Raw genomic sequence first — 56,426 nt, 5'->3', positions numbered from 1 at the left:
GTGCGGGGCGACCAGGCCCTGGCGGGACCGGGTCGCGCAGAGTTCGGCCAGCTTCGCGTACGCGGGTGCGCCGATCAGTGCGGTGAGTTCCGGCCCGTAGGAGACGTACATCGGATCGGTGCCGACGTGCGCGTCCGTCGAGGAGGTGCACCACCAGTCCAGGTCGTGCCCGCCGGCGCCCCAGCCGCGCCGGTCGAACTCCGACAGGGTGGACACCAGCACCTTCGTGTTGTCCGGCCGCTTGACCCAGTCCTGGTCCCGGCGGATCGGCAGTTGCCAGCACACGTCCGGCTTGTACTCCAACGGGTGCACCCCGTCGCGCAGCGCCTGGGCGTGGAGCGCGCAGCCGCCCCCGCCCGGGAAGTCCGGGTCGTTGAGGAAGACGCAGGGCGCGTCCGTGTCGCGGGTGGCGGTCCGACGAGCCGGGGTCTTGCCGTCGACCGTGTCGTTCTCGGTCCATTTCTTGAACCCGCGGCGGAAGTGCTGCCAGGTCTCCGGCGTGAGCCGCTTGACGGCGGCGCGTACCCGCGTCTCGTCGTCGGAGTCGGTGAAGAAGGCGCCGTGCGAGCAGCAGCCGTCGGCGGCCCGACCGGCGATGATGCCGTGACAGCCCTGGCCGAAGATGCAGGTCCAGCGGGACAACAACCAGGTGAGGTCGGCCCGGATCAGGTGGCTCTCGTCGGCGGGGTCGGCGAACTCGATCCATTCCCGGGGGAAGTCCAGCGGCACCTCGCGGCTGCGCGGGTCGCCCGGGTCGTCCACCAGTACGCGGAGCTCCATCGTCACCCGGACCAGCGTACGCGTGGTCAGGCGTCCGGGCCTGGGAGCCGCGTAAACCTGTTGCCCTAGGGTCGAACCATGCGACTGGGGGTCCTCGACGTCGGTTCCAACACGGTCCACCTGCTGGTGGTGGACGCGCACCATGGCGCGCACCCCTGGCCGGCACACTCCGAGAAGGTGGTGCTGCGGCTGGCCGAGCAGATCGGGCCCGACGGCGCGCTGACCGAGGTCGGCGCCGACATGCTGATCAGGGCGGTGAGCATGGCCAAGGCGGCCGCCGCCGGCCTGAACACCGACGACCTGATCGCGTTCGCCACCTCCGCCGTGCGGGACGCCACCAACGCGGCCGAGGTGCTGGCCCGGGTCCGTGACGAGACCGGCGTACGCCTGGAGGTGCTCCCCGGTGCCGACGAGGCGCGGATGACGTTCCTCGCGGTCCGACGCTGGTTCGGCTGGTCGGCTGGTCGGCTGCTGCTGCTGGACATCGGCGGCGGGTCCCTGGAGATCGCCGCCGGAATCGACGAGGACCCGACGGCCGCGGTCTCGCTGCCGCTGGGCGCGGGCCGGCTGACCCGGGAGCGGCTGCGGGTGTCGCCGGAGGACCTGACGCCGCCGTCCGCGCAGGCGGTGGAGGAGCTGCGGGAGTACGTCGACGGCCAGCTCGACCCCGTGCTCAAGGAGATCGTCGACGTGGGTTGGGAACGGCCGGTCGGTACGTCGAAGACGTTCCGTACGCTGGCCCGGCTGGCCGGGGCGGCGCCCTCCGGAGCGGGCGTCTGGACGAAGCGCAGCCTCACCCGTAACGGGCTGCGCCAGGTGATCGGCTTCATCCGGCACATCCCGCCCGGGCAGCTGGCCGAGCTGGAAGGGGTGAGCATCGGCCGGGCGCACCAGCTGCTCGCCGGCGCGGTCGTGGCCGAGACGGTGATGCGCAAGCTGGACGTCGAGAAGCTGACGATCTGCCCGTGGGCGCTGCGGGAAGGGGTCATCCTGCGCCGGCTGGACCAGCTCGGTACGCACTGAGGGCTACCCCGGGTCCGTACGGCCGGTTTGTGCCCGGTCGTCACCATGTGTCGCGCGCGCCGCGGGGCTACCCTGGCTGAGTGACGTCCCGAGTCCCGGTGCTCCTCTCCAGCTCCTCGGTCTTCCCGGAGCGGACGGCGGCGGCCTTCCAGCTGGCCGCGGCCCTCGGCTACGACGGGATCGAGGTGATGGTCTGGACCGACGCCGTCAGCCAGGACTCCGGTGCGTTGCGTGGCCTCGCCCAGCACTACGGGGTGCCGGTGCTCTCCGTGCACGCCCCCTGCCTGCTGGTGACGCAGCGGGTGTGGAGCCCCGACCCGTGGGAGCGGCTGCGCCGGTCGGCCGAGCTGGCCGAGGCGCTGGAGGCGCCGACGGTGGTGGTGCATCCGCCCTTCACCTGGCAGCGCGACTACGCCCGCAACTTCCGCGACGGGCTCGGCGAGATCGCCGACCGCTACCCGGATCTGCGCTTCGCCGTGGAGAACATGTACCCGGTCCGGATGGCCGGCCGGCAGTTCGTCCCGTACGTGCCGGGCTGGGATCCGACGGAGACCGGCTACCCCGCGTACACCCTCGATCTGTCGCACTGCGCCGCGTCGCACACCGACTCGTTGGAGATGGCCGACCGGATGGGCGACGCGCTGGCGCACGTGCACCTCGGCGACGGCACCGGCGAGGGGCGCGACGAACACCTGGTACCGGGGCGGGGCACCCAACCCTGCGCCGAGGTGCTGCGGTCACTGGCGGGGCGCGGCTTCACCGGTTCGGTGGCGGTCGAGGTGTCGACCCGGGGAGCACGCAGCCGGGCGGTACGCGAGGCCGATCTGCGCGCCGCGTTGGACTTCGCCCGTCAGCACCTGATCACGCCGTCCCCGGTCGACGCCTGACCCGTCCGCGCGAGGCATCGTCGGCGACGCTGCGCCCGGGCGGACGGCGGCGACCTCAGCTGACGGGCGTCAGTGAGTCGGCCGGTACCGGCTGAGCGGCGACGGTGGCCTGCTCGCCGATCGCGGCCCGCTTGCGGGCCCGGTGCGCGGCCACGTGCGAGCGGGTGGCGCAGCGCTCGGAGCAGAACCGCCGGCAGCAGTTCGACGAGGTGTCCAGGTAGACGTTGCCGCAGCGCTGGTCGGCGCAGACCCCGAATCGCGCGCTGCCGTACTCGCACAGCCAGACCGACAGGCCCCAGACCGCGCCGGCCAGGTACTCGGAACTCACCGAGGCGCCCCGGCTGGTCACGTGCATGTGCCAGTCGCTGGAGTCGTGGCCCGAGATGCGCGGCTGTACGGGGAAGGCCTCGAGCAGCGCGTTGAGTTCGGCCACGGCGTCGGCGTCCCGCCCGGAGGTGCCGTAGTCGAAGACGTCACGTAGGCGCTTCTGCGCCCGTCGGAAGATCGTCAGGTCCCGTTCCGCGACCTCTTCGCGCATCCATGCGCTGGTCTCGGGGAAGAGGGCCCGCAGGTCGTCGAGGTCGTCCAGGCGGGCGTTGACGAGGTCAACGCCGGTCCGGGCGTACGCGTCGAAGTTCACGCTCACAACCGTAGACGACTCAGACGCCATGTGGCGCGTCGATGTAGTGCGGCAGAAGGGGGTGGTGGCCGGCGCTCGGCTGCCAGGGGGCCGTCCGGGCAACGCGACACGTCGACCGTGGGCCCCTACCGGCCTGCGGGGCTGCCCCTCCACGTCGGGCTTCGGCCGGGCGATACGCTCGCCCCATGCTCCGTTCCGTCATCCTCGCCGCCTCCCGGTCGTCCCAGGTCGAGCGGCTCGTCGCGACGGCCCCGTTCACCCGGGACGTCGTGCGCCGGTTCGTGGCCGGCGCCAAGACCGACGACGCGCTGCACGCCACCCGTGCGCTCGTCAACGACGGTCTCGCGGTCACCCTCGACAACCTCGGCGAGGACACCGTCACCCCCGAACAGGCCAACGCCACGCGGGACGAGTACCTGGCGCTGCTGCGGCTGCTCGGCGCGGCGGGACTCACCCCGGCGGCCGAGGTCAGCGTGAAACTCTCCGCGCTCGGGCAGACGTTCGACGAGCAGCTCGCGTACGACAACGCGCGGGCGATCTGCGCGGCGGCCGACGCGGCGGGCACGACGGTCACCCTGGACATGGAGGACCACACCACCACTGATTCGACGCTGGAGATCCTGGCCAGGCTGCGCAAGGACTACCCGTCGACCGGGGCGGTGCTCCAGGCGTACCTGCGGCGGACCGAGTCGGACTGCCGGGAACTGGCCTCGGCGGGCTCCCGGGTACGCCTCTGCAAGGGGGCGTACAAGGAGCCGGAATCGGTGGCCTACCAGACCGCCCACGAGGTGGACAAGTCATACGTCCGGTGCATGAACATCCTGATGTCGGGCGACGGCTACCCGATGCTGGCCACGCACGACCCGCGACTGATCGCGATCGGGGAGGACCGGGCCCGGTGGTTCGACCGGGGGCCGGATCGGTTCGAGTTCCAGATGCTCTACGGCATCCGGCCGGAGGAGCAGACCCGGCTGGTCGGCGAGGGCTACACCGTGCGCACGTACGTGCCGTACGGCGACCAGTGGTACGGCTACCTGATGCGCCGTCTCGCGGAGCGTCCGGCCAACATGGCCTTCTTCGCTCGCGCGCTGGTGTCGAAGAAGTAGGCCGGGTTCACCGGTTCGACCAGCCCCGGGTGCTGAGCACCAGGCGGTAGCCGTCCGGATCGGTCAGCGTCACACCCCAGCGGTCCCAGTACGGGCCGGCGGAGACTCGCGTCCCGCCGGCCCGTTCCAGTTCCCGCACCAGGTCCTCGTCGATCGGTCCGTCGAGGTAGAGCACGAGCAGGTCCTCCTCGGTCGGGGTCGGGGCGGGTACGCCGGCGACCAGTTCCAGGTGCCACTGGGCGTCCGGCCAGCCCAGCATCAGCAGATCGTGCTCGTCGGGTCCGTCGGGGGTGGAGCGGCAGAGCACGTCGAGGGTGAGGCCGCCGACCCAGAAGCGTTCTGCTGCGACGAGGTCGCGGCTCGGGCGGGCGATGCGCAGGTGCGGTACGGCGCTTCGAACGTTCGGCATGTGGTCGATCGTGCGACTTCAAGCCGAGGTGAGGTCAAGCCCTTGACGACGGTGGCTAATGCGATTAGCTTCTGAGTGATGAGTGTTAGTTCGGTTGAGCGGCCCGGCGGACGCATCGCGTACGAGGTGCTGGGGGCGGGCCCGCTCGTCGTCCTCTCGCACGGCATGGGGGAGAACCGGGCATCCTGGCGGCACCTGGCCCCGCTGCTCGTCGCGGCCGGCTACCGGGTGGCCGCCGTCGATGTCCGGGGGCACGGCGAGTCCACCGTCGGTTGGCCCACGTACGCCCCGGCGGAGGTCGGTGGCGACCTGCTGGCCGTGGTCGACGACCTCGGCGGTCCGGCCGTGCTGGTCGGCAGCTCGTCCAGCGCCGCCGCGGTCGTCTTCGCCGCCGCCGACGGGCCGGAGCGGGTCGCCGGGATCGTGGTGATCGGCGCGCTGGTCGAGCCGTCCAAGGCGAACCCGGCGATGCGGCTCGCCCAGGCGCTGGTGCTGCGCAGTCCACGGCTGTTCGGGATGTTCCACCGGACGCTCTTCCCGGTCACCCGTCCGGCCGACGACGCCGCGTACCGGCGGGCGATGGTCGCCAACCTGCGTGAGCCCGGCCGGATGGTTGCGGTGCGCGGTGTGATCGCCCAGGTCGAGCCGCACTGGACCATCCGGGCGCGCGAGGTCCGGCAGCCGGTCCTGATCCTCATGGGCACCCGCGACCCGGACTTCGCCGATCCCGGCGCCGAGGCGCGGGCCGCCCGGCGGCTCTTCGGCACCGCGGAGGCGCGCATGATCGACGACTCCGGTCACTACCCGCACGCCGACCAGCCGGAGCGCACCGCGGAGCAGCTCACCGCGTTCCTGGAGGTGAGCGCCGGTGCCTAGGGCCGGGCTCAACCAGCAGATCGTCGTACGCGAGGCGGCCCGGCTCGTCGACGAGGTCGGCCGGGAGCAGCTCACCCTCGCCGCAGTGGCCGGTCGGCTCGGCGTCGCACTGCCCAGCCTCTACAAGCACGTCCGGGGCGCGGACGCCCTGGCCCAGAAGCTCTCCGCGTTCGCCACCGCCGAACTGGCCGACGAGCTCATGACGGCCGCCGTCGGGCGGGCCGGTGCCGACGCGCTGCATGCCGTCGCCGCCGCCTACCGGTCGTACGCGCGCCGGCACCCCGGCCGGTACCCGGCCACCCAGCAGGTGCCGGATCCGGCCGACCCGGACCACGTGGCCGCCGGCGAGCGGGCGGTCCGCGCCGTCTACGCGGTACTGCACGGCTACGGGATCACCGGCGACGCCGCGGTCGACGCCGCCCGGACGCTGCGTAGCGCGTTGCACGGGTTCGTCTCGTTGGAGGTGGCCGGCGGCTTCGGCCTGCCTCGCGACCTCGACCGCTCCTACGACCAGATGATCGGGTCGCTCGACGCCGCGCTCCGTGCCTGGGGCACCAGGTGGACGGGTTGATCCTGGGCGCTCGCGCTCGCCATGGTGATCGTCTGGGTGGCGGCCGCCGCATTGATCCGGTTCACCGACCACGCCGGACGATCGGTCATGCTGCCGCGACGTCCGTCCGCAGTGACTAGTGATGCCGGCCTCGCCGGATCCACCGATCGGTGGCTACCCTTCGCCGGGTGACTGACGGTCTGGACGAAGCCGTGCCGCGCCGGATCCGGCCCCTGTGGTTGGTGCTCACCCTGGTCGTGCTGCTGCTGTTCACCTGCGGTGTGCCGGCGGCGCTGCTGACAGCGGCGATCAGGGAGCCCGACGGACGGGCGATGGTGCAGCGGGCCGGGCCCGCGACGAGCGACCCGGCGACCCAGGCCGCGCGTGATCTCGCCGCCCGGATCGCCGCGGCGCTGGAACGACAGTCCGCTGCCCTGCTCGCGGGAGACCAGGCCGGCTTCCTCGCCGTGGCCGAGCCGACCGCGCACGCCGACCTGCGCCGCCGGTTCAACGCGTTGCGGGCGCTGCAGGTGACCACCTGGCGGGCCGAGGTGACCGGCCTGCCCACCGCGATGACCGACCGGCCGGGCGAGTGGCGGATTCTGGTGCGGTTCCAGTACTGCTTCGCTACGCCCGGCTGCCGCCCCAGCCCGGTGCTGGCCGGCACCCGGTGGCGCGACGCCGGGCAGCAGCCCCGGCTCGTCGCCGTCGAGGAGTCGAAGTCCGCGGAGACCGGCACCCGGCCGTGGGAGGTGGACGAACTGGTCGTGGCAGCCGGCGCGCGAACCAGCGTGGCGACGACGCCCGCGCTGCGCGGGAAGCTGCCCGCCCTGCTGACCCAGGCCGAGGCGGCGGCGAAGGTCGCCGACCGGTACGCGGTGGCCGGATCGCCGCCGGACCGTTACCTGATCTATTACGCCGGCCGCGCCGAGTGGGAACGCTGGTACGGGGGTGGTCGCCCGAAATGGACCGGCGGGTACGCGGTCAACGTCGGCGGTGGCCACCACGAGGTGGTGATCAACGCGGACGGGACGACGGCCGCCGGCCTGGACGATCTGCTCCGGCACGAGTTGACCCACGCCGCCTCGCTGCCCGAGCAGGGCTATCCGGGCAAGACCACCTGGTGGCTGGTGGAAGGGCTGGCCGAGTACGCGGGCGCCGACGGCCAGCCGGTGAGCCGCTACCAGGGCCTGGCCCAGGTGCGCGAGCTGGTTCGGGGCGGCTGGAACGGCCGGCTGGACGCCCTCGCGCCGGCCGACGACGCACCCGCGGCGCGGGTCGCCGGCAGCTACGGCCTCGGCTACCTGGCCGTCCGGCACCTCGTCGACCGTTTCGGTGAGCAGCGCCTGCTGGCCTTCGTCGCGGCCGTGCTGCACGACCGTACGCCGCCGGAGCAGGCCGCCGAGCAGGTTTTCGGCGAGGACTGGTCGGCCCTGCACAGCCAGTGTGTCGCCTACATCCGCACGCTGGCCGGCTGACCGCCACCGCCGTCGCGACGGACGATGCGGTCGGTCCCGGCCGTGCCATCCCGGACTTCATGATCCACCGGTGTCGGGTGGCTCCGGCGTACCTGCGACACTGGTCCCGCTCCCAGCGCGGAGCCCCGGTGCCGCGTCCGGAAGCGGCCCGGGGCACCCGCCCGGTGGCTCCGGTGGCGCCACCGGAGCCACCGGGCGCCTTCCGCCGCCCGGCTGCGCGCCGTGGCGGAGCGACTCCGGCACGCTCAGGTCCCGGCAACGGGACGCCCCGCGCGGTAGGGCGAATATCGCCTGCTCGGAACGGGTGAACCCGAGTCCGGAATCATGATCAGTTGCACGAAGGGATCGCGCCGGTCACAACGGCCCCGCTACCGTACTGGTAACACGCGCGTCGCCGGTCCGTGCGGGAGCATTCCGCCGGCACTGGCGCGTGCTGGGCATGGGATGGGTCGGGTGAGCCATGACCGGGTCGCAGTCCGACGGTCGACTGTCGGAGGTCAAGTTCCTGACCGTCGCCGAGGTGGCGACGGTCATGCGGGTGTCGAAGATGACGGTCTACCGCCTGGTGCACAGCGGTGAGCTGACCGCCGTGCGGGTCGGCCGGTCGTTCCGGGTGCCCGAGCACGCGGTGCACGAGTATCTCCGCGGTGCCTTTCAGGAAACCGCCTGATCAGCCGGGTCGGCCGGGGCACCCGGCCTGACCGGCCACGGCGGGCGCGAGGGATGAGCCGGCGGGCCCATGGGTGCGTACGGAAAGGCGTTCCGGGCAGCGCCGACGGGGTCGCCGGGCGTCGCGGTCGGGGCCCCGACCCAGCTCCGGCGGGCACATCGACGGGGCCGCGTTGGTCCTGCTGATGCTCTCCCGCTACCCTGGAGCCCGACCGTGACCGCACCCCGGTGCGCCCTGACGCCCGAACTGGTCCGGTCCGTTGTCCGCAAGCGGTCGCCGACGCCCACCCGCGTGGTGGTGGTAGCCGGTCCGCCCCGCACGTTGCATCGAAAGGCTTTCGTATGGGCTCGGTGGTCAAGAAGCGCCGCAAGCGCATGGCTAAGAAGAAGCACCGCAAGCTGCTGCGCAAGACCCGCGTCCAGCGTCGCCGTCTCGGCAAGTGACCGTTGCCGGGCCGACGGCCCGGCAACGGTCACTTGCCACCTGTCGACCCTCGGAGGCTCAGGTGATCAGGCCGTGGTTGTCCCGGCTCGATCCCGCCTGCCGAGGGAGGTGCGGAGGATGACCCCCGGTGGCACCCCTGGTGCTCCGGGGGTTGTCGTCGTCACCGGGGTGGGTCGCTATCTCGGCGCACACGTGGCCGCGCGGCTCGCCGCCGACAAGCGGATAGAACGGGTCATCGGCATCGACCCGCCCGAGTCCGGCGGGGAGCTCACCGACCTGCCCGACGGGGTGGAACGGCTCCGGGTCGACGGCGGCTCGCTCGGCAGCCTCCTCGCCGACCTGGACGTCGACGCGGTGGTACACCTCGCGCTCGTCACCGCCCCCGATCCGCAGCACGGCGGCCGCGGGGCGATGAAGGAGCAGAACGTCATCGGCACGATGCAACTGCTCGCCGCCTGTCAGCGGGCACCCCGGCTCCGCAAGCTCGTGATCCGCTCCTCGACGGCGGCGTACGGAGCCTCGTTCCGCGATCCGGCCGTCTTCACGGAGGAGACCGAACCCCGCGAAGTGCCGCGCGGCGGTTTCGGCCGCGACATCCTGGACATCGAGGGGTACGTCCGAGGCTTCCGCCGTCGCCGTCCCGACGTCACGGCGACGGTCCTGCGCTTCGCGCCGTTCATCGGCTCGACCGCCGACACGACGCTGACCCGATACTTCTCCCAGCCGCTCGTGCCGACCGTTCTCGGCCGGGATCCCCGGTTGCAGTTCCTGCACTTCGACGACGCCCTCGAGGTGCTGCACCGGTCCGTCGTCGAGGACCATCCCGGCACCTACAACGTGGCCGGGCCGGGTGTGCTCTCCCTGACGCAGGCGATCCGGCGGGCCGGCCGGGTGGCCGTACCGGTGCTGGAGCCCGGTCTCTCCAACGCCGCCGCGCTCGCGCGCACCCTCGGCTTCGGCCGCATCGGTCTGGACCAGGTCGACCTCTTCGTGCACGGCCGGGTGGTGGAGACCAGCCGGCTGGAGCGCGAGTACGCGTTCACGCCGCGCTCCACCGCCGCCGCCTTCGACGACTTCATCCGCGCCCACCACGGTCGGGCGGTGCTGACCCGCGAACAGTTGGCCGCCGCCGAGCAGGCGGTGCTGGACGGGATCCGGCAGGTGCGGGCCGCTGTCCGGGAGCGGTCGTGACCGGGGCGGGGCAGGAGCACGGTGGTGCCGGGGCGGGCGGCCGGTTCGACGTACCGATGGACGCCCCGGACCCGGCCGCGGACCCGGCACGACGCAACGGACACCGACGCAACGATCCGGCGGAGTCGGCTCGGCCGGCCGGGTCCGCGGTGGCCGACGTGCCCGGAGATCCCTGGGACCGCAAGGTGGCGAGCGGTCTGGAGTTCCTGCGCCGGCGGCTCTCCGGCGACTACGAGGTCGACGAGTTCGGCTTCGACCCGGAGCTGACCGAACGGGTCCTGCATCCGCTGGTGCGGGTGCTCTACCGGGACTGGTTCCGCACCGAGGTGACCGGGATCGAGAACGTCCCCGCCGACGGCGCCGGCCTGGTGGTGGGGAACCACTCCGGGACGGTGGCGCTGGACGCCCTGATCCTGGCGACCGCCCTGCACGACCGGCACCCCCGGCACCGGTTCCTCCGCCTGCTCGGCGCCGACCTGGTGTTCCGGATGCCGGTCGTCTCCGAGCTGGCGCGCAAGTCGGGCGGCACGGTGGCCTGCAACCCGGACGCGGAACGGCTGCTCGGCGGGGGTGAGCTGGTGGGCGTCTTCCCGGAAGGCTTCAAGGGCATCGGCAAGCTCTACGCCGACCGGTACAAGCTGCAACGCTTCGGCCGGGGTGGCTTCGTCTCGGCCGCGCTGCGTACCGGCACGCCGATCGTGCCGGTGGCGATCGTCGGTGGCGAGGAGATCTACCCGATGCTCGCCGACATCAAGCCGCTGGCCCGGCTGCTGAAGCTGCCCTACTTCCCGCTCACGCCGACCTTCCCCTGGCTCGGGCCGCTGGGCATGGTTCCGCTACCGAGCAAGTGGCTGATCGAGTTCTGCCCGCCGATCCCGACGGCACACCTGACCGACTCCGCCGACGACCCGCTGGTGGTCTTCAACCTCGCCGACCAGGTGCGGGAGACCATTCAGCAGACCCTGCACAAGTTGCTCGAGCGCCGTCCGGACCCGTTCGGCCCGTGAGCGGCCGGGCCCGTCTGGTCAGCCCGGTCGGCGGCGCCGGTGCAGCGCCATGCCGGCGCTGACCGCACCGACCAGGATGCCGGCCGCGGCGGTGGACGGTACGGCGATCTTGACGGCCCGGCGGCCGGTGCGGAAGTCGCACACCTCCCAGCCGTACTCCCGCGCGCGGCGCAGCAGCGCACCGTCCGGGTTCACCGCCACCGGTCGGCCGACCGCGGAGAGCAGCGGCAGGTCGTTGGCGGAGTCGCTGTAGGCGGCGCAGCGGGTGAGGTCGAGCCCTTCCACGGCGGCGAGTTGCCGCACCGCCTCGGCCTTCGCCGGCCCGTGCATCAGATCACCGGCCAGGCGGCCGGTGTACGCGCCGTCGACGATCTCGGCGACCGTGCCGATCGCCCCGGTCAATCCGAGCCGGGACGCGATCACCCGGCCGATCTCCACCGGCGCGGCGCTCACCAGCCAGACCCGCTCACCGGCGTCGAGATGCCGTTGGGCGAGCTGGCGGGTGCCCACCCAGATGCGGGGCGCCATCATCTCGTCGAAGATCTCCTGGGCGAGCCGCTCCATCTCGTCCACCCGCCAACCCTCGATGAAGGCGAGCGCGGCATCCCTGGCCTGCGACATGTCGCCGGCGTTTTCCCGAGCGAGCATCCGGAACCGGAGCTGCTGCCAGGCGAACCGGGCCAGGTCGGTGGTGGTGAAGTAGTTGCGGGCGGCGAGCCCACGGGCGAACCAGTAGATCGACGCGCCCTGCATCATCGTGTTGTCCACGTCGAAGAAAGCGGCCGCGGTGGGATCCGGTACGGAGGGCGGCGGGGCCGACTCGGCCTCCGCCCAGCCGGCGGTGTGGCCGTGTACGTCGGTGCTGACCGTCACCTTCCGGCTGCGAACCACTCGACCTCCCTCCCTGAACCGGTACGCCTCCAGCGAGCGTAGCCGGACCGGGGACGGCGGGCAGAGGTCTGACAGTGCCCGCCGGTCAGCGGTCAGCGGGGCAGGTGTCGGGAGCCGGGCCGAGGCTGTCACTGGCCACTGGCGCGGGGAGACCGCAGCCGAGCGCGGCGCGCAGCGCGTCGGAGCGCTCGCGGACGCTGTCGAGCAGCTCCAGCGACTCGCGGGTGCGGCCCCGGTTGGTGCGGTTGGCCCCGTCGAGCAGGTCGCTGACCGCGCGTCGCTGTTCGGTCACGAACGTGTTGACCGCGTCCAGGCTCGCCGCGTCAGCGCGCTGCACGGCGGCGGCGGTCAGCAGCCGTACGCCTTGGCGGGTGTCGGCGTCCATGTCGTCGAGTACGGTGCTGAAGCCGACGTGGTCGCCGCGCAGCTCGGCGGCCTCGCCGAGGCGGGTGCGGGCGAAGTCGAGGAAGAGTTGGCCGCGGCTGACGTCGGAGCTGGCCAGGGCGAGCTGCGCGCGTTCCGTCCCGCGCTTCATGCCGTACAGCGCGTCGCCCGGTACCGCGTTCTCGCTGGCGGCCGAGATGCCGGAGACGGCGATCGCGCCGGCCGCCACGCCGACCAGGATGGCGCCGCGGGCACGGGCTCGGCGCGCCGTGACCGAGGGCATCAGGGCGCCACGGGCACCCGCCGTGGCGCGCTCGCCGGCCGGTGCGGCCGTCGCGGTGGCCGGTGTGCCCAGCCCCTCGCGCTCGGCGGTGGCCAGCAGCATGGCGCGCAGCCCGGTGCGGAACTCCGGATCCACGTCGACCTTCGGGCGCTCGGCGACGAGCCGCTGGCCGACCGCCACGAGCGGGGCGAGTTCGTCGTCGACCCGGGACCGGACATGATGCCGTCGGGCGCCGTTGGCCTCGTCGAGAAGCTGGGCGAAGCGCTCGGCGCGCCGGCGGGAGAAGAGGGCGTTGTCCACCGCGGGCACCTCCTCTCGCTGGTCACGGCCGGTCGGCCGCCGTATGGGCGACGACCGGCGGCAGCGTGATACCGCGAGATGAGGTCGTGAGCAGGTGCGCCCGCCGACCTCGGAGTGCCCGGGGGGATACCGGGGCAACCACCGGTCGCACCCGGAGAAACGGAGCGCGCCGGGCACGGGTTACGGGCCTGGCGGGGCGGAAATGACAGAAAGTGACCGGAATCACCTTGCGAAATCGACTCTGTACTGCGCGATCGGAGATCGCGCAACGCCGGTTCCGTTAGTCGGACTACGCCTGGAAGCCGTCGGGCAGGAGGCGGGCCAGCGCACGCACCGCGCGGTACTGCAACGCCTTGATCGCACCCTCGTTCTTGCCCATCGCCCGGGCCGTCTCGGCCACGGAGAAGCCCTGGAGGAACCGGAGCACGATGCACTCCTGCTGCTCCGGGTTCAGTTGCTTGACCGCGCTGAGCAGGGCGACGTTCGTGATGTGCTCGACCACCGCCGCCTCCGGGCTCCCCTCCGGGCCGCGATCCTCGCGGTCGGCGTCGAGCACGTCGCCCGTGGTGACCTCCAGCCGGTAACGACCGGACTTGAAATGGTCGGCGACCAGGTTTCGGGCGATGGTGACGAGCCAGGCACCCAGGTCGCGGCCCTGCCAGGTGAAGCTGCCGATCCGCTTGAGTGCGCGCAGGAACGTGTCGGAGGTCAGGTCCTCGGCCAGTTGCCGGTTGCCGACCCGGAAGTAGACGAAGCGGAAGACCGTGTCGACGTACCGGTCGTAGATGAGGCCGAACGCTTCGGACTCACCGGCCTGCGCCCGTTCGACCAGGGCCCACACCTCGGTCGCCGGGTCGGACGGGTCGGGACGGCTCGGGAAGCCGGTGGTGCTGCTGGTGCCGGTGGGCGCGGGCGCGGTGGCCGCCGGCACGGCGGGCAGCACGGCCGTCTCACCCGCGGACGGGTCGGCCACGGCGGGGGCGTCGTCGACGCGGCGGCTCTGTACGGGCATGGTGGGCCGGGGTGGTGCGGCGACCCGGGCACCGGCCGGCATGGCGTTCCCGCCGGGCACCGCCGGCCGGGCCGGCGGCTCGTTGTGCTGCCGGTTTCGCAGCCGCTTGGCGGTGCCCTCGCCCTGTACGGCGAGCGCGGCGCCGTCGTCGTGGGTGCCCTGCCTGGCGGCGGCTCGTTCGTTCACCGTGCTGCGGGTGGCCTGACCGGTCAGACCGACCGGGCGTTCCGTGTAGCCGAAGGTGCTCATCGTGCGCCTCCCGTCCAGCCGGCCGTTGGCCGTGCCGGTCGTACCGCTCGACCGCGCCCGGCGGGCAAGCCGGGGGCGGACATGGCGGTTCCGGGGTGTGCCGGCGGGCGGCAAATCCCCTTGAGGTGCTGGTCCAATGCACTGACGGGCACGGGGGCCTCCTCGGGCTGAGGGGTGTCGACTCACGGCAAATGGGGTGAGCCGACCCGAGTGATGATAGGGGCCAACGTCACCCGCGCGTGGCAAGTCCGTTACACAGGGCCGAAGTATTTACCGCCGTGTCGCACCCATGGCGGACCGGTTGTCCGTCGTGTGCGGTTGACTTTGCGTGGTTCCGGTGGTCCGGAGTGGAACCCCTGGTCAGCACCTTCATATAGGACGTCCCCCGGGCGTGTCGGTCGGCCGGCCGACACGCCGCCGACGGGACGGTCGTGGCGCGGTGCGACGTCCCATCGATGAGACGCGATTGGATCACCGATGGCACAGTGTCCCGTCCCGTTGACGGGACTGCCGGCGCGGACGGTGCGCGTCCGGAGCATGGCCGCCGACCGACCGCTGTGCCAGACTCAGCCACCGTGCAGGACGCAGTGAACAGAGCCGTCCCGAACCTCGCCGACCGGGTACGCCGGGCGGCCGTCGCCCACGGTGACCGACCGGCGCTGCGCTGGCGGGACCGGACGATCAGCTGGTCCGAACTGGACGCCGCGGTGACCGCGGCGGCCCACGCGCTCGTCGCCGCCGTCGAACCGGGCCCCGCAGGGCAGCCGCCCCGAGTCGCCATCGCCCTGCCCAACACACCGGACTTCGTGGTCAGCTACCTCGGCACCCTGCGCGCCGGGCTCGTCGCCGTGCCGGTCAACGCCGGCCTCACCGGGCCGGAACTGCGGCACGTGCTCGCGGACTCCGGCGCGGCGGTGCTCATCGCCACCGAACGGGTCCGCGGCCTCGTCGCCCCGTACGCCGGGGAGCTGCCGGGACTCACCGCGGTGCACACCAGCCCGCCGGCCGGCAGTTCCGACGCCGCCACCGACCTCCCCGTGCGCGGTGGTGACGATCTCGCGGTGCTGCTCTACACCTCCGGCACCGAGGGTCGGCCCAAGGGGGCGATGCTGTCGCACGGCGCGCTGCTGGCCAACCTGGAGCAGGTGAGCCGCATCGAGCCACCGGTGGTCGGGCCGGAGGACATCGTGCTGTTGGCGCTGCCCTTGTTCCACGCGTACGGGCTCAACTCGGGGCTCGGCGCGGTGATCCACCACGGCGCGACAGGTGTGCTGGTGGACGAACTCGGCCCGGACATGGCGCTCGCCGAGATCGCCCGGCACCGGGTCACCGTGCTGGTCGGCGTACCGTCGATGGTGCTGGCCTGGTCCACGGCGGGCGCCGACGCGCTGGCCGCGGCGATGGCGTCGGTCCGGCTGGTGGTCTGCGGCGCGGCGCCCCTGGAGCCGGCCGTGGCGGCCCGCTTCACCTCCGCCGCCGGATGTCCGGTGCACATCGGGTACGGCCTCACCGAGACCGCCCCGGTGCTCACCTCCACCCTGGTCGGTCGCGGCCCCAAGTCCGGCTCGATCGGTCGGCCGCTGCCCGGTGTCGAGCTGCGCCTGGTGGCCGCCGACGGCACCGAACTCTGGCACGACGGGGTGCCCGCGCCGGACGACGACCCCGACGGGCCGGACCTCTCGGACGCCGCGCCGGGCACCGACCCCGGCCAGATCGTCGTGCGGGGCGCGAACCTCTTCGCCGGTTACTGGCCGGACGGGCGGGACGGCCCGGATGCCGCGGGCTGGTGGTCCACCGGCGACGTCGCGTACGCCGACGAGGACGGTGACCTCTTCCTGGTCGACCGGCTCGGCGAGTTGATCCTGGTCAACGGCTTCAACGTCTACCCGCGCGAGGTGGAGTCGGTGCTCGACGGGCACCCGGGGGTGGCCGAGTCGGCGGTACTGGGTGTGCCGCACCCGCGGACCGGCGAGACTGTCCGGGCGTACGTGGTCCGGGCGCCCGGAGTCCCGGTGACGGCGGAGGAGTTGCTCGGCCACTGCGCACGGAACCTGGCCCGGTTCAAGTGCCCGACCGGCGTCGAGTTCGTCGACGCCCTGCCGCACTCGGTGATCGGTAAGGTCCGTAAGACCCTGCTTCGGTCGGCGACCGCCACGACCGCCTCGGTGCCGTCCCCGGCGGTGCCGGTCGACGACCTGTCGGTTCCGGCCGACCCGCGTACGGAGGTGCCCGATGGCCAGTGACGCCAGGCTCACCCTGATCACCCGACCCGACTGCCACCTCTGCGATGAGGCGCGCGCCGCGTTGGGACGGGTGGTCGCGGTCACCGGCGACCGGTGGGTCGAGTGGGACGTCACCGAAGACCTGGAGCTGGAACGCGACTACGGCGACCGGCTGCCGGTGGTGCTGCTCGACGGCAAGGAGCACGGCTACTGGCGGGTGGAGGAGGAACGGCTGCTGCGGGACCTCACCACTCCCCAGCTGTGAGCGGCGCCCGGTAGCCTTCCCCGACATGACCCCCGCACGCCCCCATCTGGTCTGGGACTGGAACGGCACCCTGCTCAACGACCTCAGCCTGGTGGTCGCCGCCACCAACGTCGCGTTCGCCAGCGTCGGCGGCCCGAGCGTGACCGCGGACGAGCACCGGGTGCGGTTCCGCCGACCGGTCGCCGAGTACTACGCCGACGTGCTCGGCCAGGCGGTCGACGACGAGGCGTTCGGCCGGCTGGACCGGATCTTCCACGAGGCGTACCGCAACGGACTGACCACCTGTGAGCTGGCCGCCGACGCGCGGACCGCGATGCAGACGTGGCCCGGCAGCCAGTCGCTGCTCTCCATGTGGTTCCACGACGAGCTGGTGCCGACGGTGCACGGCTTCGGGCTGACCGGGAACTTCCTGCGGGTGGACGGGCTCCGCGGCGGGCTCGGCGGCGACCGCAAGGCCGAGTCGCTCCAGAAGCACCTCGCCGAACTGGGCCTGGAGGGGAGTTCGGTGGTGCTGGTGGGCGACTCGATCGACGACGCGGACGCCGCCGTAGCGGTGGGCGCCGGCGTGGTGCTCTACACGGGCGGCTTCACCGACCCGGCCCGGCTGCGCGCCTCCGGCCACCCGGTCGCCGACACCCTGACCGAGGCCGCGAGGCTGGCCCGGACCCTGCCCTGACCCCGCCCGCGGCGGTGGCGGCTCGGCTAGTTGCGCAGGTAGGTCAGGACGGCCAGGACCCGGCGGTGCTGCTCGGTGTCGGGTGGCAGGTTGAGCTTGGTGAAGATGTTGCGTACGTGCTTCTCCACCGCTCCGTCGCTCACCACGAGGGTGCGTGCGATCGCCGTGTTGGACCGTCCCTCGGCCATCAGCCCGAGCACCTCCCGCTCGCGCGGGGTCAGCTCGCGTAGCGGGTCGTCGCGGCGGCGCCGGGCGAACAGCTGGCCGACGACCTCCGGGTCGAGCACCGTACCCCCCGCGGCCACCCGCCGCAGCCCGTCCAGGAACTCGTCGATCGCGGCCACCCGATCCTTGAGCAGGTAGCCGATCCCGCCGCCGCCGGCGCCGCCGGTGGTGGCCAGCAGGTCGTCGGCGTACGACACCTCCACGTACTGGGAGAGGACCAGGACCGGACTGCGCGGCACCAGCTGGCGGGCCTGCACCGCCGCCCGCAGCCCCTCGTCGGTGTGCGTGGGCGGCATCCGCACGTCGACGATCGACACGTCCGGCCGGTGCTCCACCACCGCCTCGACCAGGGCGTCTCCGTCACCCACGACGGCCACCACGTCGTGCCCGGTCTCGGTCAGCAGCCGCACCAGTCCCTCGCGGAGCAGGACGGCGTCATCGGCGATCACCACGCGCATGGTGGTGTTGTCTACCATGCCGGCCTCACAGCGGCAGGTCGGCGCGGACCTCGGTGGGTCCGCCGGGCGGGCTGACCACCACCAGTTCGCCGCCCGCGGCCCGGACCCGGTCGGCGATTCCGGCCAGCCCGTGGCCCTTCGCCACGTGCGCGCCGCCCTGGCCGTCGTCGCCGACGCTCACCGCGAGCCGCCGGCCCGACCGTTGCACGCTCACCTGGCACTCGGTCGCCCGGCTGTGCTTGGCGACGTTGGTGAGCGATTCGGCCACCACGAAGTACGCGGTGTTCTCCACGGCCGGGTCGAGTCGGCCGGTCGGGCTGCCGAGTTCCGGGTCGACCCGCAGCTCGATCGGGATCAGCCCGCGCCCGGCGAGCGCGGCAAGGGCGCTGGGCAGGCCGCGGTCGACCAGGATCGGCGGCGCGATGCCCCGGGAGAGAGCCCGCAGTTCGGCCAGCGTGTCCCGGGTCTGCGCGACGGCCTCGTCCAGGGTCCGCCCGGCGGCCTCCGGGTCGGAGGCGAGTTGCTGGCGGGCGCGGCTGAGATCCATCGCCAACCGGACCAGCCGTTGCTGGGGGCCGTCGTGGATGTCCCGTTCCAGCCGGCGCAGGGCGGTCGCCTCGGCGGAGGCCGCGGCCCGCTTCTGCTCCTCGAGCACGATGATCCGGTCGCGCATCTCCGCCACCCCGGTGAGCATCGCCCGGGCGAAGCGGGCCTGTAGCAGGGCGCAGCCGCGGACCACGATCGGCAGAGTGATCAGGAAGAAGACGCCGACGGCGGTGTAGAGGCCGACGCGGCTGAGCGTGGAGCTTCCCAGGCCGAGCAGTTCGGCCAGGTCGGTCTCGTCGGGGCTGCGCGGCAGCGCCCAGTCGTACACCCAGTAGAGCGTGCCGCCGACGGCTCCCGCCCACCACACCACGGTCACCACGAAGGTGCTCACCGTGACGATCAGCTTGAAGATGCCGTGCGCCAGATCGAGCCAGGACTGGGCGTCGGCGATCGGTACGAAGATCCGCCGCCAGGCGCTCGCGCCCGGTTCCGCCGCCCGGTAGTGGGGACGTACCCGGGGCTGGTGCAGTACGGAGGGCAGCCGTAGCCGTTCGATGTCGGCCAGGCCCCGGGCGGCGTACAGGGTGCCCGCGAGTACGGGCAGGCCGATCACCGTCACCATCAGGCCGATGCCGAGCGCCGTGCCGGCCAGGAGCACGACGAAGCTGGCCAGCGCCAGCGGAAGGCCGAGCAGCACGTAGCCGGAGTCGAGCAGGAGTTGACGGGTGACGGTCGGCGCCAGTTTCGACTGGTTGGCGACGACGGTGACGGTGGTCATGTCCAAAGGCTAGGCAAAGCTCGGTCACCGGCCCATCCCGTAGCCCGCCCTCTGCACCGTAGGGCTTCCCCTACCTCCGACTTTTCGATCGGTGGCGGCTGAGGTTTCGGCCGGAAAATGCCGGATCAAGCGCATTTAGCGGGCGAATAGGAGGCGGCAACGGCGCGGGATTGGTCAGAGAAGTCGGGATTGAGCAATAATCGCCTCGCGGTTCCGGCAGCCGCGCCGGATCGATCTTGTGGAATGGAGGGCCAGGTGGAGCCGCATCGCGAGCTGACAAGATCGCGATTTGTGCACCTCTTCACAAGCGCCTACTCTGTAATTTCGACGCGCCCTGCTAGCACAGCCGGCACCCTCGGTCGCCAGCGGGAGTCCCGAAGCGGCCGACCGCCGGAGTTGGCCGAGGATCGCACCGCACGGAGTCTCATGAGTCAGCACCGTCACCCTGGCGCGCCCGGTAGCGCCGGTGCCGTACCGGCGCTCCCGGACCTGCCCGAGGCGACCGTCGCGCGGCTCCCGGAATACCTCCGCGCCCTGCACAACCTCGCCGACAGCGGCGACGAGACCGTCTCCAGCGAGGGGCTGGCCGCCGCTGCCGGGGTCAACTCCGCCAAGCTCCGCAAGGACCTCTCCCACCTCGGCTCGTACGGCACCCGCGGGGTCGGCTATGACGTGGCGCTGCTGATCGGGCAGATCGAGTCCGTGCTCGGGCTCACCCAACGCCGGGCGGTCGCCCTGGTCGGCGTGGGTAATCTCGGTCACGCCCTGGCCGGCTACGACGGGTTCGCCAGCCGGGGCTTCCGGATCGCCGCGCTCTTCGACGCGGATCCGGCCCGGGTGGGCGAGGAGATAAATGGCCTGGTCGTGCAGCATGTCGACGAGTTGTCCCGGGTCGCCGCCGAGGAGTCGATAGCGATAGGCGTGATAGCTACGCCGGCCGCCGCCGCTCAGCCGGTGGCCGATCAACTGGTCGCGGTCGGCGTGACAAGCATCCTCAACTTCGCGCCGTGCGTACTCTCGGTCCCGGAGGGCGTGGACGTACGCAAGGTCGACCTCGCCATCGAGCTGCAGATTCTGTCGTTCCACGAGCACCGCAAGGCGTCGCTGACCGCGCTGCCCGCCGCCGGCGGGTCCGCCCTCACCGCACTGCCGGGTGGGCTCGCGGGCGGCGACTCCCAGGAGGCGATAGGTACGTGAAACTCCTCGCCGTAGGTGCGTCCTACCGCACCGCCCCGGTTGCCACGCTGGAGCGGCTGGCGGCGCCGCCCGCAGAGTTCATCCGCATCCTGGACCGGTTGGTCGCCCAGCCGTACGTGAGCGAGGCGGTGCTGGTCTCCACCTGTAACCGGGTGGAGGTGTACGCCGCCGTGTCCGGTTTCCACGGCGGTCTCGGTGACATCTGCGCCGTCCTCGCCGAGCAGGCCGACTGCTCGCCGACGGCGCTCGCCAACCACCTCTACGTGCACTACGACGCCGCGGCGGTGAACCACGTCTTCCGGGTCGCCACCGGGCTGGACTCGATGGTGGTCGGCGAGGCACAGATCCTCGGTCAGCTCCGGGACGCGTACCACTGGGCCACCGACGCCGACTCGGCCGGTCGTCTGCTGCACGAGCTGATGCAGCAGGCGCTGCGGGTGGGCAAGCGCGCGCACGCCGAGACCGGCATCGACCGCGCCGGGCAGAGCGTGGTCACCGCCGCGCTGGAGCTGGCCGCCGCTCACTTCGACGGCGACCTCGCCGGCCGCTCCGCCATGGTGGTCGGGGCCGGCGCGATGGGCTCGCTGGGCATGGCGACGCTCGCCCGGCTCGGTGCGGGGCCGCTCACCGTCACGAACCGGGGGGCCGACCGTGCCGTCCGGCTGGCCGAGTCGTACGGAGCGACGGCCGTCCCGATGGCAGAGCTGACCGCCGCGCTTTCCACAGTGGACATCGTAGTGGCCGCGACGGCGGCCATCGAACCGGTCCTCACCCGGCCGGTGGTGGCTCGGGCGCTGGCCGAACGTGACCGCGCGCGGGGGCCGCTGGTCCTGCTCGACCTCGCCGTACCGCGGGACGTCGAGGTCGGGGTGGCCGAGCTGCCCGGGGTCGAGGTGATCGACATCGAGCGGATGGCCGCCCTGCTCGCCGAGGGACCCGCCGCCAGTGACGCGCTGGCCGTGGAGCAGATCGTCACCACCGAGGTCGACAGCTTCCTCAACTGGCTGCGCGGCGCGGACGTCGCACCCACCGTCGCCGCCCTGCGTGGGCGCGCCGACGACGTGGTCACCGCGGAGCTGCGCCGGCTGGCCCAGCGGCGGCCGGACTTCACCGACGACCAGCGCGCCGAGGTGGCCCGGACGGTGCACCGGGTGGTGCAGCGGCTGCTGCACCAGCCGACCGTCCGCGTCCGGCAGCTGGCCTCGGAGCCCGGGGGCGACCAGTACGCGGCCCTGCTCCGCGAGCTGTTCGACCTCGAGGTGCCGCAGACCTCCCCGGTCGACACCGTCCCTGACGTGATGGAGACCGACCCCGCCCCGTCCACCGGAGGTGAACGATGATCACCCCTCTGCGCCTCGGCACCCGGGGCAGCGCCCTGGCCATGGCCCAGTCCGGCCACGTCGCCGAGGCACTCACCGCGGCCACCGGTCGCCCGGTCGAGCTGGTCGAGGTGGTCACCGCCGGCGACCGCTCGAAGGCGCCGGTGCGCCGGCTCGGCGTCGGCGTATTCGTCTCCGCGCTGCGGGACGCGCTCGCCGCGCGCACCATCGACTTCGCGGTGCACTCCTACAAGGACCTGCCCACCGCGACCGCCCCCGGGCTGCACATCGCGGCGGTGCCGCTCCGGGAGGACCCGCGCGACGCGCTGGTCGCCCGGAACGGCCGTACGCTCGCCGAGCTGCCTCCCGGGGCCACGGTCGGCACCGGCTCGCTGCGTCGTATGGCCCAACTGCACGCCTTGGGGATGCAGCTGGAGGTCACTCCGATGCGGGGCAACGTCGACACCCGGCTGGGCCGGGTGCTTGGCTCGGACGCCGACCTCGACGCGGTCGTCCTGGCCCGGGCCGGTCTCAGCCGACTCGGGCGGGCCGGGGAGATCACCGAGACGCTCGACCCGATGCTGATGCTGCCCGCGCCCGCCCAGGGTGCGTTGGCGGTGGAGTGCCGGGCCGACGACTCGGATCTGATCGAACTGCTCGCCGTGCTCGACCATGCACCGTCCCGCGCCGCGGTCACCGCGGAGCGGGCGTTGCTGGCGACCCTCGAGGCCGGGTGCAGCGCGCCTGTCGCCGCCTACGCCGAACTCGCCGAGGGCGACGCCGGCGAGGAGATCTATCTGCGCGGGGCGGTGATCAGCCCGGACGGCACCCGTGACATCCGGCTGTCCCGCACCGGAACGCCCGCCGATGCGGCGGAGATCGGCAAGGCACTCGCCGCCGAACTCCTCGACCTCGGCGCCGACACGATCCTCGGCCACGAAGGACACACCGGCCCGGGGACCCAGCAAATTGGGAGCACAGAATGACCCGCACCCGTAAGCCCGTAGGCCGCATCGCGTTCGTCGGGGCCGGTCCCGGCGACCCGGGCCTGCTGACCCGCCGGGCGCACGACGCCCTGGTCGACGCCGACCAGGTGGTGTACGACCGGGGAGTACCCGAGTCGTTGCTCGCCGCCGTACGCGCTGACGCGCGTGCGGACGCGGAGTTCACCCCGGCGGAAGGCGCGCCGGGAGACGTGGCCAAGGTGCTGATCTCCGCGGCCCGTGCCGGGCAGAACGCGGTTCACCTGGTCGCCGGCGACCCGTTCGGCCACGACTCGGTGGTCAAGGAGGTGCAGGCCGTGGCCCGCACCGCCGCCCACTTCGAGGTGGTACCGGGTGTGGGCCAGGCGGAGGGCGTCGCCGCGTACGCGGGTGTGCCGCTGCCGGGCGTACGCACTGCGGCCGACATCGAGGACGTCAGCGCGCTGGACTTCGAGGCGCTGGCCGCGGCGGTGACCCGCGGCTCGGTCGCGCTCTCCGTGGACGCGGGTGACCTGGCCGCGGTCCGGGACGGCCTGCTCTCGGCAGGGGTGGACGGCACCACGGCGGTGGGCGTGACCGGCGACGGCACCGGGGAGACGCAGTACACGACCACCTCGACGGTGGACAGCTTCGTCGCGGCCGCGCTCGGCTTCACCGGCCGGGTGGTGCTCACCCTCGGCGAGGGCGTCGGTGAGCGGGACAAACTCAGCTGGTGGGAGAACCGGCCGCTGTACGGCTGGAAGGTGCTCGTGCCGCGTACGAAGGAGCAGGCCGGTGTGATGAGCGCCCGGCTGCGCGCGTACGGGGCGATCCCGTGCGAGGTGCCGACCATCGCGGTCGAGCCCCCGCGTACCCCGGCCCAGATGGAGCGGGCGGTCAAGGGCCTGGTCGACGGCCGGTACGCCTGGGTGGTCTTCACCTCGGTGAACGCGGTCCGCGCGGTCTGGGAGAAGTTCGCCGAGCACGGCCTCGACGCCCGGCACTTCGGCGGCGTGAAGATCGCTTGCATCGGCGAGGCGACCGCGGAGGCCGTGCGCGCGTTCGGCATCCAGCCGGAGCTGCTCCCGTCCGGTGAGCAGTCGTCCGAGGGCCTGCTGGCCGAGTTCTCGCCGCACGACGAGGTGCTCGACCCGGTCGGCCGGGTGCTGCTGCCGCGCGCCGACATCGCCACCGAGACGCTCGCCGCCGGGCTAACCGAGCGCGGCTGGGAGGTCGACGACGTGACCGCGTACCGGACGGTCCGGGCGGCGCCGCCGCCGGCCGACATCCGCGACGCGATCAAGTCGGGCGGTTTCGACGCGGTGCTCTTCACCTCGTCCTCGACCGTCCGAAACCTGGTCGGCATCGCCGGAAAGCCGCACGCGCGTACCGTTGTCGCCGTGATCGGGCCGAAGACGGCGGAGACGGCCACGGAATTCGGCCTGCGGGTCGACGTCCAGCCGCAGCACGCCTCGGTTCCCGATCTGGTGGAGGCGCTCGCCGCCTACGCCGTCGAACTGCGGGAGAAGCTCGCCGCGATGCCGGCGAAGCAGCGCCGTGGTTCGAAGGTGCAGGGTCCGACCGCCCTGAGGTTCCGGTAGTCATCAGGAGTAATCCATGTCGTACCCCGAGATCCGGCCCCGCCGGTTGCGCCGCACCCCCGCGATGCGGCGGCTGGTGGCCGAGACGCGCGTGAACCCGGCCGAGCTGATCCTGCCGATGTTCGTCAAGGAGGGGTTGACCGGTCCTCGGGCGATCACCTCGCTCCCGGGAGTGCTCCAGCACTCCCGGGACTCGCTCCGGAAGGCTGCCGTGGAGGCGGTCCAGACCGGGGTCGGCGGGATCATGCTCTTCGGCATTCCGGAGCAGCGCGATCCGTCCGGCTCCGGCGGCGCCGACCCGGACGGCATCCTCAACGTGGCGATCCGGGACGTGATCGCCGAGGTCGGTGACGCCACCGTGGTGATGAGCGACCTCTGCCTGGACGAGTTCACCTCGCACGGGCACTGCGGCCTGCTCACCCCCGACGGTGAGGTGGACAACGACGCCACCCTGACCGCGTACGCCGACATGGCGATCGTCCAGGCCGAGGCCGGGGTCCACGTGGTCGGGCCGTCCGGGATGATGGACGGCCAGGTCGGGGTGGTCCGGCGGGCGCTCGACGCCGCCGGTCACCAGGACGTGACGGTGCTGGCGTACGCCGCGAAGTACGCCTCGGCGTTCTTCGGCCCGTTCCGGGAGGCCGTGGAGTCGGCGCTGGAGGGGGACCGCCGCACCTACCAGCAGGATCCGGCCAACCTCCGGGAGTCGCTGCGCGAGGTGGCGCTCGACGTCGCCGAGGGCGCCGACATGGTGATGGTCAAGCCGGCACTGCCGTACCTGGACGTGCTCTCGGCGGTACGCGACGCGGTCGACGTGCCGGTCGCCGCATACCAGGTCTCCGGCGAGTACGCCATGGTCGAGGCGGCCGCCGCGAACGGCTGGATCGACCGGGAGGCGGCGATCCTGGAGACACTCACCTCGATCCGTCGAGCCGGTGCTCAGATGATCCTCACCTACTGGGCGGTCGAGGCCGCCCATTTGCTCCGCGAGCGCTACTGACCCGGGCCCACCCGGCGCACCCGTCGCACCCGGCGCATCCGTCGAACCCGTCGCGGCCCAACGGCCGCGGCGGGTTCGAGTGATCGCGGCGGCCGCACCGACAGGTCAAGGTTCTCCCGGAGTGGGGTGCCGGGACGGCCTCGGCCGAGATGGATTCCGTCACGGAGAGTGGCGACTCGGCCTCCGCCCCATATCCCGCGCGACGCCTTTGCTCTGCACCCCTATACGCGCCACTCACGCACGGCAACTGGCGCGTATGGGGGTGCAGAGCAAAGGCGGCGGAGAGGTGTTCCTCGGGTCGCCGGCCTCCACGGAAAAGTTCCTGCTCATGGCGTTGAATCGTGGGGCGGGGTGGGGTGACCGTCGGTTCAGTGATCACCCAAGCGTTACCCTGGGTGATGTTTGAGCGCTGATGGGGTTCGTTACTAAGCGTTAGTCTGCCGTCGGTCACTGCCCGGTGGACGAACGCCGAACGGAACCGCGCCGGAGGCCGGCGAGGCCGAGGGCTGTCCACAGGGCCCGACGTTGTCCACAGGCGGCATGGACGGGATTGCGGGACGCGACGCCGACGGGGAGGGTGAGCGTATGAGCGACGCCCCGACGAAACCCACCGGTGAGGCGGGCGACGCCGCGACGGGACTCACCGGTGAGGCGGGCGACGCCGCCGTGCCCTGGCCGGTCGTGGGTGTGGTGCGGGCGATCCGCCGCCGAGCCGATCTGAGCCAGCGAGAGCTGGCGCGCCGAGCGGGCGTGCACCACGCGACCGTGGGACGGATAGAGGCCGGTCGGCTCGCACCGAGCATCGAACTGCTCTGCCGCATCATCGGCGTCGCGGGTCACCGGCTCGCCGTCGTCGACGAGTCCGGGCGCGTGCTGAGGCCGATGCGGGACTGGGCGGACACGCGCGACGGGGCTGACCGCCGCTACCCCTCGCACCTGGACGCGATCCTCGACCCCGAGCCGGGGGAGTGGTGGGCGGACGTCTACGGCCTGGCGCGGCCGCCCGAGACGTTCTACCGCGACCGGGACGTCCGGGACGCGATGCGACGACGCAGCCAGTGGGAGGTGCGAGTGGCGAAGTATCGCAACGTGCCGCCGCCGCCACGCCAGATCCGGTACGGGTGACGCCTTGCCTCGGTCGTCTCAGCGCGCCGCGTCGAGCCGGTGCACCAACTCGGCCACGTCGACGCTGTATTCGCACCAATCGCGGTCGGGCCGGTAGCCCAGCTCGGCGTTGACTTTCAGCATCGCCTCGTTGGCCTGGGCGTTCCAGGTCTGCACCTCGCTCAGCTCGGGTGCGGCCGAGCGCAGCTCCAGCAGCATTCGTGCCTTGATCGCCCGGTCGATGCCGTAGCCGCGGTGGTCCTGCGCCACGATCGTGTCGTACTGGTCGGCGCGGGTCGGGTGCTGGGCCGGCACCACCACCTCGGTCAGGCCGGCCACCTCGCCGGTCTGCTCGTGCAGGGCCAGCACGATGTACGGCCGCATGCCACGTCGGTGCAGGCAGTCCAGGCTGTCCCGCAGCCGCTGCGCGTCGTAGGAGCTGGGGCGCAGTTCGCCGTCCTCGATGTCCCGCACCTCGGCCTTCGCCCGCGCGTACGCCTCGATCAGCTCGTCCGGCGGCCCGTCCGGGTGGAACTCCAGGTGGTATCCGGCACCCACGCCGCCGGCCATCTCGGCCAGGTCCGCCCAGTCGACCGTCGAAAGGTCGAGCACGCTGCGGGTTTCGACGTACTCCCGGGTGAAGCCGAGTGACTCGTAGAAATCGACGGCGGGCGTGTCGCCGACCACCTCGGCGCCGATCGAGGAGAAGCCCTCCTGGTAGACCCGATGGGCCGCGACCCGGACCAGCTCACGGCCGAGGCCGGTACGCCGCACGGCCGGATGCACCAGCACCTCCAGCACCCCGATGTCACCGAGCAGCAGCACGTGCACCTGACCCAGGACCGCGTCGGACGGGGCATTGGCCGCCGACTCCGGCTGCGCGACCCAGGAGATCCGCCGCTGACCCGGCATCACCTCGGTGAGGTACTCCCGCAGCGAACCGTTCTGCCACGGAGGGTCCTGCGGCATGTCGGCCGCGAGGACCGCGTTCAGCGTGTCCAGCAGCGACGCGATCTCGGCAGACGACGCGGTCCGGGCGTCCCACTCGCGCACCATCACCCGTCTAGCTTGCCGCTAATGACAGCCTGGGGGAAGTGTCCAGTTCTCCAAATGTATGCAAACGATCACTTCACGTACGACTGGCCTGTCCGTACTGGTTCGCGGTGTCGAACACCTTCTGCACGTATGGGCGGACGTCGTTGTACGACAGGATCGCGTCCCACCAGTCGGCGGGGATGCTCAGATTACGGCCGTTGCGGCACAGGTAGTTGGCAGCCGCCAGGGCGGCGTCGTCGATGTCGTGCGGGTCCTTCTTGCCGTCGTTGTCCGCGTCCACGCCGACCTCGTTCCAGGTGGTCGGGATGAACTGCATCGGCCCGATCGCGTGGTCGTAGGCGGTGTCCTTGTCGAGAGATCCCCGGTCGGTGTCGACGATGCGCATCCGGCCGCCCTGCCCGTCCAACGGCAGGCCGATGATCTCCGGGGTGGCCCGTCCGTTGCTGTCGAGGCTGGCACCGTTGGCCTGCCCGTGCGAGGACTCGACGAAGCCGATGGCGGCCAGCGTGGTCCAGTTCAGCGCGCAGCTCCGGTTCGTCTGGGCGAGCACCAGCTCCGCGTAGCCGTACGCCTCCATGGCGGTCGACGAGATCCCGACCTTGGGTCCGATCGTCTTGGCCCAGTTGGCCAGGGCGTCCGCGGGGCGGCCCCCGACCGCCGGCCCGGTCGGCTGCACCCCCGGCGCCGCGGTGGTGGGCAGCCCACCAGGCAGACCCCCGGGCAGCCCGGTCGGTGAAGTCCCGGGTAGCGGCGCGGTGGTGTCGGCGGTGGCGTCGACCGCGACCGGGCGCGGCGCTTCTACCGCCGCCGGGACCACCAGCGCCCCGGCGGCCGCCGTCGCCGCCACCAGCACGAGGAGGAACAATCCCGGCAGGGTGAGCCGGCCACTCGGCCGCCGCGACCACGCCCGGGTCGCCCGGGCGGCGGCAGCCGCGGCCCGACGGGGACGCAGGCGTACGGCGTGCGCGAACGGCACCCGGCGCCGGCTGGACCGCGCGGCGGGCGAATCACCGGCGGTTGCCCCGGTCGGGTCCTGTGGCTTCGGGCCACTCCCCGTCTCGTCGGCGGTCACCGCCGTGCCGCCGTTGGACTCCGGCTCGGAGCCGGCCTTCGGCGTGGCGTCCGGCGTCGTGGTGGCGTCGGCCCGCGGCCCGTCGGTCTTCGGATCGTCGGTCTTCGGATCGTCGGTCTTCGTGGTGTCGGCCCGCGGCCGGTCGGCCTTCGGGTCGGTGCCCGCGGTCGCCTCGGCCGGCGAGCCCGGTGTCGCCGCGTCGGCGTCGGTCGGGGCGCTGCCCGGGTCGGTCTTCGGTCCGTCGGATGCGGTTAGCGCGGTCGGTGCGCCGTCCGGTGCGGCCGGCCCGGCAGAACCGGTGTCCGCGGCCGCCGTCGGGTCGTCCTTCGGCCGGGGCGAGTCGGCCTTGTCCGTCGACGAGGGCTCGTCCGGAGCGTGCGACTTCAGCCAGGGGCGTCGGGGACGAGGCACCTGCCGGGGCACCGGATCAGGTGCCGCACCGGACTCGGCGACCGCCCCGTCGGGCGGCGCGGCCGGTCGCAGGGGCCGAAGGGTCGATCTGTCCTCGCCGTCCACCACCCGTCGAGTATCACCCATCCCTCGCGACACGTCAGGCCCCCACGTACCCTGAACGCATGCCCCGGTACGACTTCCGCTGCCGCGCCTGCGGCGCAACCTTCGAGGTCAAACGCCCGATGGTCCAGGCCGGTGAGCCGGCCGCGTGCCCCGAGGGACATGTGGACACTGTGAAGCTGCTCTCCACCGTCGCGGTCACCGGCCGCAGCGGCGGTGCCGCCGGCGGCGTCCCGGCTCCCGCCGGAGGCGGCTGCTGCGGCGGCGCCTGCGGCTGCTGAGCCGGGCGACAGCGGCTCCTACGGTTCGTGCTCTTCCCGCTCTTCCCGGCGGGCCGCCTGCACACCGGCCTGGAACCGGGTACGGGCGCCGAGTGAGGCCATCAGCGTCGCGATGTGTCGCTGCGCGGTGCGGTAGCCGACGCCGAGCTGGCGCGCGATCGCCTCGTCGGTGAGGCCGGAGAGCAAGAGCGCGATGAGCCGTCGGTGCTCGACCGGCGGGCGGTGGCTGGGTGGCGCGGCCGAAGAGGGTTGCAGTGGCAGGGCGGACCGCCACAGCCCTTCGAAGAGGTGCCCAAGGGCGTCGAGGAGCGCGCAGGGCCGGAGCAGCACGGCGCTCCCACCCTCGTCGCCGGGCTGGCGGACGAGCAGGCCGTACCGGCCGTCGGCGAGGTAGAGCTTGAGCGGCAGGGTCGGCAGTACCCGGGCCTGCTGGCCGGCGGCGACGAGCTGTTCGAGCCCGTGCAGGGCGCCCGGCTGCTCGAGGGAGGAACGCTCGTAGATGGTGCGGGAGCGTACGCCCCGCCGGAGTAGCTCGACCACACCGCTGGTCGTGCCGGCCCCGTCCAGGTACGGGGGCTTGTCCAGGCAGAGGATCTCCCGCTCGGCGGTACGCCGGAGACGGTGGAGCCGTTCCAGCACCGCCTCGCGGCCGCTGACCACCTCCAGCACGGCGGTCGAGTCGGTGAGGCTGGCGTCCGCGCGGTGGATCGCGGCCAGGCGGTGGAGGTGCTCGCGGGCGGCCTGCAACCGCCGCTCGTACGCCCGGACCGGTGCGTCGAGGGCGACCTCGGGGTCCACGGCCGTGTAGGTGGGCGGGTCGTTGTCGTCCGCTACGACGAGCCCGGCGGCGGCGAGCGCGCCGAGCGCGTCACGCAGCGGCTCGGAGCGGATCCAGGACCGGTCGAGGTCGGCCGCGGTGGCGCCCGGCTGCGCGACGACCAGTTCGTACGCCGCGGACTCGACGGCGGTCAGGCCGGCGGCGTCGAGGTCGCCCTCCGGATGCGTCGGCACTGTCAGACCACGCCTCCGGACGTGGTGATCCAGCCGCGGCGGATGGCCTGGTAGCCGGCCTGGAACCGGCTGGCCGCCCCCAACCGCCGCAGCATCGCGCTGATCCGGCGACGCACCGTGCGTTCGGTGCAGCCCTGCTGGGCGGCGATCGCCGCGTCGGTCAGCCCGGCCGCGAGCAGGGGCAGCAGTTCGCCCTCGACCGGCGACGGCGCGTCGCCGACCTGCACGAGCTGCGGGTGGCCGTCGCGTACCCGCAACGGGACGCCCTGCTCCCAGGTGATCTCGAACAGCGCGCCGAGCATCTCGATCAGGGCCGGGTCGCGGACGAGCATGGCGGACTCGACGTTCTCGGGGTGGACCGGGAGCAGCGCCAGCGGGTGGTCACTGAGCACCAGCTTGATCGGTACGGTGGAGACGCGGATCTCCTCGCCGACGGAGAGCCCCTGTGCGAAGTCGGCGAGCCGGCCGGGATCGTCGAGCCCCCGCCGGTCGTAGAGCACCCGGTAGTGGATGCCCTGCCGCAGCAGCTCCAGTTCCACCGGCTCGGCCAGGGGCGGAACGTCCACGTAGGGCGGAGCGTCGAAGACCCGTACCTCATGACGGGCGCTGAGCTGGACGTCGATGAATGCCTGCTTGATCGCCTGCTTCCCGTGCAGGATCTCGACGAGACCTCCCGCGTCGTGCGGATGCCGACCGGCGCGGAAGACCGCCGCCAGCCGGGCGCGCCGGGCCCGGGCGCGGGACAGGGCGCGTTCACCGGCGAGCGTCAGCACATCGGCGACCTCGTCCGGTGCCACCGCCTGGAATCTCGCCGGGGCCCCGGGGAGCCGCAGCGCCAGCCCCAACTCCTCGAGCCGGGCGAGCAGCGGGCGGGCCTGCCCTCGCCACGGCTGGTCAGCGGCGGACCGGTCGAGTGTCTCAAGGGGAACCGCCGGACGGTCGAGCAACCACTCGTAGAGCGCCTGCTCGGCCGTCGTGACCCCCAAGATCCGCAGCACCTGTTCATCGTGCGGCAACCTCGGGTTGATGTCCATCCTGTTCCCGCCGGTGGCGTGAACCGGACGTCACAACTGTCTTCTGTCGAATCGGCCGTGGTGGCATCGTCGGCAGGCGCGCTCGCCAGGAAACCTGTGCCGGTGCCGGATGCGTTCGCGAGCATGGCCGATCGGCTCAGCCGGCGGGCGCGGTCGTGAGTCGACTCGCCGGAGGAGAGTGCGCAGCGTGTCATCCAGAGCAGTACCCCTGAACAGGACAGGGCGGCAGGTGTCGCCGCCCGAACCGGTGCCCGCGTGCGCCGGCCGGGTCATCGCCGGGCTCCGGCCGGGAAGTGCCCGATGAGCGCCGGCCGAGCTGCCCGACGGGCCCGGTGGACGCAGGTTCTCAGCCTGGTCGCGGCGCTGGGCCTGGTGGCCGGCGCGCTGTCCGTGACCGGCGGGCCCGCCGAGCCCGCCGCGGCAGCACCGGAGAAGATCCAGCCCGAGTTGCGGGCGAGCCTGAAGACCCTTCCGGCTCAGCCGTTCTGGGTACGCCTGGACGCCCGCCCCGACTTGTCCGCGGCATCGGCCATCAAGGACTGGGACGAACGTGGCGCGGCGGTCGTCGAGGCGTTGCGGAAGACGGCTGAGAAGAGCCAGGCGGACGTCGTCCGCCGGTTGAAGGCGGAGGGCGTGGAGTACCACACCTTCTACGCCTCCAACAGCGTGTACGTCGCCCGCGGCACCCTCGACCTGGCTGAGACCCTGGCCGAGGAGACCGAGGTCAGCGCCATTCAGGCGCACCGCATGTACGAGCTGCCGGAGCCGCTGAAGGCGCAGCAGGTCGCCGACGTCGACGAGGTGGAGTGGGGAGTCCACGCGATCGGCGCCGACCGGGTGTGGGCGGACGGTACGCACGGCGAGGGCATCGTCGTGGGCAGCATCGACAGCGGCGTGCAGTACGACCACCCGGCCCTGGTGAACTCGTACCGGGGCAACATGGGCGAGGCCGGCTTCTCGCACGACTACAACTGGTACGACCCGTCCCAGGTGTGTGGTTCACCGTCGCTCGCACCCTGCGACAACAACCAGCACGGCACGCACACGATGGGCACGATGGTCGGCGACGGCGGCCCCGGCAACCACATCGGTGTCGCACCCGGCGCCCGCTGGATCGCCGCCAAGGGCTGCGAGGAGCGCAGCTGCTCGGACTTCGCGCTGCTCGCCTCCGCGGAGTGGATGCTCGCGCCGACGAACCTGGCCGGCCAGGACCCGCGGCCGGACCTGCGTCCGCACATCGTGAACAACTCGTGGGGCACCGACAACGGCCCCGCCAGCGATCCCTGGTTCGCCGACGTCGTCGCCGACTGGCGGGCCGCCGGCATCTTCCCGATGTTCTCCAACGGCAACGCGGGTGAGGGCGGCTGCGACACCTCGGGCACCCCGGGTGACTACGCGTCCACCTACAGCGCCGGCGCCTTCGACGTGAACGGCAAGATCGGGTACTTCTCCAGCCGGGGTCCCGGCACGGGCGGCATCACCAAGCCGAACATCGCCGCCCCCGGGGTGGACGTCCGCTCCAGCGTGCCGGGCGGCGGCTACGGCGTGCTGAGCGGCACGTCGATGGCCAGCCCACACGTGGCCGGCGCGATCGCCCTGCTGTGGTCGGCCGCGCCCGGACTCATCGGGGACATCGCCGGCACCACGGCCGTGCTCGACCAGGTCGCCGTCGACGTCAGCGACACCAGTTGCGGCGGTACGCCGGCCAACAACAACGTCTGGGGCCAGGGCAAGCTGGACGCCTACGCCGCGATCGCGGAGGCGCCGACCGGTGAGACGGGCCGGTTGACCGGTAAGGTCACCGACGCGAAGACCGGCGAGCCGCTCAGCGGTGCCGAGGTCAGGATCAGCGGCTCGATCCACCGTACGGTCACGACCGGAGCGGACGGCAGCTACGCCGCCACGCTGTCGGCCGGCGATTACGACGTGACGGCCTCTGCCTACGGGTACGGTGACGGCGGCGCGTCCGCGACGGTCACCCCCAACGCCACCGCCACCCGGGACGTCAGCCTCCAGCGGACCCCCGAGGCCAAGATCAGCGGTACGGTCAGCGACGGCTCCGGACACGGCTGGCCGCTCTACGCGCGAATCACCGCGCCGGGTCTGCCGGTCGGACCGTGGTTCACAGACCCGGAGACCGGCCGGTACGAGCTGAGCCTGCCCGCCGACTCGACGTACCACCTGACCGTGGCCCCGGTCTATCCCGGTTACCAGACCAGCGCGGTGGACGTCCCGGTCGGTGAGGCAGACGTGGTCCGCGACGTCCGGACGCAGGTCGTCGAGACGTCCTGCCTGGCCGCCGGCTACGCGTACCCCCTGCGGGCGGAATTCGAGGGCTGGACGGACCCGGGCGTGCGGGCGGGCTGGACGGTCGAGGACAACCTCGGTGGCGGGCACGCCTGGCAGTTCGACACGCCTGGCGGTCTGGACAACGTCACCGGGGGCACCGGCGGCTTCGCGAGCGCCAACTCCTGGCACAACGGCCTCGCCGAGGAGGACACCAACCTCGTCTCGCCGGTGATCGACCTGTCGGACCAGAGCGCGCCGCAGCTCGCGTTCAAGACGCTCTACCTGGGTGAGAGCGGGACCGCGCGGGCGAACATCGACCTGAGCGTCGACGGCGGCTCGACCTGGAGCACCGTCTGGCAGCAGAGCACCGAGAACGCCCTCGGGCCGGTGAGCGTCCCGCTGCCGCAGGCCGCCGGTCAGGCGCGGACCCGGCTGCGTTTCCACTACGCCGGCAGTGGTATCGCGCTGTGGCAGGTGGACGACGTGAGCGTCGGCGCCTGCGTCCCCACGCCCGGCGGCCTGGTCACCGGTGTGGTAAGCGACGACAACACCGGTGACCCCGTCAACGGCGCGAAGGTGATCGACAAGGCGAGCGGGAGCGAACTCGCGGCCAGCGCCGCGACGCCGCTCGACCCGAACCTGTCGGACGGCTTCTACTGGCTGTTCACCTCGCAGTCGAAGCCGACGTTGACGGTCAGCTACCCCCGGTACGCCACCGGGGAGGCGCGCACGGCCGTGTCGCCGGATCGTGTCACCAGGAAGGACTGGCGGCTGGACGCCGGGCAGCTGAAGGTCGGCGGAAAGAGCCTCGACCTCACCACGCGGCTCGGGAAGTCGGCCACCCGCACCCTCACCTTCACCAACGACGGCGCCCGTCCGGTGCATGTGAAGCTGGGCGAGCAGGTCGTCACTCCGACCGGTCCGGCCGCTCATCGGGTCGCCGAGGAGACCGGTGCGCCGCTGCGGCGCGTGAAGGCTGATCCGCCGAGGACGGCGCCGCTGCCGAAGGCGCCGGCGGGCCAGCCGGTCCAGCCGGTGGAGCCGACCGTCCAGGGGGAGGCGACGCCGGACGTCGGGCCGTGGACCAGGATCGCCAACTACCCGACCCAGATCCTGTACAACACCGTGGGCTACCACGCGGGCAAGCTCTACTCCGTGGGTGGCACCACCTCCGGCTTCCTGGAGGGAATGACCCGCAACGGGTACGTCTACGACCCGGTGACCCTCGAGTGGAGTCCGATCGCCGACACCCCGGAGGCGGTCGCGAGCGCCGCGGGCATCTTCCTCGACGGCAAGATGTACGTGGTCGGCGGCACGAGCACGCAGGGCACGCTGCTCGAGACCGTGTACGTCTACGATCCCGTCCGCGACTCCTGGGGACGGGCGGCGGACCTGCCGCAGGGCCTCAGCACCCCCGCGATCGCGGCGCTCGACGGGCGTCTCTACGTCGTCGGCGGCTGTTTCGCGTCGTGCCCGGCGCAGGCCGCGACGGTCTACCGGTACGACCCGAGTGGGGACTCGTGGGCCCGCCTCGCCGACTATCCCGTCGGGGTGGTTGCCCCCGGCTGCGCCGGGGCCGCCGGACGGGTCGTCTGCGCCGGCGGGTACGACGGTGACTCCGCGGTCGCGTCCACCTTCCTCTTCGACCCGGCCACGGGTGCGTGGACCCGGGGCGCGGACGCGCCGTACGGCGTCTTCGACATGGGGGCCAGTGGCGCCAACGACAAGCTGCAGCTCATCAGCGGCATGCAGAACGGTTCCGTGCTGACCAACGAGGCGATCGAGTACGACCCGGTCTCGGACAGCTGGGGCCGGCTGCCCAACGTGAACTACCCGAGCCGCGACGCCGCCACCGCGTGTGGTGTGTACCGGGTCGGTGGTTCGGTGAGCCTGTGGACTCCGTCGGTCACTGCCGAGATGCTGCCGGGGTACGACTACTGCGGCGGTACGGCTGACGTGCCGTGGCTGTCGGTGGACAAGCCGCAGTTCGACGTGGCGCCGGGCCGGTCGGTCCAGGTGACCGTCCGGGTCGACGGCGACGCGGTCACCCAGCCGGGTGAGCTGGCCGCGCGGCTGGTCGTGCTCAGCGACACCCCGTACCAGGGGAGCAACGTGGCGGTGACCGGTCACTTCGAGGCGCCCCCGAACTGGGCGACGCTGAGCGGGACGGTGACCGACGCGGCGACCGGTGGCGCGGTCGCGGGTGCGACCGTGACCGTCTGCGGCGACTACCAGGCCGGCTCGGCCGACCAGGCCGACGGGCCCGGCCAACAGGGCTGCGGGCCGGTCAGCTACACCGTGGTGACCGACGCCCACGGCCGCTACCAGCTGCGGCTGGCGAAGAACCAACAGGTCCAGGTCACCGCGGCCGCGCCCGGATTCCAGCCGGGCTCGACGGTGACCACGATCCGGGGGGCGAAGAACACCGCGAACATCGCCCTGCGTACCGGCTGAGGCGGACACCACTGCACGGGCCAGTCCCGCCGGAACCGGTCAGCCGGTCCCCGGCGGGGCTGGCCCGCCCCGTTAGCGGGCACGATCGTTGGGCCGAGGCATCCCGGCCGAGCCCCGGAGAGCGCCGGACAACCACGAAGCGGAGGGCCGACCTTGCCCTGGGCGGGGCCGAGTGGCACCTTGAGTCCGAGCCCGGCCGGGCCGTTCTCACGATGCGTGACCGCTCGGCTTCGGGCAGCATGAACCCGACGTCACGGGCGGAGGTTCGACGCATGGCGGAACGGATCCAGCTCCCGACCGGGTGGGTGACCTTCGTGTTCACCGACATCGAGGGCTCGACCCGGCTCGCGCAACTGCTCGGCCCGGACTACCGACCGGTGCTGCGCGAGCACCGCCGGTTGCTGCGCCGGACCCTGGCCGGCACCGGCGGCGCGGAGCTGTTGACCGAGGGCGACTCGTTCTTCCTCGCCTTCGCGGACGCGACCGCCGCGTTGACCGCATGTCTCACCGCCCAGCGTGCGCTGACCAGCCACGACTGGCCCACCCCGGAGGCTGCGCCGAGAGTGCGGATGGGCCTCCACACCGGTTACGCCGAACCGCGCGACGGCGAGTACGCCAGCCCCGAGGTGCACCGTGCGGCCCGGATCGCCGCCGCCGCGCACGGAGGCCAGGTGCTCTGCTCGGCGTCCACCGCCCGCCGGGCCGACCCGCTGCCCGCGGGCGCCTCCCTGCTCGACCTCGGCCTGCACCGGCTGCGTGGGTTCGACGACCGGGAGCGCCTGTTCCAGCTGGTCGCCCCTGGCCTGGAGCGGCAGTTCCCGCGACCGCGTACCGCCGACGCGGTGGCGCACAACCTGCCGACCCAGGTCACCTCGTTCGTGGGCCGTGAGCTGGAACGCGCCGAGCTTCGCCGGCTGGGGCAGGAGCACCGCCTGGTCACCGTGGTCGGCGCGGGCGGCGCGGGGAAGACCCGGCTCGCCGTCGAGTTGGCGGCCGGCGTGGTCGAGACGTACCCGGACGGCGTCTGGTTCGTCGACATCGCCGCGGTGACCGATCCCGGGCTGGTGGCCTTCGAGATCGCCGCGGTGCTCGGACTGCGTCCGGAGCCGGGCCGTCCGATGGTGGACACCCTGGTGGAGTACGCCGCCGCCCGCCGGATGCTGGTACTGCTGGACACCTGCGACGCCCAGCCCGCCGCCTCCGCCGAGGTGATCTCCCGGCTGCTCGCCGGTGGCTGTGGCGTGCGGGTGCTGGCGACCAGCCGCGAGCCGTTCGGGCTGCCCGGCGAAGTGGTGTGGCGGATCCCGCCACTCTCGGTCGAGCCGCGACCGGACGGCGCGGAGAGCGACGCCGTGGCCCTGCTGCTGGACCGGACGGCGGCGGCCCGCGGCGGCCGGCCGCCGGACCAGGCCGAGTCGGCCGACCTGCGCCGGGTGGTGCAGCGGCTGGACGGGCTGCCGCTCGCCATCGAACTCGCCGCCGCCCGGCTGCGGGTGCTGTCGGTCGGTCAGCTCGCCGAGCGCCTCGACGACGTGCTCGGCACCTTGGACGCCGGTCGGGAGGATCCGGAACCGCCACCGGTGGACCGGGGCTGGATGGGTAACCAGCAGGACACGGTGGACCTGGTGGCCGCCGCGGCCGGGACGTCGCCGCCGACGCCGGCGACGCGGGCCGTGCAGCGCTCCGCGACGGAACGGCACCTCACCATGCAGGCCACCGTCACATGGTCGTACCGGACGCTCGGGCCGCGCGCCGCGCGACTGCTGCGCTGGCTCGCCGTCTTCACCGGTCCGGTCGACCTGGCGACGGTGGAGTGGCTGCTCGGCGACGACCCGCTCGACCCGCTCTCCGTGCTGGTGGACAAGTCGATGGTGCTGGCCGAGCCGCACGCCTCGGGCTGCACCTACCGGATGCTCGACCCGATCCGGGCGTACGCGGCGCGACGGCTCGCCGAGGCGGGCGAGGAGCAGGCCGCCCGGGACCGGCACGTGGCCTGGTCGGCGCACGCCCTGGAGCAGGCGCACCTGGGCCCGGACGCCCGCCCGGTAACGCTCTCCCTGTACGCGCTCGATCCGCTCGCCGGTGAGCTGCGGGCCGCGCTGCGCTGGTGTGCGACGGGTGGCAGCGCGGCGGCGGGGCTACGGCTCGCGGGCGGCCTCGACCAGTGGTGGCGGGAGCGCGGGCTGGCCCGTGAGGGGCGGCTCTGGCTGTTCCGGCTCTACGGGCGGATCGCCGAGACCGGTGAGCGGATTCCGGAGTCCGAGCTGGCCGCCGCGTACCACATGCATTCGCTGCACGCCGGCGCGGACGGCGAGTTCGCCGAGGAGCTGCGCTACTCGCAGCGGGCCGAGGCGGCCGCTCGGCAGGCCGGTGACGCGGGGTTGCTGGCCCGGGTGCTGGCCGGCCGGGCCGCGCCGCTGGTCGACATGGGGCAGCTCGCCGAGGCGGAGCGGGTCTGCCGGGAGGTGATCGACTGGGCGCACAGCCAGGAGGTGCTCGGGGACGCGCTGCTCGCCGTCTACAGCCTGGCCGAGCTGCTCTGGCGGCGCGGTGCGCTCGACGAGGCGGCGGAGCTGCTCGGGGCGGCCCGGCCGGTGGAGGCGGCCCGCCCGCTGGGGCGTGGCAGGCGTTCGGTCGACATGCTGCTCGGCATGGTCGCGCTGGCCCGTGGCGACCTGATCGCGGCGCACGAGCACCTGCTGGTGGCGCTCCGGTCGCGGATGAGTCATGGCTTTCACGGCCGGGCCTGCGACACGTTGAACGCGATCGCGGTGCGCTGCGCGGGCGGAGGTGAGTTGCTGGTCGCCGCGCGGCTCTTCGGTGCGGCGCAGGCGACCGGGGCCGACCTGCGCTGCGCGTCCGGCGTCTACTCCGGCTACTGGGCCGAGCAGCAGGCGGCGCTGCGCGAGCGGCTGGGCGATGCGGCCTTCGACGACGCGTACGGCGAGGGAGCTGAGCTGAGCCTGGAGGAGGCGGCGGCGTTGGCGCTCGACGTGGAGCATCCCGATCTGGCGGTCGACTCGACCCGGTTCAGCGCGACGGCGGTCCGCCCCGCGCCGCGCCAGGCCGGCGCACCCGAGCCGGACCGCCGCCCGGCCGGCCGGAGCGAGCGGGCCTGAGCCGCCCCCGGGTGGCTCCGCTCGCGGCGGGCCCGCGCCGACGGTCTCGCGACGGCACGGGCCCTGGGTTGCGGTGCGCCGCCGGATCCGGCGACCCGGTTCGGGTCAGGCGCGCAGGCCGGCGCGGCGCTCGGCGTCGGCCTTCATCTTCGCGGCGCGCTCGATGTCGGCCGGGTCCACCGCCGCGGGCGAGCCGAAGATGCTGACCGCCTGGTAGTAGGTCCAGGCCAGGCTGAGGCAGGCCGGCCGGACGACCGAGTTGTAAGTGGCGCACACGCGCTTGAGGTCGGCGTAGAAGGCGCTGTCCAGGCGTGACTTGTTGGCCGGGAACTGGCCCATCGCCTTGTAGTTGCGGTAGCCGAAGTCGTGCCGGTAGCAGGACAGCGCGAAGCGGAACCCGAGCGGATTGTCCGGGCTCGACGAGCAGTAGTCGGTGGACCAGTCGAAGGCGTACTCGGCCCAGGGGGCCTTGTTCAGCCGGGCCGAGTTCCAGGAGTTGTAGCTGCTGGCGCTGGTCTGCGTCCAAGTGGAGAGGACGGAGAGCTTCTGCGCCGGGGTGACGGCGGCGCTGGCGGGGGCGGCGACTCCCAGCGCGACGAACAGCGAGAGCGCGGCAGAGGCGAGGAGGGTGGTGAGTCGTCTGGGCACTGGTACCTCCGCGGGGGTGTGCGGGTGGGCCGTAAGTTACCGGCGGGTTACCGGGTGCCGATCAGTTTCGATCAATCGATGGTCGCGGATGCTGCGATGGCTCCGACTATTGGTGACATTCGTCGAAACAGACGAATGCCCCGGGGTGCGCGGGCACCCGGGGCATTCGATCGGTGCGGGTCAGCGCAGGACGAACGCCGGGGGACCGGCCGGGCTCTCGTTCGCCAGCCGGTCGAGCGCGGTCACGTAGTAGGTGTACCGCTTGCCGGGCTGAGCCGTGGTGTCCACCCAGGACTGCGTTCCGTCGCCGGTCGCCCGGACGCTGTCCACCAGGTGCGCGGCGTCGGCGCGGTCGCAGCTGTCCGCGGCCTTCACCCCGTCGAACCGGTAGATCGCGTACGAGGTGGCCGTGCCGAACGGCCCGACTCCGTCGGCGGGTTGCCGCCAGCTCAGCCGGACCCCGTCGTCCTGCCGGACCGACCGGGTGACCACCGGCATCAGCAGCGGCTTCGACGGCAGGTGCGACATGGTCGGGATCAGCGCCGGGCGGGAGTAGTGCTCGGACGCGTAGATGTCGGTGGCGCCGAGCCGGTTCGCCCGTACCTGCACCGCCGAGAAGTGCACGTTGCCCTGAACCTCCGGGTAGGACCGGTTGAGCAGCAGGTGGTCCGAGAGCTCACGCGGGTTCATCCAGAACGTGCCGTACGCCGGGTCGCCGCTCTTGTAGTCGGCCTGCCCGATGTAGAGCTGCACCCGGGTGCCCCGGACGGTCTCCGCCCACCACGGCACCAGTCGCGCGTAGTCCGCGGCCGGGTACTGCCCGATGTACCAGTAGAGCTGCGGTACGACGTAGTCGATCCACTCCTCCTTGACCCACTTGCGGGTGTCGGCGGAGATGATGTCGTACGACTGGCTGCCGGTGGTGTCCGAGCCGCGTGGGTCGGCGGAGGCGTTCCGCCAGATGCCGAACGGGCTGACCCCGAACTTCACCCAGGGCTTGACCGCCTTGATCTTGGCGTTCATCTCCTGGATCAGCAGGTTGATGTTGTCCCGCCGCCAGTCCGCCCTGTCGGTGAAACCCCGGTTGTACGCCGCGAACGTGTCGTCGTCGGGTACCTGGTACGTGCCGCTCGGGTACGGGTAGAAGTAGTCGTCGAAGTGCACGCCGTCGATGTCGTACCGCTTGACGGCGTCCATCATCGCGGTCTGGACGAACTCGCGGACCGCCGGGACGCCCGGGTCGTAGTAGAGCCGGCTGCCGGCCACCCCGGCGGGCGGGTAGGCGAACGTCCAGTCCGGATGCTGGCGCGCCGGGTGGCCGGGGGCGAGTTGGTCGAGGTCGGCTCCGGCGCCGCCCGGAGCCGGCATGGAGACCCGGTACGGGTTGAACCAGGCGTGGAACTCGAGGTTGCGTCGGTGCGACTCGGTGACCAGGAAGGCGAGCGGGTCCCAGCCCGGATCCTGACCCCGGACGCCGGTGAGGTACTCCGACCAGGGCTCGTACGGCGACGGCCAGAACGCGTCCGCCGTGGGTCGGACCTGGACGACAACGGCGTTGTGGTTCAGCCGTTCGGCCAAGTCGAGCCATTCCAGGTACTCGGCCTTCTGCCGGGCGACCTGGTCCGGAGCGGTCTGCGACGCCTTGCTGGGCCAGTCGATGTTGGTGACGGATGCGATCCACATGGCCCGGAACTGCCGCTTGGGCGTGGCCGGGTCGGTCACGCAGTTGATGGTGGTGTTCGCCGCGTCGGGCGCGGCGGTCGCGGGGGCGCCGGCGACGAGCGCGCCGAGCAGTGCCGCGGCCAGCCCGGCTGCGCCGAGCCGAGTTGCCTTCATGGGTGTGTCCCTTCGTTGGGGCTCCCGTTCCGGTTTCGTCGCGGCGACCTCGGCAACATCCGCCGTCGGCTATATGCCGCTGGTAGGAAATTTTCATATTCGTGCATCCCTGCGCAAGAGGCTGCCCAGGATCTGCCGGTACGTCCGATCCGTGGCCCGGCGTGCGTGATCGTCCCCGACCCGGTCGGGCCCTCCCCACGGCTCGATGGGCAGCCCGACCGGTGCCCGAAGCGTGGTGATTGACGACGATGCGTGCTGGGTAGCAACGCCGGTCACCGGCCGCCGCGGGGCGGTCGCACGTGGGAGGGGTGAGCGCCGGTGTCCGTGCTGCGCACGAAACCGATCAAGGACGTGCTCGCGCAGGGTGACGCGGACGGTGGTGACGGCCGGCCCGGACTGAAACGCCGCTTGGGCGCGCTCGACCTCACCGGCTTCGGCATCGGCATCGTGATCGGTACCGGCATCTTCACGCTCACCGGTATCGAGGCGCGGGACAACGCGGGACCGGGCGTGGTGATCTCCTTCGCCATCGCCGGCGTGGTCGCCCTGCTCGCCGCCTTCTGCTACGCCGAGCTCGCCTCCAGCGTTCCGACCGCCGGCAGCGCCTACACCTACGCGTACGCCACGATGGGCGAGATCGTCGCGTGGATCATCGGCTGGGACCTGCTGCTGGAGTTCGCCCTCGGCGCGGCCGTGGTGGCCCGAGGCTGGTCCGGCTACCTCGCCGAGCTGCTCAACCTCCCCGCCACCTGGTTCGGTGAGCAGGGGAGCATCGTCAACGTCGGCGCGGTCGCCATCGTGCTGGTCCTCAGCGTGGTCGGCATCGTCGGTGTCCGCGAGTCCGCCCGGGTGACGAACCTGCTGGTCATGGTCAAGGTGGCGATCTGCGTCTTCGTGGTGGTCGCCGGCCTCTTCTTCGTCAAGGCCGCGAACCTCACCCCGTTCATCCCGCCCACCGAGCCCGCCTCGGATGGGGACGGCGGCATCAAGCAGCCCGTCACCCAGGCCATCTTCGGCCTGGAACCGTCGGTCTTCGGGTTCGTCGGGGTGCTCAGCGCGGCGGCGGTGGTCTTCTTCGCCTACACCGGCTTCGAGGCGGTGGCCAACCTCGGCGAGGAAACCCGCAAACCACGCCGGGACCTGCCGTTGGGTCTGCTCGGCACCCTGCTGATCTCGACCGTGCTCTACATCGGCGTCTCGCTGGTGGTCGTCGGAATGGTGCCGTACACCGAGATCGACCGGAGCGCCCCGATCGCCTCGGCCTTCGAGTCGGTCGGGGCCGGCTGGGCGGCGACCCTCGTCTCGATCGCCGCCGTCGCCGGCCTGACCAGCGTGATCCTGGTCGACCTGGTGGCCATGAGCCGGATCGGCTTCGCCATCTCCCGCGACGGGCTGATCCCGCCGTCGATCGCCAAGGTGCACCCGCGCTGGGGGACTCCGTACCGGATCTCGGCGATCATGACGGTCGGGGTCGCGCTGCTGGCCGGCCTGCTGCCCCTCTCCGCGCTCGCCGACCTGGTGAGCATCGGCGCGCTCTGCGCGTTCGTGCTGGTGTCGGTCGCGGTGCCGATCCTGCGCCGGACCCGCCCGGACCTGGAGCGGCCCTTCCGCGTGCCGTTCTCACCGGTGCTGCCGGTCGTCTCCGCCCTCGCCTGCCTCTACCTGATGTTCAACCTCTCGGTCGAGACCTGGCTGCGCTTCCTGGCCTGGATGCTCCTCGGCGCGCTGATCTACTTCGGCTACGGCTACCGCAAGAACCGCCTGGCCCGCCAGGAGAACACCCCCGCCCCCCACACCGCCACCTCCGTCCGCTGACCCCCACTCGTCGGGGCCTCGTTCACGGAAAGAGTGGCTATCCGGCATCGGATAGCCACTCTTTCCGTGAAAGTGCGCGCGGGACGGGATGGGGTTAGGGGGTGAGGGCGGGGCCCTTCACTACGGGCTTGCCGTTAGCCCAGACGACCTCGTTCAGCCAGGTCTGGCGGCCGGGGTCGACGCTGCCCTCCTGGCCGGGCGGCCAGGCGTGGTAGAGCAGCCAGGTACGCCCGTCCTTGACGACCATCGACGCGTGCCCCGACCCGGAGGCCACCTCGTTGCTCTTCAGGATCGGGTTCTCCGGGGCCTTCACGCACGGCCCGCTCGGCGACTCGCAGATCGCGTACCCCTCGGCGTACTCCGCCTTGTCGTACGCGTTCGCCGCGAAGAAGAGGTACACCTTCCCCTCCTGGCGGTGGAAGAACGGCCCCTCGATGAGGTCGCCCTCCCACGGCTCGGTCTGCTTGAGCAGCTTCGTCGGCTCACCGACCAGGCTCAATCCGTCCTCGGAGAGACGCTGGGAGAAGATCCAGGTGTCCACCCCGATGGCGTTGCCGTCGTTCTTCCACAGCAACCACAGGCTGCCGTCGGTGTCCCGGAACGGGCTCGCGTCGATCGCCCCGCCCAGCTCGGCCTGGCAGATCAGCGGGCCGGCCGACTCGTCCCGGTACGGGCCCTCCGGCGCGTTCGCCACGGCTCGCCCGACGCACTGCCGCCCCGACTCCCGGCCGGCGACGGTGTAGTAGAGCACGAACGACTCCGGCCCGAGCTGGATGGCCTCCGGGGCCCAGGTCTTCCCGGGGTCCGCCCACCCGGGCAGCACCGGCAGGGCATCCCCGGCCGGCGTCCAGTCGGTCAGGTTCGCGGACGTGTGCACCGGCACGTTCCGGCCGCCGGCGTTGGTGTGGAACAGGTACCAGGTGTCGCCGACCCGGATCGCCTGCGGGTCGGGGGAGTCGGTGCGGATGACGGGGTTGGTGAACATGCTCGGGTCGCTCCCCGTACTCGTGGGTGTGGGTTCGTTGGTGTCACCGCAGCCGGACACGAGCAGTGCGGCGGCGAGAACCGCCACCGCACCGCCTCTCCGGCGCCTTCCGCGCGTCATCCCTTCAGGCCGCTGCGGGACACGCCCTGGATGATGTGCCGCTGGGCGAGCACGAAGAGGATCAGCACCGGCACGCTGGCCAGCACCGCACCCGCCATGATCACCGGGTAGTCGGTCACGTACGAGCCCTGGAGCAGTCCCAGGCCGGGTGGAAGGGTCAGCTTCTCCGGGCTGAACAACACGAAGATCGGCCAGAGGAAGTCGTTCCAGTTGGTCAGGAACGACAGCACCGCCAGGGTGGCCAGCGCGGGCTTCGAGAGCGGTAGCACCACCCGGTAGAAGATCTGCCACTGGTTCGCGCCGTCCAGCACCGCGGCCTCCTCCAGCTCCTTGGGCAGGGAGAGGAAGAACTGGCGTAGGAAGAACACCCCGAACGCGCTCGCCGCGCCCGGCACGACCACCACGGCGAGGGTGTCGATCCAGTTCAGCGAGTCGACGATCAGGAAGTTCGGGATGATCAGCGAGGTCGGCGGGATGAAGAGCGTCCCGACGATCAGCGCGAAGGAGACTCCGCGACCCCGGAACCGCATCCGGGCCAGGGCGTACGCGGCCATCGAGGCGGTCGCCAGCACCAGCATCGAGTGCAGCGTGGCGGCCAGCATGCTGTTGAGGAACCAGCGCAGCACCGGGTTGGCTGAGTTGGTGAGGATCTGCTGGTAGCCGTACCCGGAGATCGGGTCGGGCAGCCAGTCCGGCGGGATGCGCTGGGCGCCGTCGTAGGTCTTCAGCGACGTGATGACCATCCACGCCAGCGGGATCAGGAAGACCAGGGCCAGCGCTACGAGGATGGCGTAGAGCCCGACCCGGCGCAGCGTGTGCGCGGGCGCGGTGCGCGTGGGCGTCGTCATGGCGGTTCCCTCAGTCTTCCCGGTAGCGGAAGAGGCGGAAATTGGCGAGGCTCACCACGGCCAGCATCAGCGCGAAGACGATGGTCATCGCGGCGGCGCGGCCGGCGTCGTTGTTCCGCAGCCCCTGCTCGACGATGTACCAGACCACGGTGCGGGTCTCCGTGCCGGGCGCGCCCTGGGTGATCAGGAACGACTGGCCGAACACGTTCGCCGAGGCGAGCACGGTGGTGGTCATCACGAAGAGCAGCACCGGGCGCAGCCCGGGGAGCGTGACGTGCCGGAACCGTTCCCAGGCCGTCGCGCCGTCCACCCTCGCCGCCTCGTACAGCTCGGGCGAGATGTCCTGCAGACCGGCCAGGTAGATCACGGCGTTGAACCCGGAGGTCCACCAGACGGTCACGCCGACCAGCGAGACCCACGCCCACGGCACGTCGGTCACCCAGGGGGTGTCCGCCGGTAGGCCGACGACGCCGAGCACCCGGTTGACCAGGCCCAGGTTCGCGTCGAGCAGGAACCGCCAGAGCAGGCCGATCACCGCCACGCCCAGCACGTACGGCGCGAAGTAGACCGCCCGGAAGAAGGTCCGGCCGGGGAACGAGCGGTTCAGCAGCAGCGCCAGCCCCAGCGGAACCACCATCAGCAGCGGCACCGAGATGACCGTGAAGATCGCGGTCGCCCGGACGCTCTGCCACCAGTCCCCGAAGACCGCCGAGTCGCTGGAGAAGAGCTCCTTGTAGTTGTCCAACCCGACGAACGGCCGGTTGGGCAGCTGGAAGTCCCACTGGTGCACGCTGAGATAGAGGCCGAGCACGATCGGCAGCAGGCCGAAGACCGTGAACAGGACCAGATAGGGAGTGAGGAACAGATACGGCGTCGCCCGACCGACCCGGTTCGCCGACTTGGCGCCCCGGCGGGCAGCACCGGCCGCCGGGGGCGGCGCGTCACCGCGCGCCGCCCCGACCTCGATCACGTCCGCCACGGAGAATCAGCTCCCGTACTTCTTGCGGTTGTCCTCGAGCTGCCGGTTGGCCTTCGCCACCCCGTCGTCGAGCGCCTGCTTGGGCGACTTCTTGCCCAGCGCGGCCTCGTTGAACGAGTTGTAGAAGGTCGTGATGACCTCGCCGAGGCCCGGAGTGGCCGGCGGGAAGGCCGCGTAGTCCAGCTCGGGGGCGAGCGAGCTCACCTCGGTCAGCGCCTTGAACTCGGCGCTCTCCCGGACGCTCTTGCGGGCCGGCACCTGGCCACCCTTGGCCCAGTCGAGGGAGTGCTGGCTGAGCCAGTTGATGAAGACCTTCGACGCCTGGACCTTGTTGGCGTTGTTGGCGCGCTGCTTGACGATGGTGAAGTTGTGCGAGTTGGCCCAGGCGGCCGGCTTACTGCCGATCTGCGGCAGGGGCGCCACGCCCCACTGGACATCGGGGCTCTTCTTGAGATCGTTGATCTGCCAGATGCCGTTGAAGGTGAAGGCGTTCTTGCCGCTCTTCAGGGCCAGGTACTCGGCGTCCTGACCGACGTTCGCCGGCGAGTGCCCCTGCTTGATCATGTCGACCATCCAGGTGCACGCCTCGACCGCCGGGTCGGCGTTGAAGGTGGCCTTGTTGACCTCGGCGTCGAAGAGGCTGCCGCCGAACTGGTAGATCAGCGAGTAGAAGGACATCCCGCCGGTGAACTGGAACGGGCTGATCCAGAAGCCCTGGACGCCCGACTTCTTCAGCTCGGTGAGGGCGGCGGTGAAGTCGTCCCGGGTGGTCGGCGGCTTGTTCGGGTCCAGCCCGGCCTTCTCCATCACCGACTTGTTGTAGTAGAAGCCCAGCGGGTGCATGTCCAGCGGGATGCCGTACCGCTTGTTGTTGTAGAGCCCGCCCTGCCAGACCGTCGGCGCGAAGTCCGCCTCGGTCAGCTCCAGGGTCTTGGCCACGTCGTCCAGCTCGCTGATCACGCCGCGGGCGGCGAACGTGGCGAGCTGGTCCATGTGCATGACCGCGATGTCCGGCCCGTTGCCGCTGGAGGCCGCGCTGGGAAGCTTGTTGTAGTAGTCCTCCCACTGGTACGTGGCGACCGAGACCGCGATGTTCTGGTGCTCGGAGTTGAACTGGTTCACCAGCGTCTTGAAGATCTCACCGTCGCCGCCGGTGAACCCGTTCCACAGCTTCAGGTCCACCTTCGGCCCGGTGTAGTCCTTCCCACCGTTGCCGCCGGCAGCCGGCCCGGACGAGTCGCCACCGCCGCAGCCCGCCAATGTCAGCGTGGCCGCGGCGCCGAGCCCGACGCCGAGCCCGAGGAGCCGCCGCCGGCTCATTTCGTTGTGGATCATGCCGTATCTCTCCTTGGGGGACGGTATGAAGTGTGCCCTGGTCAGAGCGGGTTTCCGAAGCGCAGCACGTTCCAGGAGACGGCTGGCAGGCACACCGAGCACCGGCCGCCGTCGATGGTGGGGGTGGTCAACTCGCGCGGCGTCACCCGGTCCGGTTCGGCCTCGGTGTTCATCGCCTCCGGGTCGTCGCCGGCGGCGAGGCTCACGTGGGACAGCGCGGACATACCGGGCAGGCCGCGCAGGTCGAGATCCAGCGCGAGGTCCGTGTCACCGCGATTGACGGCGAAGACGGTCAGCTCGCCGGTCTCCTCGTCGTGCACGGCGACGGTGTCCAGCACCGGCACGTCCCCGTACTTCTTCGTCTCGTAGCTGGGCGAGACGGGCTCGGTACGCAGCACGGTGCCGCGCGCGTACCGGGCGGTCAGGGCGAACGGGTGGAAGATGCTCTGCCGCCAGCTCGGTCCGCCGTTGCGGGTGCGGATCGGGGCGATCACGTTCGCGAGCTGCGCCTGAGCGGCCACGCCGACCCGGTCCGCGTGCCGGAGCAGGGTGATCAGCAGGTCGCCGACCACCACCGCGTCGACCGCCGTGAAGTCGTCCTCGATCAGCGCCGGCGCCTCGACCCAGCCCCGCCGGTCCAGGTCGGCCTGGAGGCGGGACTCGTACCAGACGTTCCACTCGTCGAAGGAGATCTTCAGCTTCCGCTTCTGCCGCTGCTTGGCGGCGACGTGGTCGGCGGTGGCGACCACCTCGGAGATGAAGTTGTCCATGTCGACGGCCGAGGCCAGGATGCTGGCCCGGTCCCCGTCGGAGGGGTCGTAGTAGGTGTGTGCGGAGATGTAGTCGACGTGCTCGTAGGTGTGCTCGAGCACGGTCGCCTCCCAGGAGGCGAAGGTGGGCATCCGCCGGTTGGAGCTGCCGCACGCGACGAGGCTGATCGACGGGTCGACCATCTTCATGGCGCGGGCGGTCTCGGCGGCCAGCCGGCCGTACTCGTCCGCGGTCTTGTGCCCGACCTGCCAGGGGCCGTCCAGCTCATTGCCGAGGCACCAGAGGCGTACGCCGAACGGCTCCTCGGCGCCGTTCTTGCGGCGCAGGTCGGACAGGTGCGTGCCGCCCGGGTGGTTCGTGTACTCCAGGAGGTCAAGCGCCTCCTGGACGCCCCGGGTGCCGAGGTTGACCGCCATCATCGGCTCGACTCCGGCCTCGTCGGCCCAGGTCATGAACTCGTGCAGGCCGAAGGCGTTGGTCTCGATGGTCTTCCAGGCCAGGTCGAGCCGGCGGGGGCGGTCGCCGACCGGGCCGACGCCGTCCTCCCAGCGGTAGCCGGAGACGAAGTTGCCGCCCGGGTAGCGGACCACCGACACGCCGAGTTCCCGGGTCAGGTCCAGCACGTCACGTCGCAGCCCGCGCTCGTCGGCGTCGGGGTGGCCGGGCTCGTAGATCCCGCCGTAGACGCACCGTCCCATGTGCTCGACGAAGGAGCCGAAGAGCCGTCGGTCGGCCGGGCCGATCGCGAATGCGGGGTCGATCGTGAGCTTCGCGGTCCGCACGAATGTCACCTTTCGTCATTTCTGATGCCGGGTGACCGCAGTCACCGCGCACCCGGTGTCCCTGGTTTCTACAACGTTGTAGGCAACGTTGTAAAGAGCTGACGACGAGGTAAAGTGCCGGTTGTTACGTCGGGGGAGGGGGTCGAATGCGGCACAGGCTCAAGGACGTTGCCGAACGGGCCGGAGTGTCGGTGAAGACCGTCTCCAACGTGGTGAACGGCTACGCGCACGTCCGGCCCGACACCCGGGCCCGGGTCGAGGAGGCCATCGCCGCGCTCAACTACCGGCCCAACCTCTCCGCCCGCAACCTCCGCAAGGGGCGCACGGGCATCATCGCGCTGGCCGTACCCGAGCTCGACATCCCGTACTTCGCCGAACTCGCCCGGCACGTGGTGACCGCCGCCGCCGATCTCGGCTGGACCGTGCTGATCGACCAGACCGGCGGCGGTCGCGAGCAGGAACGGGTCGTCGCGTCCGGCATCACCGACCACCTCATCGACGGGTTGATCTTCAGTCCGCTGGCGCTCACCGCCGACGACCTGATCAACCTGGACGGCACCCCGATGGTGCTGCTCGGCGAACGCGTCGCGCACGGCCCCGCCGACCATGTCGTGATCGACAACGTGGCCGCCGCCCGGGAGATCACCAACCATCTGGTCGGGCTCGGCCGCCGCCGGATCGCCGCCATCGGCTCCCAGCGCACCCCGGAGGGCGCCAGCGCCCGGCTCCGCCTCGACGGTTACCGGAGCGCGCTGGAGGAGGCCGGCTTCGGCTACGACGAGGCCCTGGTCGCGCCCGCTCCGGTCTGGCACCGCGCGGACGGCGCGGCCGCCATGCGCAACCTGCTCTCCTCGGGGGTACGACCCGACGCCGTCTTCTGCTTCAACGACACCCTCGCCCTCGGCGCGCTGCGGGCTCTGCACGAGACGGGTCTGCGCGTGCCCGAGGACGTCGCGGTGGCCGGCTTCGACGGCATCGAGGACGGGCGGTTCTCGGTGCCGACCCTGACCACCATCGCCCCCGACAAGGAGCGGATCGCCCGGCTCGCGGTCGAACTGCTGGCCAACCGGATCGACGGCGATCGCAACGCGGCGCCCCGCGAACTGGCCGCCCCGTACCGCCTGGAACCCCGAGAATCCACCCGAGGCCGCCAACCCTGACCCCCGGTCCCCTGCTTCCCCCGGCCCTGCTTCCCCCGGTGACCATGAAGTTATTGCCCGAAATGTCGGCGTGTCGGAGCAATAACTTCATGATCACGGGTGCTGAGGACCCCGTGCGCGGTGCCGACCGGGCGCGGGTCGGGTGGGTGGTCAGTCGAAGAAGCGGGCCAGGTGGGAGTTGGTGGGTGGTTCGGCGTCGGGTGGTACGGGAGTGAGGTCGGCGAAGATCGAGGCGCCGTCGCAGCCCGCGTGCAGCGGGTACCAGCGTGGGGTACCCGGCGGACGCTGAAGACAGATCCCCTTGAACGTCTGCACATCGAGCAGCCGTACGTGGGTCGGGTCGGCCACCGCGTTCACGTGCCCCCACCACGGGCTCATCACGTGCAGTACGCCACCAGGCCGGAGCACCCGATGGCACTCGTCGAGCAGCGGCAGGAAATCGATCAGATGCTCCAGGATGTGCACGGTGAAGAACACGTCGACCGAGTCGTCGGCCAGCGGCAGGGAACCCGACAGGTCGGCCACCGCGTCCACCCCCGATGCCGGGAAGATGTCCAGCCCCAGGTTGCCCGGCCACTGCTTGTTCGGGCCGCAGCCGAGGTCCACCACCACCGGATCGCGCCCGGCGATCCGAACCTTGCACCAGACGCCCAGCACCCCGGCCAACTGGCCGATCCGATCCCGGGCCAGCCGCAGCTGCTCCGGATCGGCGACCTCGCCGGTCACGTGGGCCACCCCCCGGTCGAAACGCACCTCCACGGCGAGGTCGCGCAGCCGGTCGTCGTGTGCCTTCCGATCCGCCCACGCTTCGGCGAGGAATCCGTCGATCGCCCGCAGACGATCGCCCGACGGCGGGGTCTGTGCCAACGCGACCATGTCCACCTCCGGCCGCCCGTTACCCGCATCGGCGTCCGGTATGCCTGCCGCGACGGGCACGCCTGCGGTTGAGCACGGAGCGACACGGCGGTAGCCCGAGCCGCGCCGACCGTGCCGCCTGCGCGCGGGTCAGCCGGTGGCGGTACGCCGCGGCCGCCCGCCGATCCGCATCCGCTGCCTGGGCGGAGGAGCCGCCGGCTTGGGTCGCTTGAGGTGGTAGCGGTGCAACTCGTTGTTGCCGGGCATCGACGGGTCCTCGCTCATCGCGACCAACTCCCAGCCCTGGTCACCCGCCCGATTCAGGTGGGCCAGCGCAGTGTCCCCGTATGGGGTGACATCGACCATCGAGCTGTCCGGGCCGTACCAGACGAACGTGACCTCCCAGCCGAGGTCGGTGGTCGCCGCCTGGCGCCGGCGGACCAGCAGCGCGTACTCCCACTTGAGCATGGGGTCATTCTCACCCCGGACGGCGCCGTCGGCACGGCATCAATCCTCGGCGATCCGCCCCGTGTCCACGCGCAGCCGCCGGTTGGTCGCCACCGCCGCCAGCATCCGCCGGTCGTGGGTGACCAGCAGCAGCGTCCCCGGGTAGCCGGCCAGTGCCGATTCCAGTTGCTCGATGGCGGGCAGATCCAGGTGGTTCGTGGGCTCGTCGAGCACCAACAGGTTCACCCCGCGCCCCTGCAGCAGCGCCAGCGCGGCCCGGGTCCGTTCGCCGGGGGAGAGGGTCGCGGCCGGCCGCAGCACGTGCCCGGCGCGCAGACCGAACTTGGCGAGCAGCGTCCGCGCGTCCGCCGGCGACATCTCCGGTACGGCGGCCCGGAACGCGTCGATGAGCGGTACGTCGCCGAGGAAGAAACCCCGGGCCTGGTCGACCTCCCCGACCACCACGCCCGGGCCGAGCGCGGAGTGGCCGGCGTCGAGCGGCAGCCGGCCCAGCAGGGCGGCCAGGAGCGTGGACTTGCCGGACCCGTTCGCGCCGGTCACCGCCACCCGGTCGGCCCAGTCGATCTGGAGGTTCACCGGCCCGAGCGTGAAGCCGCCGCGGCGTACCACGGCATCGCGGAGCGAGGCCACGACGGCGCCGGCGCGGGGCGCGGCGGCGATCTCCATCCGCAGCTCCCACTCCTTGCGCGGCTCCTCGACTACGTCCAACCGCTCGATCAGCCGCTCGGTCTGGCGGGCCTTCGCCGCCTGTTTCTCCGTCGCCTCGGCGCGGAACTTCCGCCCGATCTTGTCGTTGTCGGTGGCCTTGCGCCGGGCGTTCTTGACACCCTTCTCCATCCAGGCGCGCTGCGCCCTCGCGCGGGCCTCCAGGGCGGCGCGGTTGTCGGCGTACTCCTCGTAGTCGGCGCGGGCGTGCCGCCGTGCCACCTCCCGCTCCTCCAGGTAGGCCGCGTAGCCCCCGCCGAAGTGGTTGACCTGTTGCTGCGTCAGGTCCAGCTCCAGCACCCGGGTCACCGTCCGGGTCAGGAACTCCCGGTCGTGGCTGACCAGCACCGTGCCGGCGCGCAGTCCCGTCACGAACTCCTCGAGCCGCTCCAGCCCCGCGAGGTCCAGGTCGTTGGTGGGCTCGTCGAGCAGGAACACGTCGTACCGGCTGAGCAGCAGCGAGGCGAGCCCGGCCCGTGCCGCCTGGCCGCCGGAGAGACCGGTCATCTCCTGCTCCAGGTCCACCGCGAGGCCCAGCTCGGCGGCGACCTGCGCGGCCCGTTCGTCCAGGTCCGCGCCGCCGAGCGCCAGCCAACGCTCCAGCGCCTCGGCGTACGCGTCGTCGGCGCCGGCCCGTCCGGCCGTGAGCGCCTCCGTGGCGGCGTCCAGGGCGATCTGCGCCGCGGCCACCCCGGTGCGGCGGGCCAGGAAGGCGCGCACCGTCTCGCCCGGGCGCCGCTCCGGCTCCTGCGGCAGGTGCCCGACGCTCGCGGTGGGCGGGTTGAGCGTGACGCTGCCGGCCTCCACCGGCAGCAACCCGGCGAGCGTACGCAGCAGCGTCGACTTCCCGGCACCGTTCGGTCCGACCAGGCCGACGACGTCGCCCGGCGCGACGACCAGGTCCAGTCCGGTGAAGAGCGGCTTGTCGCCGTGCCCGGCGGAAAGGTTCTTGACGATCAACGTGGCGCTCATGAGGAGGCGAGCCTATCCGGCCCGGCGGACGTGACCCGGCCGGAAGGTGCAGACTCGGCGGAGTGGTGACCACACTGGCGATCGACTGCGGTGGCGGGGGCATCAAGGCCTCGGTCCTCGACGAGGCCGGCACGATGCGGACCCGCCCGCTTCGGGTGCCCACGCCGTACCCGCTGCCCACCTCGCTCTTCGTCAAGACCCTGCTCGACCTGGGCGCCCAGCTGCCTCCGGCGGACCGGGTGACCGTCGGGCTGCCCGGCATGCTGCGGCACGGCGTGGTGGTGGCCACGCCGCACTACGTCACCCGGGCCGGTCCGCGTACGAAGGTGGATCCCGACCTGCTCGCCGAGTGGTCCGGCTGGGACGTGCGGTCGGCGCTGGCAGACGCGTTCGGGGTGCCCGCGCTGGTTCTCAACGACGCCGAGGTGCACGGCGCCGGGGTGGTGGCCGGCACCGGGCTGGAACTGGTGCTCACGCTCGGCACCGGGCTGGGCTCCGCCCTGTTCGACGGCGGGGTGCTCGCGCCGCACCTGGAGCTGTCGCACGCGCCGGTGCGCTGGGGAATGACGTACGACACGTACATCGGCGAGCCGGAACGGCGGCGGCTCGGCGATGCGTTCTGGTCACGTCGGGTGCGAGGTGTGGTCGATGGGCTCCGACCGGTGTTCCGCTGGGACCGGCTCTATCTGGGCGGGGGCAACTCGCGGCTGGTCCGGCCGGATCAGCTGGTCCGGATGGGCGATGACGTGGTGGTGGTGCCGAACACGGCCGGGATCGTCGGCGGCGTACGCGCCTGGGACCTGGCCGCCGCCCGTCCCGCCTGACCGGTTGGGCAGGGCACTGTCGCACTCCCACCCACCCAGGAACAGTCGAGGCCCGGGCGGCGTTACGTGAGTGTAAGGCGAGTGACCGACACGAGACGAGGGATGGTAATGGATCTTCTGGCCGACTACCGGCGGGCGACCTTGTTCTTCGAGATCGGTGACGCCACCGAAGCCGTCCGACTGCTCGAGCCGATCGTCGAGGCAGAGCCGAACAACGCCTCGGTGCGGCAGCTGCTGGCCCGGGCGTACTTCAAGTCCGCCCAGCTCAACCGGGCCGAGGAGCACCTGCAGGAGCTGGTCGATCGGGACCCGAGCGACCACTACGCGCACCACGTGCTGGGCCGTACGCTCGAGCGGCTGAACCGGTACCCGGACGCGCTCCGGCACCTGCGGATCGCCGCCGCCATGCACAGCGACAACCACGACTACCGCACCGCGGTCTCCCGGGTGGAGAACCGGGTCAGCGGCGGTCGCTGACGTCGAAGCAAACGGACAGGGCAGCCCATGCGGGCTGCCCTTCGCCGTCTCCGGGCCCCGGCCCGCCGCACCTAGGATGAACTGGTGAAGCTCAAGCTCGATCTCCACGACATCTACAACAAGGGTCACGACATCGACCGCGCGCTGCGGGCGGTCATGGACGAGGCGGTCGCCAAGAAGGCGACCCTCCTGGAGATCATTCCCGGCAAGGGGTCCGGTCAGCTCAAGAAGCGGGTGCTGCGTTTTCTCGACCAGAAGGACGTCAAGCAGCTCTACCACCGGGTGGAGAAGGACTCCAAGAACTTCGGTCGCCTGTTCGTGCACTTCCGCTGGAAGTAACATCCCCAGCTCACCGACCTCCCACGTGATTAATGGCCGGGCCTCTGACCTGCTCAAACGCCTTTCGTCAGTTTCCGGCTTCTTCCGCTGTTACTCGCGCTCGGTTGTGCCGGATCTGTGCCCAGCCTTGAACCTGCGGGGAGCCTCGTCGTTGTCGTCGGCGCGGCCCGCCGCTTGCTCGGTCACGTACTCCGGAGGCAGCATCCCGACATGACCGACGCCTTCGGCATCATCGCCGAGCTCGCACCGTGGTCCCCATGGATGCCTTTCGCGCTCGCGATTCAGCAGGCGCCACGCTTGCCTGGTGTATACCTTGCCCGCCAACGAGCAACCGGCCCGCTGGTCTATGTCGGGATGGCAGGAGAGCGTCGGGGTCAGGGCATCAAGGGCCGGCTCACGGTCTACTACCGCGGCAAGGCGGCCGTCAGTGGACTCGGCGAGGCAGCCCTGGATCGCGCCCTCGCGGACTTGGAGTGGCTACGGCAGCGAGTGGCTGAGGTGGAGGCGGGACAAACGCGTAGGGCGGCCTCGTGGGCTCAAGAGGCTATCCATCACGCGGACCTTCACATCAGCTGGGCGACGACGGCCGACAGAGAAACAGCCCTCGCTCTCGAACGCCAAGCGCTTACGGCTCTCGTCAGTGCATCGCTTTGGAACCGGGACCGGTGACTCACCCCGGACTGCGGCGGAGCGCTCGCTTACAAGCTCTGTGCACCGCGTCCACCCTCGTCCGGGAACGACCGCACGCTCGGAGCCTCGTCCATGCCAGCCCACGTCAGCGTGCCGCCGTCCGGCGCGGTTGCTAATGAGAGTTGCCGGGTCGGTTGCGGCAGACTCGGATCCGGTAGCTGCTGGCGGGTGAGCACTCGCGGTTGCAGGACGCGTTCGCAGTCCTAGTGACAGATCGTGCCCCTGCCGGTGGTCGGGAGACGTGACCGCTGATGGGATGTCGTGCCCGCCCCGCTGGCGTGAGCACTTGTTCATTAGCTCGCGGAAGTTCTCCCGGACGCTGCCAGACAGTTCGCTCGACTGTGGAACTGAAGGGAGGATGGCGTGCTGTTCGTAGGAGACGACTGGGCTGAGGACCACCATGACGTGGAGATGCAGGACGAGGCGGGCCGGAGGTTGGGCAGGGCGAGGCTCGA

General features: G+C 71.9%; 49 protein-coding genes and 2 pseudogenes (1 of these 51 running past the window's edge). 29 read left to right on the top strand and 22 right to left on the bottom strand.

Features of this window, described 5'->3' with window-relative positions; all coding sequences use genetic code 11:
• Positions 1-780: the 5' portion of a hypothetical protein gene (locus tag ABZS42_RS06585; RefSeq protein ID WP_355143069.1), read on the bottom strand. The gene continues 18 nt to the left of window position 1, outside the view; 780 of the gene's 798 nt are visible here — the first part of the coding sequence; the start codon lies at positions 778-780; the stop codon falls past the left edge of the window.
• Between the two features lie 78 nt (positions 781-858).
• Between ABZS42_RS06585 and ABZS42_RS06580 the strand changes: the two genes are divergently transcribed.
• Together ABZS42_RS06580 and ABZS42_RS06575 are read left to right on the top strand one after the other, a co-directional pair.
• Complete coding sequence (locus ABZS42_RS06580; RefSeq protein ID WP_355142937.1) at positions 859-1,803, top strand: Ppx/GppA phosphatase family protein; 945 nt, start codon at positions 859-861, stop codon at positions 1,801-1,803.
• Between the two features lie 80 nt (positions 1,804-1,883).
• The gene (locus ABZS42_RS06575; RefSeq protein WP_355142936.1) at positions 1,884-2,690 is read left to right on the top strand and encodes a sugar phosphate isomerase/epimerase; all 807 of its coding nucleotides are present in this window, start codon (positions 1,884-1,886) and stop codon (positions 2,688-2,690) included.
• Between the two features lie 55 nt (positions 2,691-2,745).
• Here ABZS42_RS06575 and ABZS42_RS06570 read toward each other — a convergent pair whose 3' ends face one another.
• A complete protein-coding gene (locus ABZS42_RS06570) occupies positions 2,746-3,330 on the bottom strand; it encodes a CGNR zinc finger domain-containing protein (protein ID WP_355142935.1) in 585 nt (194 codons plus the stop codon).
• A 185-nt stretch (positions 3,331-3,515) separates the two neighbouring features.
• On the opposite strand from ABZS42_RS06570, the gene ABZS42_RS06565 reads away from it, so the two are divergent.
• The gene (locus ABZS42_RS06565; protein WP_355142934.1) at positions 3,516-4,436 is read left to right on the top strand and encodes a proline dehydrogenase family protein; all 921 of its coding nucleotides are present in this window, start codon (positions 3,516-3,518) and stop codon (positions 4,434-4,436) included.
• Positions 4,437-4,443: 7 nt separating this feature from the next.
• Here the strand turns inward: ABZS42_RS06565 and ABZS42_RS06560 are convergent, their stop codons facing one another.
• Entirely contained in the window at positions 4,444-4,845 is a 402-nt protein-coding gene (locus ABZS42_RS06560) for a VOC family protein (protein WP_355142933.1), read from the bottom strand.
• A gap of 78 nt (positions 4,846-4,923) precedes the next feature.
• Here ABZS42_RS06560 and ABZS42_RS06555 point away from each other — a divergent pair, with 78 nt between their 5' ends.
• The 8 genes and pseudogenes from ABZS42_RS06555 to ABZS42_RS06520 all read left to right on the top strand — a co-directional run bounded on the left by ABZS42_RS06555 (position 4,924) and on the right by ABZS42_RS06520 (position 11,061).
• Positions 4,924-5,721 (top strand): alpha/beta hydrolase, encoded by a 798-nt coding sequence (locus ABZS42_RS06555; protein WP_355142932.1) that lies wholly within the window; start codon positions 4,924-4,926, stop codon positions 5,719-5,721.
• Positions 5,714-6,292, top strand: a complete 579-nt coding sequence (locus tag ABZS42_RS06550) for a WHG domain-containing protein (protein ID WP_355142931.1) — start codon at positions 5,714-5,716, stop codon at positions 6,290-6,292. The genes ABZS42_RS06555 and ABZS42_RS06550 overlap by 8 nt, the downstream gene beginning before the upstream one ends.
• A gap of 167 nt (positions 6,293-6,459) precedes the next feature.
• Complete coding sequence (locus ABZS42_RS06545; protein WP_355142930.1) at positions 6,460-7,749, top strand: hypothetical protein; 1,290 nt, start codon at positions 6,460-6,462, stop codon at positions 7,747-7,749.
• Positions 7,750-7,801: 52 nt separating this feature from the next.
• Positions 7,802-7,948: pseudogene (locus ABZS42_RS06540) on the top strand (ABC transporter ATP-binding protein); the annotation flags it as partial.
• Positions 7,949-8,209: 261 nt separating this feature from the next.
• Positions 8,210-8,419 (top strand): helix-turn-helix domain-containing protein, encoded by a 210-nt coding sequence (locus ABZS42_RS06535; protein WP_076466789.1) that lies wholly within the window; start codon positions 8,210-8,212, stop codon positions 8,417-8,419.
• A 341-nt stretch (positions 8,420-8,760) separates the two neighbouring features.
• A complete protein-coding gene (locus ABZS42_RS06530; protein WP_007465623.1) occupies positions 8,761-8,862 on the top strand; it encodes an AURKAIP1/COX24 domain-containing protein in 102 nt (33 codons plus the stop codon).
• 118 nt (positions 8,863-8,980) lie between these two features.
• Positions 8,981-10,054 (top strand): NAD-dependent epimerase/dehydratase family protein, encoded by a 1,074-nt coding sequence (locus ABZS42_RS06525; protein ID WP_355142929.1) that lies wholly within the window; start codon positions 8,981-8,983, stop codon positions 10,052-10,054.
• A 56-nt stretch (positions 10,055-10,110) separates the two neighbouring features.
• Complete coding sequence (locus ABZS42_RS06520) at positions 10,111-11,061, top strand: lysophospholipid acyltransferase family protein (RefSeq protein ID WP_355143068.1); 951 nt, start codon at positions 10,111-10,113, stop codon at positions 11,059-11,061.
• An 18-nt stretch (positions 11,062-11,079) separates the two neighbouring features.
• On the opposite strand, the gene ABZS42_RS06515 is transcribed toward ABZS42_RS06520, so the two are convergent.
• From ABZS42_RS06515 to ABZS42_RS06505, 3 genes are all read right to left on the bottom strand, one after another.
• Positions 11,080-11,952, bottom strand: a complete 873-nt coding sequence (locus ABZS42_RS06515; RefSeq protein ID WP_355142928.1) for an HAD-IB family hydrolase — start codon at positions 11,950-11,952, stop codon at positions 11,080-11,082.
• Between the two features lie 85 nt (positions 11,953-12,037).
• Positions 12,038-12,919, bottom strand: a complete 882-nt coding sequence (locus ABZS42_RS06510) for a DUF5667 domain-containing protein (protein ID WP_355142927.1) — start codon at positions 12,917-12,919, stop codon at positions 12,038-12,040.
• A 289-nt stretch (positions 12,920-13,208) separates the two neighbouring features.
• Positions 13,209-14,180 (bottom strand): ECF subfamily RNA polymerase sigma factor, BldN family, encoded by a 972-nt coding sequence (locus tag ABZS42_RS06505; protein WP_355142926.1) that lies wholly within the window; start codon positions 14,178-14,180, stop codon positions 13,209-13,211.
• A gap of 575 nt (positions 14,181-14,755) precedes the next feature.
• Between ABZS42_RS06505 and ABZS42_RS06500 the strand changes: the two genes are divergently transcribed.
• Genes ABZS42_RS06500 through ABZS42_RS06490 form a run of 3 tightly spaced genes read left to right on the top strand, consistent with a single transcriptional unit; the run spans position 14,756 to position 17,343 of the window.
• Positions 14,756-16,423 (top strand): AMP-binding protein, encoded by a 1,668-nt coding sequence (locus ABZS42_RS06500; RefSeq protein ID WP_355142925.1) that lies wholly within the window; start codon positions 14,756-14,758, stop codon positions 16,421-16,423.
• Positions 16,413-16,667: a glutaredoxin family protein gene (locus ABZS42_RS06495; RefSeq protein ID WP_355142924.1), complete on the top strand. Its 255-nt coding sequence runs from the start codon at positions 16,413-16,415 to the stop codon at positions 16,665-16,667. The genes ABZS42_RS06500 and ABZS42_RS06495 overlap by 11 nt, the downstream gene beginning before the upstream one ends.
• 25 nt (positions 16,668-16,692) lie before the next feature.
• Entirely contained in the window at positions 16,693-17,343 is a 651-nt protein-coding gene (locus ABZS42_RS06490) for an HAD hydrolase-like protein (RefSeq protein WP_355142923.1), read from the top strand.
• 26 nt (positions 17,344-17,369) lie between these two features.
• On the opposite strand, the gene ABZS42_RS06485 is transcribed toward ABZS42_RS06490, so the two are convergent.
• Both ABZS42_RS06485 and ABZS42_RS06480 read right to left on the bottom strand, forming a co-directional pair.
• On the bottom strand, positions 17,370-18,026 hold the full coding sequence (locus tag ABZS42_RS06485) for a response regulator transcription factor (RefSeq protein WP_355143067.1): 657 nt from the start codon (positions 18,024-18,026) through the stop codon (positions 17,370-17,372).
• 25 nt (positions 18,027-18,051) lie between these two features.
• Positions 18,052-19,350, bottom strand: a complete 1,299-nt coding sequence (locus tag ABZS42_RS06480) for a sensor histidine kinase (RefSeq protein ID WP_355142922.1) — start codon at positions 19,348-19,350, stop codon at positions 18,052-18,054.
• A 426-nt stretch (positions 19,351-19,776) separates the two neighbouring features.
• On the opposite strand from ABZS42_RS06480, the gene ABZS42_RS06475 reads away from it, so the two are divergent.
• The 6 genes from ABZS42_RS06475 to ABZS42_RS06450 all read left to right on the top strand — a co-directional run bounded on the left by ABZS42_RS06475 (position 19,777) and on the right by ABZS42_RS06450 (position 26,554).
• Positions 19,777-20,547 carry a redox-sensing transcriptional repressor Rex gene (locus ABZS42_RS06475; RefSeq protein ID WP_355142921.1) on the top strand — a complete coding sequence of 257 codons (771 nt, stop codon included), beginning with the start codon at positions 19,777-19,779 and terminating at the stop codon, positions 20,545-20,547.
• Positions 20,544-21,887, top strand: a complete 1,344-nt coding sequence (locus ABZS42_RS06470; protein WP_355142920.1) for a glutamyl-tRNA reductase — start codon at positions 20,544-20,546, stop codon at positions 21,885-21,887. The genes ABZS42_RS06475 and ABZS42_RS06470 overlap by 4 nt, the downstream gene beginning before the upstream one ends.
• The gene (hemC, locus tag ABZS42_RS06465; protein WP_355142919.1) at positions 21,884-22,852 is read left to right on the top strand and encodes a hydroxymethylbilane synthase; all 969 of its coding nucleotides are present in this window, start codon (positions 21,884-21,886) and stop codon (positions 22,850-22,852) included. The genes ABZS42_RS06470 and hemC overlap by 4 nt, the downstream gene beginning before the upstream one ends.
• The gene (locus tag ABZS42_RS06460; RefSeq protein ID WP_355142918.1) at positions 22,849-24,429 is read left to right on the top strand and encodes a uroporphyrinogen-III synthase; all 1,581 of its coding nucleotides are present in this window, start codon (positions 22,849-22,851) and stop codon (positions 24,427-24,429) included. Before hemC ends, ABZS42_RS06460 begins: the two co-directional genes overlap by 4 nt.
• A gap of 16 nt (positions 24,430-24,445) precedes the next feature.
• Positions 24,446-25,429, top strand: coding sequence for a porphobilinogen synthase (hemB, locus tag ABZS42_RS06455; RefSeq protein WP_355142917.1), 984 nt, complete (start codon positions 24,446-24,448; stop codon positions 25,427-25,429).
• Positions 25,430-26,014: 585 nt separating this feature from the next.
• Positions 26,015-26,554 carry a helix-turn-helix domain-containing protein gene (locus ABZS42_RS06450; protein ID WP_355142916.1) on the top strand — a complete coding sequence of 180 codons (540 nt, stop codon included), beginning with the start codon at positions 26,015-26,017 and terminating at the stop codon, positions 26,552-26,554.
• Positions 26,555-26,572: 18 nt separating this feature from the next.
• Here ABZS42_RS06450 and ABZS42_RS06445 read toward each other — a convergent pair whose 3' ends face one another.
• Positions 26,573-27,589 (bottom strand): GNAT family N-acetyltransferase, encoded by a 1,017-nt coding sequence (locus ABZS42_RS06445; RefSeq protein ID WP_355143066.1) that lies wholly within the window; start codon positions 27,587-27,589, stop codon positions 26,573-26,575.
• Positions 27,590-27,662: 73 nt separating this feature from the next.
• On the bottom strand, positions 27,663-29,198 hold the full coding sequence (locus ABZS42_RS06440) for a lytic murein transglycosylase (protein ID WP_355142915.1): 1,536 nt from the start codon (positions 29,196-29,198) through the stop codon (positions 27,663-27,665).
• A gap of 38 nt (positions 29,199-29,236) precedes the next feature.
• Between ABZS42_RS06440 and ABZS42_RS06435 the strand changes: the two genes are divergently transcribed.
• The gene (locus ABZS42_RS06435; protein ID WP_355142914.1) at positions 29,237-29,455 is read left to right on the top strand and encodes a zinc ribbon domain-containing protein; all 219 of its coding nucleotides are present in this window, start codon (positions 29,237-29,239) and stop codon (positions 29,453-29,455) included.
• A gap of 18 nt (positions 29,456-29,473) precedes the next feature.
• Here the strand turns inward: ABZS42_RS06435 and ABZS42_RS06430 are convergent, their stop codons facing one another.
• Together ABZS42_RS06430 and ABZS42_RS06425 are read right to left on the bottom strand one after the other, a co-directional pair.
• Positions 29,474-30,466, bottom strand: a complete 993-nt coding sequence (locus tag ABZS42_RS06430; RefSeq protein ID WP_355142913.1) for a hypothetical protein — start codon at positions 30,464-30,466, stop codon at positions 29,474-29,476.
• Between the two features lie 2 nt (positions 30,467-30,468).
• Complete coding sequence (locus ABZS42_RS06425; protein ID WP_355142912.1) at positions 30,469-31,464, bottom strand: helix-turn-helix transcriptional regulator; 996 nt, start codon at positions 31,462-31,464, stop codon at positions 30,469-30,471.
• Between the two features lie 336 nt (positions 31,465-31,800).
• Between ABZS42_RS06425 and ABZS42_RS06420 the strand changes: the two genes are divergently transcribed.
• Complete coding sequence (locus ABZS42_RS06420; protein ID WP_355142911.1) at positions 31,801-36,243, top strand: S8 family serine peptidase; 4,443 nt, start codon at positions 31,801-31,803, stop codon at positions 36,241-36,243.
• Between the two features lie 272 nt (positions 36,244-36,515).
• Complete coding sequence (locus tag ABZS42_RS06415) at positions 36,516-39,362, top strand: adenylate/guanylate cyclase domain-containing protein (protein WP_355142910.1); 2,847 nt, start codon at positions 36,516-36,518, stop codon at positions 39,360-39,362.
• A 105-nt stretch (positions 39,363-39,467) separates the two neighbouring features.
• Here the strand turns inward: ABZS42_RS06415 and ABZS42_RS06410 are convergent, their stop codons facing one another.
• Complete coding sequence (locus ABZS42_RS06410; RefSeq protein ID WP_355142909.1) at positions 39,468-40,010, bottom strand: phospholipase; 543 nt, start codon at positions 40,008-40,010, stop codon at positions 39,468-39,470.
• A gap of 180 nt (positions 40,011-40,190) precedes the next feature.
• Positions 40,191-41,846: a family 10 glycosylhydrolase gene (locus tag ABZS42_RS06405; protein WP_355142908.1), complete on the bottom strand. Its 1,656-nt coding sequence runs from the start codon at positions 41,844-41,846 to the stop codon at positions 40,191-40,193.
• A 318-nt stretch (positions 41,847-42,164) separates the two neighbouring features.
• Between ABZS42_RS06405 and ABZS42_RS06400 the strand changes: the two genes are divergently transcribed.
• Complete coding sequence (locus ABZS42_RS06400; protein WP_355142907.1) at positions 42,165-43,661, top strand: amino acid permease; 1,497 nt, start codon at positions 42,165-42,167, stop codon at positions 43,659-43,661.
• 94 nt (positions 43,662-43,755) lie between these two features.
• Here ABZS42_RS06400 and ABZS42_RS06395 read toward each other — a convergent pair whose 3' ends face one another.
• Genes ABZS42_RS06395 through ABZS42_RS06375 form a run of 5 tightly spaced genes read right to left on the bottom strand, consistent with a single transcriptional unit; the run spans position 43,756 to position 49,481 of the window.
• Positions 43,756-44,733, bottom strand: coding sequence for a glycoside hydrolase family 43 protein (locus tag ABZS42_RS06395; protein WP_355142906.1), 978 nt, complete (start codon positions 44,731-44,733; stop codon positions 43,756-43,758).
• Positions 44,734-44,762: 29 nt separating this feature from the next.
• Positions 44,763-45,614 carry a carbohydrate ABC transporter permease gene (locus ABZS42_RS06390; protein ID WP_355142905.1) on the bottom strand — a complete coding sequence of 284 codons (852 nt, stop codon included), beginning with the start codon at positions 45,612-45,614 and terminating at the stop codon, positions 44,763-44,765.
• 10 nt (positions 45,615-45,624) lie between these two features.
• Positions 45,625-46,593 (bottom strand): sugar ABC transporter permease, encoded by a 969-nt coding sequence (locus ABZS42_RS06385; RefSeq protein WP_355142904.1) that lies wholly within the window; start codon positions 46,591-46,593, stop codon positions 45,625-45,627.
• 6 nt (positions 46,594-46,599) lie between these two features.
• On the bottom strand, positions 46,600-47,928 hold the full coding sequence (locus ABZS42_RS06380) for an ABC transporter substrate-binding protein (protein ID WP_355142903.1): 1,329 nt from the start codon (positions 47,926-47,928) through the stop codon (positions 46,600-46,602).
• 41 nt (positions 47,929-47,969) lie between these two features.
• Positions 47,970-49,481 (bottom strand): alpha-N-arabinofuranosidase, encoded by a 1,512-nt coding sequence (locus tag ABZS42_RS06375; protein ID WP_355142902.1) that lies wholly within the window; start codon positions 49,479-49,481, stop codon positions 47,970-47,972.
• 146 nt (positions 49,482-49,627) lie between these two features.
• Between ABZS42_RS06375 and ABZS42_RS06370 the strand changes: the two genes are divergently transcribed.
• Positions 49,628-50,641, top strand: coding sequence for a LacI family DNA-binding transcriptional regulator (locus ABZS42_RS06370; protein WP_355142901.1), 1,014 nt, complete (start codon positions 49,628-49,630; stop codon positions 50,639-50,641).
• A gap of 150 nt (positions 50,642-50,791) precedes the next feature.
• Here the strand turns inward: ABZS42_RS06370 and ABZS42_RS06365 are convergent, their stop codons facing one another.
• The 3 genes and pseudogenes from ABZS42_RS06365 to ABZS42_RS06355 all read right to left on the bottom strand — a co-directional run bounded on the left by ABZS42_RS06365 (position 50,792) and on the right by ABZS42_RS06355 (position 53,641).
• Positions 50,792-51,517 (bottom strand): methyltransferase domain-containing protein, encoded by a 726-nt coding sequence (locus tag ABZS42_RS06365; protein ID WP_355142900.1) that lies wholly within the window; start codon positions 51,515-51,517, stop codon positions 50,792-50,794.
• 201 nt (positions 51,518-51,718) lie between these two features.
• Positions 51,719-51,964 (bottom strand): annotated as a pseudogene (locus ABZS42_RS06360) (hypothetical protein); the annotation flags it as partial.
• 39 nt (positions 51,965-52,003) lie between these two features.
• A complete protein-coding gene (locus ABZS42_RS06355; RefSeq protein WP_355142899.1) occupies positions 52,004-53,641 on the bottom strand; it encodes an ABC-F family ATP-binding cassette domain-containing protein in 1,638 nt (545 codons plus the stop codon).
• Positions 53,642-53,703: 62 nt separating this feature from the next.
• Between ABZS42_RS06355 and ABZS42_RS06350 the strand changes: the two genes are divergently transcribed.
• The 4 genes from ABZS42_RS06350 to ABZS42_RS06335 all read left to right on the top strand — a co-directional run bounded on the left by ABZS42_RS06350 (position 53,704) and on the right by ABZS42_RS06335 (position 55,950).
• Positions 53,704-54,465 (top strand): ROK family protein, encoded by a 762-nt coding sequence (locus ABZS42_RS06350; RefSeq protein ID WP_355142898.1) that lies wholly within the window; start codon positions 53,704-53,706, stop codon positions 54,463-54,465.
• Between the two features lie 108 nt (positions 54,466-54,573).
• Positions 54,574-54,942, top strand: coding sequence for a tetratricopeptide repeat protein (locus ABZS42_RS06345; RefSeq protein WP_355142897.1), 369 nt, complete (start codon positions 54,574-54,576; stop codon positions 54,940-54,942).
• Between the two features lie 84 nt (positions 54,943-55,026).
• On the top strand, positions 55,027-55,281 hold the full coding sequence (locus ABZS42_RS06340; protein ID WP_355142896.1) for a Smr/MutS family protein: 255 nt from the start codon (positions 55,027-55,029) through the stop codon (positions 55,279-55,281).
• A 210-nt stretch (positions 55,282-55,491) separates the two neighbouring features.
• Positions 55,492-55,950 carry a hypothetical protein gene (locus tag ABZS42_RS06335; RefSeq protein ID WP_355142895.1) on the top strand — a complete coding sequence of 153 codons (459 nt, stop codon included), beginning with the start codon at positions 55,492-55,494 and terminating at the stop codon, positions 55,948-55,950.
• The last annotated feature ends 476 nt before the right edge of the window (positions 55,951-56,426 follow it).

Origin of the sequence: Micromonospora sp. NPDC005367 (assembly GCF_040606825.1) — a bacterium.
Lineage (GTDB): Bacteria > Actinomycetota > Actinomycetes > Mycobacteriales > Micromonosporaceae > Micromonospora.
Note: the sequence above shows the minus strand (reverse complement) of the source record. Positions and strands in the feature narration are given on the sequence as shown.

Excerpts from the sequence above, each read along its gene's own strand:
- ABZS42_RS06535 (WP_076466789.1), top strand. The coding sequence starts at position 8,210 with ATGACCGGGTCGCAGTCCGACGGTCGACTGTCGGAGGTCAAGTTCCTG.
- ABZS42_RS06420 (WP_355142911.1), top strand. The coding sequence starts at position 31,801 with ATGAGCGCCGGCCGAGCTGCCCGACGGGCCCGGTGGACGCAGGTTCTC.
- ABZS42_RS06490 (WP_355142923.1), top strand. The coding sequence starts at position 16,693 with ATGACCCCCGCACGCCCCCATCTGGTCTGGGACTGGAACGGCACCCTG.
- ABZS42_RS06405 (WP_355142908.1), bottom strand. The coding sequence starts at position 41,846 with ATGAAGGCAACTCGGCTCGGCGCAGCCGGGCTGGCCGCGGCACTGCTC.
- ABZS42_RS06495 (WP_355142924.1), top strand. The coding sequence starts at position 16,413 with ATGGCCAGTGACGCCAGGCTCACCCTGATCACCCGACCCGACTGCCAC.
- ABZS42_RS06445 (WP_355143066.1), bottom strand. The coding sequence starts at position 27,589 with ATGGTGCGCGAGTGGGACGCCCGGACCGCGTCGTCTGCCGAGATCGCG.
- ABZS42_RS06520 (WP_355143068.1), top strand. The coding sequence starts at position 10,111 with ATGGACGCCCCGGACCCGGCCGCGGACCCGGCACGACGCAACGGACAC.
- ABZS42_RS06555 (WP_355142932.1), top strand. The coding sequence starts at position 4,924 with ATGAGTGTTAGTTCGGTTGAGCGGCCCGGCGGACGCATCGCGTACGAG.
- ABZS42_RS06365 (WP_355142900.1), bottom strand. The coding sequence starts at position 51,517 with ATGGTCGCGTTGGCACAGACCCCGCCGTCGGGCGATCGTCTGCGGGCG.
- ABZS42_RS06335 (WP_355142895.1), top strand. The coding sequence starts at position 55,492 with ATGACCGACGCCTTCGGCATCATCGCCGAGCTCGCACCGTGGTCCCCA.
- ABZS42_RS06485 (WP_355143067.1), bottom strand. The coding sequence starts at position 18,026 with ATGCGCGTGGTGATCGCCGATGACGCCGTCCTGCTCCGCGAGGGACTG.
- ABZS42_RS06530 (WP_007465623.1), top strand. The coding sequence starts at position 8,761 with ATGGGCTCGGTGGTCAAGAAGCGCCGCAAGCGCATGGCTAAGAAGAAG.
- ABZS42_RS06480 (WP_355142922.1), bottom strand. The coding sequence starts at position 19,350 with ATGACCACCGTCACCGTCGTCGCCAACCAGTCGAAACTGGCGCCGACC.
- ABZS42_RS06390 (WP_355142905.1), bottom strand. The coding sequence starts at position 45,614 with ATGACGACGCCCACGCGCACCGCGCCCGCGCACACGCTGCGCCGGGTC.
- ABZS42_RS06505 (WP_355142926.1), bottom strand. The coding sequence starts at position 14,180 with ATGAGCACCTTCGGCTACACGGAACGCCCGGTCGGTCTGACCGGTCAG.
- ABZS42_RS06565 (WP_355142934.1), top strand. The coding sequence starts at position 3,516 with ATGCTCCGTTCCGTCATCCTCGCCGCCTCCCGGTCGTCCCAGGTCGAG.
- ABZS42_RS06440 (WP_355142915.1), bottom strand. The coding sequence starts at position 29,198 with ATGGGTGATACTCGACGGGTGGTGGACGGCGAGGACAGATCGACCCTT.
- ABZS42_RS06435 (WP_355142914.1), top strand. The coding sequence starts at position 29,237 with ATGCCCCGGTACGACTTCCGCTGCCGCGCCTGCGGCGCAACCTTCGAG.
- ABZS42_RS06355 (WP_355142899.1), bottom strand. The coding sequence starts at position 53,641 with ATGAGCGCCACGTTGATCGTCAAGAACCTTTCCGCCGGGCACGGCGAC.
- ABZS42_RS06380 (WP_355142903.1), bottom strand. The coding sequence starts at position 47,928 with ATGATCCACAACGAAATGAGCCGGCGGCGGCTCCTCGGGCTCGGCGTC.
- ABZS42_RS06460 (WP_355142918.1), top strand. The coding sequence starts at position 22,849 with ATGACCCGCACCCGTAAGCCCGTAGGCCGCATCGCGTTCGTCGGGGCC.
- ABZS42_RS06525 (WP_355142929.1), top strand. The coding sequence starts at position 8,981 with ATGACCCCCGGTGGCACCCCTGGTGCTCCGGGGGTTGTCGTCGTCACC.
- ABZS42_RS06415 (WP_355142910.1), top strand. The coding sequence starts at position 36,516 with ATGGCGGAACGGATCCAGCTCCCGACCGGGTGGGTGACCTTCGTGTTC.
- hemC (WP_355142919.1), top strand. The coding sequence starts at position 21,884 with ATGATCACCCCTCTGCGCCTCGGCACCCGGGGCAGCGCCCTGGCCATG.
- ABZS42_RS06370 (WP_355142901.1), top strand. The coding sequence starts at position 49,628 with ATGCGGCACAGGCTCAAGGACGTTGCCGAACGGGCCGGAGTGTCGGTG.
- ABZS42_RS06560 (WP_355142933.1), bottom strand. The coding sequence starts at position 4,845 with ATGCCGAACGTTCGAAGCGCCGTACCGCACCTGCGCATCGCCCGCCCG.
- ABZS42_RS06450 (WP_355142916.1), top strand. The coding sequence starts at position 26,015 with ATGAGCGACGCCCCGACGAAACCCACCGGTGAGGCGGGCGACGCCGCG.
- ABZS42_RS06345 (WP_355142897.1), top strand. The coding sequence starts at position 54,574 with ATGGATCTTCTGGCCGACTACCGGCGGGCGACCTTGTTCTTCGAGATC.
- ABZS42_RS06580 (WP_355142937.1), top strand. The coding sequence starts at position 859 with ATGCGACTGGGGGTCCTCGACGTCGGTTCCAACACGGTCCACCTGCTG.
- ABZS42_RS06475 (WP_355142921.1), top strand. The coding sequence starts at position 19,777 with ATGAGTCAGCACCGTCACCCTGGCGCGCCCGGTAGCGCCGGTGCCGTA.
- hemB (WP_355142917.1), top strand. The coding sequence starts at position 24,446 with ATGTCGTACCCCGAGATCCGGCCCCGCCGGTTGCGCCGCACCCCCGCG.